Below are 57,671 nucleotides of genomic sequence, written 5' to 3'. Positions count from 1 at the left end.
ACGAGACAAATTATTAGATTATTTTTTAATAATGATGTCCTAGATTAAAAATAAAAGCCCCGATAATGGGGCTTTTATAATGTTAGTTACTAACTAAAATCTCAATTACCACTTATGGCTATAAGAAACTTTCAGCGTTGCACCATTTGCTACTAAATGGCTAGTGTTATTACCAGATCTTAATAATTGGCTATAGAGAGGGTAGTACTTGCGGTTAAACATGTTCTCTAAACCAATCGTCACAGTGTCTTTTTTGTTAAGCGCAAAGCTACTGATTAAATCTGCTGTTGTATAAGATTTTACATCGTAGCGACCAAAACTATTCTTGCCGTTTAGGCGGTAATCTTCTGAACCGAAGTAAGTGGCTTGTAAACGGTTTGTCCAAGTTTCTGTTGGGCTATAAGAAATATAACCTGTGAGTTTTAATGGCGGAATACGGAAGCCTGTCATGTCTTGCTCAGCACCGTTTTGCGGTTTTTCACGGCCTTTCATCCATGTAACACTACCACCAGTTCCCCAAACATTGGCATCGTCCAGATAGTCAAAAGTTGCTTCAACACCAGTGACTTTTTCTTTAGTTCTAGCGAGGACTAAACCATTGTTGAAAGATTGCACCGCACCAAGGTCAGAAGTAGAGTGGAAGACCGCTAAGCTTGAAGAAAAATTATTGAAATTTCCTTTCCAGCCCAACTCATAATTATCGACTTTTACAGGTTCTAAGAATGACGAACCAAGGTTAAAACCTTCACTAGCATTACGAATAATTAAACCTACATCAGGTAATTGAAAACCTTGGTTAAACGATGCATAAATTGAATGTTGGTCGTTTGGAGAGAAAGTCACATTAGCATTGTACAACCATGCATCAGCTTTCACTTTTCCGCCCTGAACGGTGTAAGGGTTGGGTTTACCTAATTGTGATAATGGAACAAAGCTATCAATTTGGGCATAGCTGTCTTCATAACGCGTACCAGCTTCTGCTGACCATTGATCATTAAAGCGGTGTTTTAACTGTACAAAGCCACCCACACTTTGCGTGGTAAGCTCAGGTAAATAAATGAGCTTACCAGTTTTTACAAACTCTAAGCCACCAGATTGGTCATAAATTTTTTGATCAAAAATATCTAAAGGCATTTCGCTTTTTTCGCGGCTAAAGTCACCACCCCAAACCAATGAGGTGTCACCTAAAAACTCAAGTGGTGTAGTCACAGTTAAGCGGCTACCGAGTACATTATTTTCTTGATAGATCTGATCGACTTGTCCACCACGATTTGCATTTTTTCGTGCATCAAATGGTGAAAAACGAGTAAAGAAGTCGCGGTAATAAATTTGAGCATCAACCTTATTGCCAAAAAAGTCTTTATGGTTATAGGTTAAATTGTATATCTGGTTTTCGTTTTTATTTTGGTCTTTTAGCTTTAAGCCTTTAATTGCTTTCGCTGGCACTGTTCCGGCAGGGGCATTCTTCACACTTGGGTCAGATGCATAATCTGAATCTTGCTCGGCATTATAGTAGTTTGCAGCAAACTGGACATATTGGTTGTCATCAATATGATAACCAAGCTTACCGCCGATGCTATAGCCGTCAGAATCATATAAATCTCCTTGACTTGGTTCTGGAGCAACACGGTCGCTACTTGCATCGTACGGGCTACCAATACGCTGATAACCAAAGTCGAGTGCATAGTCAAAAGCGTTAAAGCTGCCTGTGAAATATTGATGAATATCGCCACTTAAAGCATTAGAACGGAAGTTTGTTAAAGGTGTTTGTAGCCCAACTACTGTTTTAGCTGTAGGTTCGCCACCAGTCGCTTTCGTGGTAATTGAAATAATACCGCCAGAAGCGCCACCACCATAAATTGCGTTACTACCGTGAATGACTTCAATGTTAGCAATACTTTCAGGGTCGATAGCTGAAAGACCTCTTGATGTGTCGCGTGTCAGGTTCATTGGAACGCCATCGACCAAGATGAGGGCATTACGGCCCCGTAAAGTTTGACCATAATCGGTAATGGTTCGGCTTGAGTCGGAAAGGCCCGGTACGGCTTTAGCTAAAACAGTTGCAATATTTCCAGATGAACCATTTCTTAAAAGTTCAATTTGTTTTTCATCTAGCTTGGTCACTTGTTTGGCAGATGTAGAAAGTTCATCTGCACGTGAAGCGGTGATTGTAATTGTAGGGAGTGCTTCAGGTTTTTTTTCAGCATCTGTTGTCTCAGAAGGCGAGGCTGCAAAGGCCGAGTTTGAGAGAAAGATGGCTCCACCAAGTGATAGAAGTGGAATGATATTTTTTGCTTCAGACTTCCTAGTAAAAAGTTTATTACTTTTTATCTTATTTCCCATTTTCTCGCCCTGAGAGTGATTGTAAATTCGTCGAATTATAAATGAGAATGATTTTAATTAATAATATTATTAATCTATATAATAGAAGTATTTGTGGCTCTTAAATAAACATAAATAACAAAAGATCTTCTAAGAGAGTTAAGAGTTTTGATTAATTTAATATATTTAAAAAAGTCTTAAAACTTGTTCATATGTAGCATTCTTAAGGAATAAAAATCTCTTTTTATATAAGTACAAAGAGAAGCAGTGACTTGAGATAAATATTTTTCCACCTATTCCATACTTGTTAATCTATTTATTGTCTAGTCGAATAGTAGTGATCAGCTTTTATCTAGTTTTACGATTGAATATTACTTCCTTGTTGTATTTATGACGACATATGTAAACAAGCCTTAATCTATCACACATGAACACTTTAAAATTATTGAAAATAAAGTTTTAAGGTGTAGGTTTTGGATTTTTTTAATTTTTATCGTGATCTTCAAGCTGAGTTAAGCAACTATCCTTGGCTAGAAATGCTAGTTTCGCTCACACTTTTGATCCTTTTTGCTGCATTAGCAAATTTCATTGCTAAACGAATTATTGTTCGGGGAATACGTCATTTAGTGACTAAAATTAAGTCACTCAACCAGTCGGTTTTTGCCCAGCATAGTGTCATTAAGCGATTTGCCAATATTGTGCCGGCCATTGTCATTATGAACGGTATTACTACCGTTCCGCATTTGTCGGAAAAAGCGATTGCTTTGGTACAGATGGGCGCACAGGCATTTATTTTTCTCACGATTGCGCTCACCATTAGTGAATTATTAAATATATTTAATTTAATCTATCAGCGTAATCCAAAATCTAGAAATAAGCCGATTAAAGGTTATTTGCAACTCGTTAAACTCATTATTTTTGTTGTTTGCGGATTAATGATTTTGGGTACATTCCTGAAAAAGGATGTATTTACGTTGTTGGCTGGCTTCGGTGCAATGGCAGCCGTATTAATGTTAGTTTTCCAAAATACGATTTTGTCATTGGTCGCGAGTGTACAAATTGCCTCTTATGACATGGTACGTATTGGGGACTGGATTGAAATGCCATCGCTCAATGCTGATGGTGATGTCATTGATATTTCATTGCACACAGTGACCGTTCAAAACTTTGATAAAACATACACCACGATTCCAACCAATAAACTAGTGACAGACACTTTTAAAAACTGGCGTGGTATGAGTAATGCGGGCTGTCGCCGTATGAAGCGTTCTCTTTATATCGATCAAACTAGCGTGCACTTCATGACCGAAGAAGAGCAACAAAAACTCAAAGATTTTTTATTGCTAGATCAATACCTCAATGCCAAGCAATCTGAGATTGACGAATTTAATAAGCATTTAGGTAATCAGTCACGTTATAACAAAAGACGTTTAACCAATATTGGAACATTTAGAGCATATGTTGAATTCTATTTGCGCCAGCATAAGGGGATTGCTCAAAATCAAACGCTTATCGTTCGCCAACTACAACCAACGAGTGAAGGTCTACCATTAGAAATCTATGCATTTACCAATACCACCGCATGGGTTTCTTATGAAGCAATTCAGTCAGATATTTTTGATCATCTGATTGCGATTTTGCCTGAGTTTGGCTTAAGAGTGTATCAGGCACCTTCAGGCCATGATTTTCAGAAATTAACAGTAGAATAAACAACTGTTAGCGTGCTATCTATTTTATTTTCAAATAGATAGCATCTTTTTAATAATTTTATACATTAATTTATAACTATTCTTAGAAAATTATTATTAAATAGCTGTATAAGTTGACTTTAAAAGCTACATGCACATTGTAGATTAAAAGATTTTAAGCAAACTCAATCTAAAACTTGCAGGAGTAAGGCTTAAGTAACAAATTTGACACTTTGAACAAAGAAAATACTAAATGTTTAAGAATAACAAACAATAAAGTTGCTTTACTAAAATTTGTTAGGTGAGTTGGAGTGTTTGAATGGCTACAGCAATTGAGAACAGAGCTAGACAACTTAAAAACGCTAAACGTGGAGGATATGCGCCAACCATTGCCAAAGACGTAAACAAACATAAAGTACAAAAAATAAGGAGAGCTCTAGACGAAGCCCGGCGATATGTGAGTGAACTAAATGACGAAACGGTTATCTTTGACGATCAGGACGCAAGGCAAAAGGCAGAAGGAGCCAAAGCAATTATTGAAATGTTTGAAGCAGCTTTAAGCGGTGCGTGAGCAGCATCAAACTAAAACATAATCATAAAAGACCTTGCTGAAGACACGGTTAACGTTCTAGCCCCTCGACTAGGCAACTTAGTTATTCAGCAAGGCAGTAAAATAAAAATAATTCAAATATTTCTATATTCTATTTTTTACTCAAAAAACCAAAAAAATACCGGTCAAATAATATTATTGATGAGCTTAATTTTTTTAGAAAATTATTACTAACTATAAAAATTTTTCGGAGTTAAAATGTGATGGATTTTACATTTCTATTCATTGCTGTGGTTCGTTATGGAAGTCAGTTTCAGAACACTCTTATAGATTACATTTGGTATTTCAACACTTACATATTGCAATAATATATTCATCATACTTCCCTAAAAGTCTGATCAATCGCGATGGTCAATATAAGAGGGAAGGAAATATGCCAAAATTTCTAATAATTGCCGAGAAGGTTTATAAAAAACTAGAAGAAGATAAATTGTTTTCAGATAACCTGATCGAACAACTAAATAACTTGGTCAGTATTATTCGTAAAGAGATAAAGGGAACTCCCTGTAAACTCAAATACAATTTTATCGATTTTGAAGAATGCCTAAGTAAACCTTTAAGTGAATGCACGATTAAACTCGACATGAGTTTAATGCCTAAATATAAAAATAAAGGTGAATATATTATGTGGCTAGCGAGCTTTATTGAAAGAATCACGGTTGGCGGGCAGCCAAAATTACCACCACTTTCAAGTATTGTGCCAGCCGACTTTAACGCAAAAAAAGAAGCTCAGACGGTAGTTGAAAATAAAAAAGCAGTATCGGAAGAAAATGCAAAGATGATTGTGAATTATTTTAATTCTGAAGAATATCAGAAAAATAATAAAAAAATAAATCTGGTTTAAAACCATATAAAAGTGTGTGTCCACCGCACTTTTATAATCGCTGGAAAATTTCAGCAACCGCCTTCTGGGGCGGTTTTCTTTTGCCATATACATACTTAAACAATTACATCATAAAAAATTCCATAACTTATCTGTATAGCATGTTAAGTTTTTCTACACATCTATAAAAATTACGGAAGGGTTTAAACATGAAATGTTCATATCAAGATCTAGATGGAAATATAGTCGAATTAACTTGTGAAAGTTATATACATATACCGTCAGGTGCCAGTGGAAACAAATTGGGAATAGATAATAGGGCAGAAGACTTAATACATATCACTGAAGATTTTAGTTTTTTTAAGAAAACAGAGGCAGATTCAATACCACTCTATCGATTCGCTGTAGATGCTAATTACAATGTTTTTAATAGTGATGAGCTACCAGCTTTGGCACAAATTGGAACCGATTGGAAAGTGCTTAATGAATAACTTTGCGATTGTTAGGTAGCCTATAAGCTAATGCTTTAATATTTTGTAAAATTTATCGAATAGTAAATATTTAACTTATCTTAATACAGGTATTATAAATAGCTTACTGAAAATATAGTCTAAATATTTATAGGCAGTTTTAGACTAGATGTTGATTATATAGAGAGAAAGAACATGAAGCGCCTTATTATATTATTTCTATTAGCTTATGCTACAAGCTCCTTTGCTCAAGTGCCATTCGAAGTCAGTAAAAGTTGTTTTGTAGTGAATGGTAGAAATATTACTGAGCCTTGCTTACTTTCTTCTACAAATAACTCGACATCTAACTTTGAAAGATTAACTTTTGCTAATACAAAAGTTTTTATTAAAGAATCAAATATTTGTTCAAATAACGATTCATGTGTTTCTGTAGGAAGTAATTTGTCGAATTTAAAAGATGCGACTATTTATTATCGTGATTTAAAATCTAAAAAAATTATTGAAAAACCGGAAAAAGATTCATGGACCTGTTTTAAGCAACCAATTGATAAATTAGACTTTTGTATTTCTTATAATTAATAAAATCTATTTTTAATAAAGAAAATTCTAAATTAGTCTTCGGCATTAAATGCTTCATGGTAGCTTACATCACCTTTAGGAACATAATTTTGAAAACTTAAGGCTTGGAAGTATTCAGGGGGCACTCCAGCTAATTTTAGGTCAGGGTATGCCTTAAAACCAAAGCGACTGTAATACTTTGGATCACCTAATACAACACAACCTTTTGCGCCTGATTTTTTTAATTTTTCTAAAGAGCTATTCATAAGCAATGATCCAATGCCTTGTCCTTGCTTATTCGGCGCGACAGAAATAGGTCCTAAGCCATACCAATTCTTTTCACCTGATGAAATTTGCACTGGTGAAATTGCCACATGCCCAACAATAGTATTATCTTCAACCGCAACTAAAGACACTGTAAGTTGTTTGTGCTTTCTTAAACTATTAACAATAAAGTGTTCAGTATGGCTCGTATGTTCAGCATTTAGAAATGCCGCTTTAGTCAATTCTTCAATTTCTTTAATATCTTCTTCTCGCTCATCGCGAATAAAAATATTCATCTTAAGTTTGATCCGTTTTTCTCAGCTACTCTTTTATTTTTAGCATCAATCGGCTTAGTTAGGAATAAATTTCAATCATAAAAACTTGTATAGGCCATAAATAAAATAAATGAAAGTAATATTGATAATCAGTATCAAATGATAATTATTCTTTGTATTATTCATGTAATTTTTTTAAAGCTACTTAAAGATTATGCAAAGGACTACGAAACACTTTCAAATTAATGCATTAGCACTTGCTATAGCAATGAGCACAATTTCAGCGCATGCAGAGACTGATCAGCAGACTTCAGAATATGGAACTCTTCCTACCATTAAAGTAAAAGCTGGAAGTGGCGAAGAAAATGAAAAAAGTTATATAGCAGGGAAAACAGAAACAGCGGTTCCACTGGGTTTATCCGTTCGTGAGGTTCCACAATCTGTTTCTGTCATTACTCAACAGCGTTTACAAGACCAGCAATTGTCAACTTTGGTTGAGGTCGCCGAAAATGTTACAGGGGTAAGTGTTAACCGTTATGAAACCAACCGAGGTGGAATCTATTCACGTGGTTTTGTAGTAGATAACTATATTATTGATGGTATTCCCACCACATATAGCTTGCCTTGGTCTTCAGGTGAAATTTTCTCAAGTATGGCCTTATATGATCATATTGATGTAGTTCGAGGAGCAACAGGTCTTACATTTGGTGCTGGAAATCCATCTGCTGCGATTAATATGGTTCGTAAGCGTGCTACGAGTACAGAGCCAACTGCTAACGTAGAAGTGAGTGCAGGGAGTTGGGATAATTACCGTGTTATGGGTGATATTGCCAACTCCCTTAATCAACCAGGGACAGTACGTGGACGAGCAGTGGCCCAATATGAACAAGGCGACAGCTATACCGACTTGTTGTCTAAAGAAAAGCTAACTTTACTGTTAAGTGCTGAAGCAGATTTATCTGAAAATACCCTTTTATCGGGTGGGGTAAGTTATCAGGAAGATGATCCGCGTGGACCAATGTGGGGAGGTTTACCTGTCTGGTTTAGTGATGGCACAAAAACGAACTGGTCTAAAAATACCACTACAAGTGCTGACTGGACACGCTGGAATGTTAAATATACCAACCTATTTGCAGATTTAACTCATAAATTTAATGACAACTGGTCAGCTAAACTGTCTTATTCTCATGGTAAGCGTGATGCTAATTCTAAGCTTTTATATGTTTCAGGTAGTGTAGATAAAAATACTGGTCTAGGGCTATCTCCTTATGCATCAGCGTATGACCTTGAGGTAGAGCAAGATAACGCTTCTTTGCAGCTCAATGGTAGTTTTGATTTGTGGGGCTTAGAGCAAAAGGTTGTTTTGGGTTATCAATATTCCAATCAGGACTTTACAGCGTATGCTCGTTCAACTGATACAAAAATGGAAATTGGCAATTTCTTTGAATGGAACGGGAGCATGCCTGAGCCAGTGTGGAATGCACCTACACTCAATGAGAAATATAATATTGAACAAAATGCACTATTCGCTGCGACTTATTTAAATCCGATTGAGCCTCTAAAATTTATTTTAGGTGGACGTTTTACAAATTATGAAAAGAATATATATGGTCGTAATTCATCCATAAAATATGACCACGAATTTGTTCCTTATGCAGGGGTTATCTATGATTTCAATGATGTTTATACTGCTTATGCAAGTTATACCAGTATTTTTCAGCCCCAAGATAAAAAAGACTTTGATGGTAACTATTTAGACCCGGTTGAAGGAAACAGTACTGAAGTAGGCCTAAAATCTGCATGGTTTGATGGACGTTTGAATGGTACTTTAGCACTTTATCATATTAAGCAAGATAATTTAGCTCAGGAAGCAGGGGACGTCACTCGTAACGGGGTAAAAGAAATCTATTATCGGGCAGCAAAAGGTGCGACGAGTGAAGGTTTTGAAGTTGAAGTAAGTGGACAAATCACACCAGACTGGAATATTACAGCAGGCTATAGCCAGTTCTCTGCCAAAGATGCAAATGATGCCGATGTTAATACCCAACTTCCACGCAAGATGATTCAGTCATTTACCACCTATAAATTACCGGGCAAATTAGAAAACATAACCGTGGGTGGCGGGATAAATTGGCAAAGCAGTACCTATATTAATGCTAAGAATCCGAAGAAAGTTATTGAGAAAGTTGAGCAAGGAGATTATGCACTTGTAAACCTTATGGCCCGTTATCAAATTACAAAAGATTTTTCAGCTCAGCTTAATATTAACAACGTATTTGATAAAAAATATTACGGTGTTTTCCCGGCATATGGCCAAATTACTTTAGGTGCCCCTCGAAATGCGGCGCTAACACTACAATATAAGTTTTAATGAAGTTATTTTTTAAGAGCACCTATGGGTGCTTTTTTTATAATTCTAAAAAAGAGCTAAGTATCAAAAGAGTACTGGTTTTCACCTCTATTTTTTACCATTTGATAAAATTATTTTTAACTAAAATTTTACCGTTCGTCTGCTAATTAAGATAACTAAGTCATGAATTTATATATGAAAATGTGATGGATTTAACTTAAATTTATTTGCTTAAAAATTATACTAATTGATAAAAAATATAACTTGGCTATATTCCAAGAACATATTGCAGAGTTAGCAATATGCATTTCTAGGATGGAATAAAAATGAAAATAAAATTATCGAAAATAGTAATAGCCAGCTCATTATTGATATTTGCAAATATGAGTTATGCAGAGGGAGTAAAACGGTTTTCTGTCTCGGCAGGTTGGTTACATGTAATGCCTCAAGGTAAAGCTAATCCATTTAATATCAATACAAGCGTTAAAAATGGAACAGTTGCTAAAGTGGGAAGTATTTCACCGACCAGTTTCTTAAACTCCGTTGATCCTAATGCTACAGAGGTAGATGTAGGCGGTGAACCTTTTAATCAAAAAGAGTTTCTTGAACTCGCTTTAAATGATGACTTTTTAAAAGGGCTTCTACTTGATGAAGAAGGCAATATAAAACCTGAGGTAGCAGGTGAGGCAACGATTCAAGGGTTAGAGCAGTGGCATCAAAATGATGCCGGCCTTGAAGTAGATGACACAGACACATTAGGGCTTATGTTTAACTATTATCTCAATGACAATGTGTCTTTACAATTTATTGGAGGCATTCCCCCTAAAGTCGATATTAAAGGTCAAGGTGAAATCTTGGCACCATTAAGCGGTGTCGCGTTGTCACCACATGAATTAGTTAAAATTCTTTTTCCGAACGGCATTACCTTAGGTCAAGCAGTCCCGATTACCAATTTAGGCAATAAACCTAAAGCAGCTAGTGTTCGTGCTTGGACCCCTGCAATTGAAGCACAATATCAATTTGGGAAGAGTGGGGTGAACAAGTTTAGACCTTATTTAGGTGTGGGTTTAATGTATGCTCATTTTAATGATATTAAACTAAATGACGAAATTCGTTCTGACCTGATCTCTGCAGGTCATATGATTCAAAATGTATTAGATGGTAAGGCTGGGGCTGCCTTGGATCGTAAAGAGTCTAGTGGAAATATGGTGGTTAAAGTAGATGCAGATGATGCGATTGCGCCTATATTTACTGCCGGTTTTACTTATGATTTTAATGATTCTTGGTATACGGTTGCCTCAGTATCTTATGCAAAACTAAATAATCGAACACAAATTGATGTCATTAACCAAAATACGGGCGCTCGCTTAATTCATGGGTCAACTAAAGTTGATATTGATCCGATCATTACATATTTAGGGGTGGGCTACAGATTTTAATTTTTTAATCATTTGAAGCAGTATCCTGAAGATGAATTCAATAAACTAAAATCTTTGGGATACTTTTTCATTTTACATTTCTTTGTGAACACTACAAAAAAGTCTATAAATCTATGCTGATCGTAATATTGATAGCCAGTATTTATAAGCTAATCAATTAAAACTGTATGAGGTGAGATATGACTAAAATTATCGCTACCCTAGGTTTAGCAGCAATCGTTTCGCTTTCTGTGGCGGCTTGCCAAGGTGAGAATGATACTAAACAGCAAGATAAAACCACGACTCCACACTCAATGGATAAAGACTCCTAATTTTTATAAATTTTAAAGCCTATCGTTAGATGGGCTTTAAAATAACTTTGCTGCGTCTTGCTATTCCTAGCTATTGTTAGGGATCAAACTAATCCTGTGTTAATAAGACAGCACTACAGAAAAATATGAATCTTCTTTTATATGTGCCAGTTGGTTTCCATAGCTTGCATTGAATTGCATACGGTTTTTATAGGACATGTACTTAAAGCCACTTTGATAAAATGACTCATTATGGCCATTACCATAAATTTCGGCTGTAAAATTTCAAGAGCTGATAAGTTAAGTTTAATGACACTCACTTTTGAATAGCGAAGAAATAACTTACAAATCCAAACGCTACTCATCAAATCTATACATAAAGTTAAATTTAATAAAAATTATCTTTCTTATAATAATTTAAAAATAATTTTGAGGACTAAAAATGAAAAAAATCATTAAAATTTTATTACTATCTAGTTTGATTTTATCTATACCATTATCTGTAGTTGCTAAAAATGTTGAGACTAAAGTAAGCTTTTTAAAAGGTTCTTCTCAAACTACGTTAACCGGAAAGTTTCAAGGTTATGATGATGTAAGATATCGAGTTTTTGCAAAAAGTGGACAGATTTTAAAATTTAATATTAATAGTTATGGTAATTTAGCTTATATTAATATTTTCGCTCCAGGTCAAAAGCCTGATAAAGATAAGCCATTATTCGTGGGTTCGACTGTAGGTTTTTCAGGTGAAGTAACGCTACCTGTCGATGGTGATTATATTGTTCAAGTTTATCAAATGAAAAAAAGCGCACAAAGAAATAGAGCAGTTTCTTTTAATCTAGATCTACAAATATTAGATAATAAAAAAATAAAATGATAATTAAAAGATTTATATAAAAGCTCTAATAGTTAGAGCTTTTATATAGGCATAAAAATAGCGTAGTGTTAATTTAAATAAATTGAATCAACAATCCCGCATTTTTCAACAAAACTTAAATCATGTGAAACTAATAGTACAGAACCTTCATAACTAGAAATAGCATTTGCAAATAGCTCTCTTGACTCGATATCTAAGTGGTTTTCTGGTTCATCAAGTAATAAAAGTTCAGGCATAGGCTGAGCATGGCTCAAACCTAGTAAAGCAACTTTTAACTTCTCACCACCACTGAGTTGAGCTAAGGGATATGTGCTTTTATCACCACGAATCCGAAGCTGACCTAATAAATTTCTCCACTCTAACTCAGTAATATTTGGGTTAATATTTCTTAAGTTTTCAACAGCAGAGAGATGGTCTAATAAAAAGCTAAAGTTCTGGTCGAGATAAAAGCAATTTACAAACAGTTTAATTTCATCTGTAGCAGTTACAGCAGATTGATCAATCTGTTTCAGCAAAGTTGATTTCCCAATACCATTTCGGCCAACCAAATGAATCTTTTGACAAGCTCTTAAGGCGAGATGAATTGGTTGTTGTGTCCCATAGTTGAGTTTTAAGTTATCAATTCTAAGAATTTCTCCTGTTCTTTTGTGTAAAGAGGGGAATATAAATTGTTGGGGCTTAACAGTTTCTAGAAGTACTTTTTTACTCTTCAAGTCTTGCTGGCTTTGATCGATTTGACGCTGATGTTGAGAATGAATTGCTCCTATGCTTTGCCCAGCCTGTTCTTTTTTAAAATCGAGCAAAATTTTAGCTTGCGAGTTTGAGTCACGAAGTTTGTTGCCAGCACGCTCACGTTTTTGGGCTTTCATTAAAACTTCATGCTGCTTTTGCTTCATGTGCTTAACTTCACGTTGATGCTGATGTACTGACTGTTCTAAAGCCTCGATTTGGGACTGATATTGCTCATAAAATTTTTCATAATTTCCTGTAGTGTGCTGTAGGCCATGCTCATTTAAGTGATAAATATGGTCGACTTCATTTAACAAAGTCAGATCATGACTAATAATAAAAGCGCCTGCAGGATGTTTCTTTAACTGAGCAATTAGCCACTGTCTAGCTTCTTGATCGAGATGGTTGCTTGGCTCATCAAGTAATAGGTAATGATCAGTTTTTAAAAATAATGCGGATAAGGCTAACTTGGTTTTTTGGCCTTCGCTTAACTGCTTAACAGGGAAGTCTAAATCGGTTGGTAGCTGAGCAGATCGTAGTAAAGCTTCCCAAATATTAGGAAGATCCCAATGTCCTTCTAACAAATCATAATCATCATATCCAGCTTCACCTTGTTCCACTCTTTGAAAAGCCTTGTAAAGATGGTTGACCTCTAAAGCTTCTGCAATTGCGTCTGATTGGAGACGAGTGAGCTGAGATAAATATGCATGGTTTGTTTGCCAGTTTATTTGACCACTTATATGCATTTCTGTAGTGGGTGAAATCTTGTGAAGCAATTGCATAAGTAAAGACTTACCTTGACCATTGCGGCCAATTAAGGCTGATACTTGATGATGCTCAAGTGAGAAATTCAAGTCTTTAAACATCACTTTTGAAGGAAACTCCAAAGTGAGTTGTGATATTACACATGCCTGCTGAGTCATAAGAACCTCATAAATACAGGATGTACAAAATAGGAATGTAAAGCTTTAAATAAAGACGCTAAGTCACTAAAGAATAGTCTATTTTGCACATCAAAAAAGAGAAAATTGATGAGAAAAAAGACTTACTTCATTGGCGTGACTCACAAAATAGAGGGAAAGAGAACAATAGTGTATAACGGTTTTTAAGCTGTGTAAAACTTATGCATTTTTTACGATAAAAAGCCTAATCAATGGATTAGGCTTTTAGTCGACTCAGCAATTATTCTTTTACCACCAAAACTTGGATTTTAGTGCTGTTTAGAACATCTTGCGCAAAACTACCCAAAATAAGTTTTTGGAAACCTTTACGACCATGTGAACCAATAACAATCAGGTCTGAACCCAACTCTTCTACAGCTTTAAGAATGCCATCAGATGAGATTTCACCTTGAATAATTTGTGTTTCAATATCAACACCTTCTTCAGCGCATAGGGCTTTTACTTTCGCAAGTGTTTTTTCTGCATTAGCACGCGCTTCAACAAAATAATCTTTTACAACAGGAGAGATGTAATAGAAATCGACACCACTAAACGGGTCCACTGCAACCAGACTAATTGCTGTAAGTTTACTACCAAAAGCTTTAGCGATATGGGCCGCTTGTCGTGCTGCTGCCAAAGAAATCTCAGAACCATCTACAGGTACAATAATATGTCGGTAATTCATAATGTTATTCCTCTTATTTACAAGTTGTTATATGTATGAAGCTTTTCTTACTTAAAGATTAACACATTTGTTTAAAGGTAGAAATCAATTCAATTCACTTGTAGTTAAATTAAATAGTATTTAATTATATATTTGATTTTTAATGCTTTTGTTTGAGATTGATAAAGAGGGAGTTGAGACTAAGCCCAATTTAATTTTTTAGAAGAACTTTACAATAAATTACCTTTCATATTTTTGTCACACAGAAATCGTATAACCGAATCATATGTAAGGGGGAAGTAGTAAGATATGGCCGATTTAACAGCAAAGAAAGTCAGTAAACTTATCGAGGAATTTCGCCAAACTGGTAAAGAGCCAGAAAAGCTAGTGATTGGATATAAAACTTATGCAAGACTCATGGCAGATGATAAGTTTGCAGAAAAAGTTGTTCCTTCGTTAGAAAACTCAAAAGATCGATTATATAAAAATCTAAAAATAAAACTTATTACTGAAAAACATTATTTTGAAGTTAAATAAAATATAAATGTGATATTTATCACATTTATATTTTTGTTGTTTACATTTAGTAGGAATTATTAACATATTGTTTTTAAGTTGATACAAATATGGGGTGTAATCAACATTTGAAAACAGCATTCCTTTACAGACTCGATAGAATAAATTGCTTTTATTTTTAAGTAGTGGAATAAATTGAATGCCAAGTATTAGTGTAATTTTATTTTATATTTTAGCTATTTTAGGCTTTTGCTCTGCTGTGGGAGGATTATTAAGTTTAAGCATGTTTTTAATCATCATCGGTATTGGGCTTATTTGTGCAGCTTTTTTGCTAAAAAAAGAATTTAAAATTGATGTTTTATTCTGGAAATAATCATTGGTTATAAATGATTAAATTAATAAATATAATTAGTTTTCACCTCATACAAATGAGGTGTAATTTAAATATTTTAATATGATATATATTATTTTAACTTAAATTGATGTAGCTTTTATTTTTCAAAAATCTTATTACAATTCTAAATAAAACCGGAAATTAAAAAATACATTAAGTATTTAAAAATAAAAAGATTTCAATTACGATGAAAGACCAATAAATTAGTTACTGTGGCATTAGGTAAAAATAACAAAAGCGAGGTGAACACATGACCTATAAATATGAATATGCAGGGTTTTGGTTAAGATTTGGCGCAATGATCATTGATACTCTTATTCTTTTTTTAGCAATTATTCCAGCCGCATGGATCTTTTATCATGGAGATTACGATCTCATATTTGCTACAGGTATGAGTAGTAAACCGCAAAACTATTGGTTTGATATGATCGTAAATTATGCATTTCCATTTTTATATACTGTTTTGTGTTGGATCTACTTTGCAGGGACACCAGGAAAACGTCTAATGCGTTTAAAAGTTCTCGATGAAAAGACAGGTAATAAGTTAACTTTCGTACAATCTCTCATTCGCTATATCGGATATATTCCATCTATTTTAGTGTTTTGTATCGGTCTTATTTGGGTCGCATTTGATGCTAAAAAACAAGGATGGCATGACAAGATGGCGAAAACAGTGGTGGTTAGAGAACTGTGATTTATAGTCACTGATGAATTAATAAAAAATTACAAAAAAAATCTTGTGCCTTGTAGAGTAAAACCTATACTTGCCGCGAGTTTATTTAACGGAGATCCTAAATGGGTAGTTGTTCGAGGTTCGAGTTTAATTATCAATTAAACCAAAGCCAATACTGAGCAAGGTAACCTTTAGGAGAGGCTATCTTGCAATGAGATAGCTTTGTTAAAAATTAGATTAAACCTATACAAATTACTTGATTTGTAATCATTCACTTCAGCATTTATCTGTTTAGTTTCTCGCTAGAAATGGGGAGAAGCCAATGTTTTTATACGCTTCCATACACGACCGTTATATCTACCAGATTTTAATCTTGGTAAACAATTCGTCTCATGCGATTCAAAGCATTCGGACCATGTTCAGTTATGTGACATTCCGTCAACGTTGGTCGGGCTTTGGGCTAATTTTCTCTTCTTCATCGTAAGTCTACGATCTCCTATTCCTTTCTAAATTAAAAAATTTAAAAGACTTTATTTTCAATAAGGTCGAGAGCTTTGTACGCCTAAAAAATGGAGGATTTCGTGATGAAATTCTGGCAACGACTCTTCACATCATTTTTACAAAGATTTCATTTGATGCGTTTTTTCGGTCGTAATCGATCTTTTAAAGAGCTACATCAATCTAGTTATGCTCAAGAAATTAGCAAAAATTTATCTAAGCGTTTGCTTAATGCATCAAGGGCTCAAACGAATGATCTATTAAAACAATTCGATACTCATTTGACAGGGCTTACAGAAGAGCAAGCGTATACCCAACAAATGACGGTGGGACTTAATGAAGTTACTCATGAAAAGCCATTAACTTGGTGGCAACACCTTTGGTATTGCTACCGTAATCCGTTCAATATTTTACTTAGCCTGTTGGCATTGATTGCTTTCTTTACCGATGATCTAACAGGTTCAACCATTATTAGTGTGATGGTAATTCTTTCAACACTACTTCGTTACTGGCAAGAAGCAAAGTCAAATCAAGCTGCGGATGCCTTAAAGGCAATGGTCAGTAATACTGCTACTGTATTGCGCCATCAAGTCAGTGCAGAAGATTTAGAACTTATGCATGAGCGTTATGGCATTGATACTAAAAACCAAACCCCTCACCAATTTGAAATACCAATTCAGTATTTAGTGCCGGGTGATGTGATTTTATTATCTGCGGGTGACATGATTCCTGCGGATTGTAGAATTTTGTCTGCTAAAGATTTGTTTGTCTCTCAAGCTGCAATGACTGGTGAATCAATGCCTGTCGAGAAATTTCCTTTGCAGAAAAATCTTGAAGAAACCAGCGCTTTAGAGCTAGATAATATTGTATTCATGGGGACCAATATTGTTTCTGGTTCAGCTCAGGCAGTGGTTTTAAGTACGGGTATCCAAACATATTTCGGTGCATTGGCTCATCGAGTTACGGCTACTGATCGGAGCACGACTGCATTTCAAATGGGTGTCAATAAAGTAAGTTGGTTGCTCATTCGCTTTATGTTGGTGATGGCACCTGTTGTACTTTTCATTAATGGCTTCACCAAAGGCGATTGGGCCGAAGCATTTTTATTCGCATTATCTGTAGCTGTTGGTCTTACTCCAGAAATGCTACCGATGATTGTGACTTCAACTTTGGCAAAGGGTGCGGTTTTCTTATCTAAAAAGAAAGTGATTGTTAAACGTCTAGATGCGATACAGAACTTTGGTGCCATGGATGTTCTGTGTACCGATAAAACTGGAACACTGACTCAAGACAAAATCTTTTTATCCCAACATATTGATGTTCAAGGCGAGAAATCAGACTTTGTACTCATGCAGGCATTTTTAAATAGTTATTATCAAACAGGCCTAAAAAATTTGCTTGATGTGGCTGTTTTAGAAGCTGTTGATGATCAGATCAAAATACAGAAGTTACGTTACAAGAAGTTAGATGAAGTTCCTTTTGATTTTGATCGCCGCCGTATGTCAGTCGTGGTACAAACGCCTCAACAAAAAGCCCGTATGATTACCAAAGGCGCAGTTGAGGAAATGTTAAAGGTTTGCCGTTATGTCGAGGTAAATGGCAAAGTAGAGCCTTTAACAAAGCAACGTGAAGTGGCAATTGAGGCATTAACTCAACGCTATAACCGAGATGGTTTAAGAGTGGTGGCAGTAGCGTATCGTGAGTTTAAAAATCATCAGGAAAATTATTCAGTTGTTGACGAAAATGATCTGATTTTAATAGGTTATATTACTTTTCTTGATCCACCTAAAGAGTCTGCCAAAGAAGCTGTACAGAGTTTACAGGTCCATGGCGTAACGGTAAAAGTGCTGACTGGGGATAATGAGTTTGTCACCCAAAAAGTGTGCCGAGAAATTGGCCTGAATTATGATCAAGTTTTATTGGGTGGTGTAATTGAAACCTTAACTGATCAACAACTCAAAAGAGCAGTAGAGCAATACCACATTTTTGCGAAATTAAGTCCGGTTCACAAAGAACGTATTGTTGAGCAGTTAAAAGCAAATGGTCACGTGGTTGGTTTCTTAGGAGACGGTATTAACGATGCCGCTGCTATACGTGCTGCCGATATTGGTATTTCAGTAGATACCGCAGTAGATATCGCTAAAGAGTCTGCAGATTTAATCTTGCTTGAAAAAAGCCTGATGGTTCTTGAAAAAGGTGTGATTGAAGGCCGTAGAACTTTTGCCAATATGCTGAAGTATATCAAAATGACGGCGAGTTCAAATTTTGGTAACGTTTTTTCGGTACTTATTGCGAGTGCTTTTATTCCATTTTTACCAATGCTGCCTATTCACTTATTGATTCAAAACTTACTTTATGATGTTTCACAAATTGTGATTCCTTTTGACAATGTGGATGAAGAGCTAATTGCAAAACCACAGCGTTGGCAACCTGAAGAAGTTGGCCGCTTTATGGTGGTGTTTGGACCGATTAGCTCCATTTTTGACATGATTACCTTTGGGTTAATGTGGTTTGTATTTTCAGCAAACACTCCTGAACATCAGACGCTATTCCAATCAGGCTGGTTTGTGGTGGGTTTACTTACCCAGACATTAATTGTCCATATGATCCGCACAGCTCAAATTCCATTTATTCAGAGTCGTGCCGCGACTCCATTATTAATAATGACAGCGGTGATTATGTGTATCGGGATTTTCTTACCAATGGGTCCTTTAGCAAGCTATTTAAAACTACAAGCTTTACCTTTAAGTTATTTTTTATATTTACCTGTAATTTTAGGTGCTTATATGTGTGTTACTCAATGGGTAAAGAAAATCTATATCCGCCGTTATGGCTGGCAATAAAACAATAGGTGCAAAATGAAATTGCAATTTCTACAACATACAGACTTATCAAATATTATTGATACTTTAATTAGTCTCTCGGCTGCTTTTATTTTAGGGGCGTTAATTGGGTTCGAACGTCAGTATAGGCAACGTACAGCTGGTCTTCGAACAAATGTTCTAGTTGCGGTAGGTGCAGCAATTTTTGTAGATATTGCAATTAATCTTACTGGAGCAGATGGAGCTGTTCGGGTAATTGCCTATGTTGTTTCGGGTATTGGTTTTTTGGGTGCGGGTGTCATTATGCGCCAAGAAGGCAACATCCACGGTTTAAATACCGCAGCGACTTTATGGTGTTCTGCGGCAGTAGGTGCTGCCGCGGGTGCTGATTTAATTATTGAAGCAATATTGGCGACAGCCTTTATTTTATCTGCCAATACGCTATTAAGGCCGATTGTCCATATTATTGACCGTCGTCCGTTAGACGATGACACAGAAGTTTTACATGTAATCTACATTATATGTGACCGAAGTCAGAGCAAGGTCGTTATGGATGAATTAAATCTAACCTTAAAGCATCATAATTATCCTGCTAAAGATATTGATGTCACGCCTTTTGGAGAAAAAGAGGTTGAAATAGAAGTAACGCTAATTGCAACTTCAATCGAAGCAGAAGAAGCACAGCACATCATTAATCACTTAAATGCAATGCCGCAAATACGACAAGCGTTTTGGGATAAAAACACAATTAACTAATTTAACGAGAGTTTGCGCTTAATTTTTTATGAATTTCTCTAAATGATAAAGCGCAAACTCTTTCGTTTAAGCCTTATTTTTTAGCTTTAAATTTAAGGACTATAAATACAACAATACCGACAACCAGTCCCCAGAAAGCTGAACCAACACCGAAAAATTGGATACCTGATGCACTACATAAAAAGGTAAATAATGCCGCTTCGCGGTCTTCAACTGGACCAAACGCAAGCGCAATGTTTTGACTAATCGTACCAAGTAAGGCAATGCCTGCTAGCGCTACAATAAAAATATGAGGAAAAGACATCAGCAAGCTTGTGAGAGTTGCAGCAAATAGCCCCATCAACACATAAAAAAAGCCACAGCTTATACCCGCAATATAACGTTTGCTTGGATCAGGATGAACTTGGTCGTCTAAGCTTACGGCAGCACTTATCGCAGCAATATTAACGCTGTAACATCCAAAAGGTGCAAGCACAACTTGAGTTAAACCAGTCCAACCAATCAGTTGATTAACGTGCGGTTTATAGCCATAACTCTTGATCATGGCTATACCGGGTAAATATTGCGACGCCATGCTAATCACAAAAAGTGGTAATGCTAAGCCTAAAAGTGCTGACCAGCTAAATTCAGGACTAATCCAAACGGGTTTAGCCAAGGACCACTCAAGAGTAGGCATATGAAAGTCTAAAAAGACAGGGCAGAGGGCAATACCAGCCAGTGCGGTAAATACAATGCTGTAACGCGGCCATAATCTTTTTGTAATGACATAAATAGCGAGTAAAGATAAAACAAATGTCCAATCATTTTGCAAGCTCGCGAAAAGCGAAATCCCAAACTTAAGCAAAACTCCGGCAAGCATGGCACTGGTTAAGCTTTGTGGTATATAGGAAAGCGCTTTTTGGAATATACCTGAAAAGCCTAAAATCGCAGTAAGTAAACCACCTACTAAAAAAGCGCCAATTGCTTCATTTAAACTATAGCCACTACCTGTTGCCATAATTAAAGCGAGGCCCGCAGTTGACCAAGCTGTTGCTACGGGATATTTAAATTTCCAAGAAAGGATGAGTCCTGATAAACCAATACCTAAGCCTAAAGCCCAAAACCATGAGGTGATTTGTTCAGCTGACGCACCTAAAGCTTGAGCAGCCTGAATCACTAAAATAGCCGAAACACTAATACCAATAAGAAAGGTAATAAAACCAGCAAATACGGCTGGTATTGAGAAATCTTGAAGAATCTTTTGCATAGCTAAATGTTCTAAGTCCCTGAAAAATTAATATGTTTCTGCCTATGTTCTCAGCTAGGTAAATCTAACAATTTTTTTTAAGAAGGTGCTTTCTATTTTTGACTTTAAAATGAAAGAATATTTTTTAAATAGCCATTAATGATATTATTTATTTCATAACAAAAGGTGAATTTGGGATATTGTTTTATGGATGAGCAGGCTGAAAATTTAACACCTCTTGAATTGAAAATTATGCGCTGTTTACAAGAGAATGGACGTTTAAGTAATGCTGAACTGGCAAAACTTGTTGGCATTAGTACTTCGTCATGTTGGAACCATACTCAGCGTCTTTTTAAGATTGGGGCCATCTTGGATGTGCGTGCTCGAATCAATCCGGGTATGGTGCAACGTGAGACTATTGTTTTGGTCGGAGTAGTGCTGGATCGCTCGACACCTGATAGCTTTCAGGCATTTGAACAAGCAGCAGGTGATTTAGAGAATGTTCTTGAATGTTACTTGGTTGCCGGAGAAGTCGACTACTTTCTAAAAATTCGTGTTAAAGATTTGGCTGCTTTTAACCGTTTCCATAGTGAAAAAATTATTGCTTTACCCGGGGTAAGACAGGTAAGAACATTTTTTGTGCTCAATGAAGTTAAAACAGATGGCATGCTGGCATTTTAACAACTTAATAGATTCTGACTTCCTTGACTCGGCAGCTTACATTGTTGAAGTTGCCAGCTTTAAACCAAATCCGAAAAATAAAATGCCAACTAAGAAAATTCCGCTTGCTGCAATTTTATGGTTTTGTTTGAAAAAAGTTGAAAGTTTAATTCCAGAGAAAATAAGCGCAGTTAAATAACTGAAGCTAATAATTTGTAAAATCACCGCTAAAATTAAAAAGCTTAAAGCTGGATAGGCATAATCCGGTTCAACAAACTGCACAAAGAAAGACAGGAAAAATAAAATCGCTTTAGGGTTGAGTAAACTAATACTTAAGGCTGTTTTATAAGGGTGAACTTTATCTAAAGCAGGTAAATCAGCCATTTCTGCTTGGGGTTGATTACGTAATTTCCAGCGCTGAATACTGCCTTGTAAAAGCTTAAAACCTAAATAAGACAAGTAAAGTGCGCCGACGAGTTTAAGTACAATAAAAACCCAAGGGAATGCTTTTAATAAAGAAGCTGCACCAAGTACAGTACAGAGCATTAAAATTAAGTCGCCGGTAAAAATACCAAGTGCACCCATATATCCGGTTTTAATACCATAGCGTGAAGCAATAGACATCACATAAAGAGAATTGGGTCCTGGCAATAACACAATTAGGAATGTACCAATAATATATGTTGTTAAGTCTGTTATGCCGAACACGAGAAACCCAATAAAAAACCGATTTTTGTCATGATAACAAAAATCGGTAATTTTGTATGAAAAGTGCAGTTTTTAAGATTTAATTTCTGCATCAATTCCAAAAGATTGACGTAATAAAAGACTTAATTGATCTCGCGCTTTAATAAAGCCATCAACACCACCTTGTAAAAGTTGGAATGCCATTAAGTCATGGTTAAGTTCATCTTTAAAACTTTGCTCATCTTGAGCTGGTCTAACAATCGCTTCTGCCTGTTTTGCTTTGTTCGCATCAAGTGCTGCATCGACTGTACGCGTATGTTGTTCAAGCTGCGTTAGCAAGCTTGGAGAGATCGTAAGCAAATCACATCCTGCAAGGCCTAGCACTTGGTCGATGCTACGGAAGCTCGCACCCATGACTTGAGTTGGAATATTTTGCTGCTTGTAGTAAGTGTAGATTTTCTTAACTGAAACCACACCTGGATCTTTCTCGATTGGGTAAGAATCTACACCTTCAGCTTTTTTGTACCAGTCTAAAATACGGCCTACAAAAGGTGAGATTAAAGTAACTTTGGCATCTGCACACGCTTGGGCTTGATGTAAACCGAAAAGGAGAGTGAGGTTACAAGCAATACCTTCAGCTTCTAACACTTTAGCCGCTTGAATACCTTCCCAAGTTGATGCAATTTTAATCAGAATACGTGACTGATCGATACCATAACCTTTATAAAGCTCACATAATTCATGTGCTTTTTGAATGGTTGCTTCGGTGTCGTATGAAAGTGCAGCATCGACTTCTGTAGAAACACGGCCTTCAATAAGTTTTAAAATTTCTACACCAAATTTTACGGTTAAAATATCAATGGTTCTTTCAATCAGTTCATCATTTTTATAGCCTTCTTCTTTGGCTTGATAATAAGCATCTTCAATGAGCTCTTTACTTTCTGGTTGTTCTGCCGCAGCGGTAATTAACGAAGGATTCGTCGTAGCATCTAAGGGACGAAATTTACGAATTGCTTCAAGGTCGCTACTGTCAGCAACAACGGTCGTTAATGTTTTTAATTGGTCAAGTGCTGTATGAGTCATTGATATTCAACATCTTCAATAAAAAATCTTATGTTTTCTTTATAGCACAAACTCTATCCATACTGTCGATATATCAATTGTTATGTTTCAAAGAAAAACGTTTAGGTTCTGCATCTAAATTGAAATGATTTTACGGAGCTGGTTGCATTCGCTTATTACGAATATAGTCAATCAAAAACCGTGCAGCAGCACCGAGTTCACTTTCGCGGCTCCAGACCAAATCAACGTAATATTCAAATCGAGGCGTAAAATCAAATACATCTAATGCTTTAAGCTTATTGTTTAACTCAGGATTTTCTTTAAACATCTCTTGCGGAAGTACGCCCCAACCTAAATTACGTAAAATCATTAAGCAAGCAGAGTGGTGGTTGTCTGTACGCCAGTAATGTTTTGAAAATAATAATTCGGGTTTTAATGTTTCATCTCGACTTGCCACCACAATTTGTCTTGTACCCAAAATCTGCTCATATGAGACATGCTCTTGGCTTGCGAGCGAATGGGTTTTTGAAATAACTGGAATTAAGGCTTCACGTTTGAGTTCAACAAACTGTTCTCTATTGTCTAAATGCTCACGTTCAAACATAAGGGCCAGTTGGGCAGATCCATCTAACAACATTTGAAGCGCATCTTCTTGAGGGGCAGACACAATATTAATTTGTAGATCGGGAAAGCGACTTTCTAGCAGGCAAACATAGTCGGTCCAATTGGTATGTAGCAGCTCAGACACCACAACAATAGTAAGATTAGGTTCCAGCCCAGTACTTAATGCATGCGCGTGCTGTTTCCATTGATTCATTTCAATCAATAGTTGCGCCGTTTTTTCATATAGCACTCGTGCTTCGGCTGTAGGAGTAGGTTCGCGGCCTTTACGTTCAAATAAAGTCAGGTTCAGATCAATTTCTAAATTAGCAATCGACATACTCACAGCAGAGGGGACTTTACCGAGTTTCCTTGCTGCTGCTGAAAATGAACCTGTTTCCATAACGGCTTGGAACATGAGAAGTTGTTCTTGATTAATATTCATCTGTCAAAAAAATTGAAAGAACCTGATTGGATTAATCAAAATTATAAAAATAAAATGCACATTATCCAAGTAATTATTGAGTATTTAAAAATGTTGATTTCCAAGAGAAGACTCATTCATGCAATCAGTTATGAAGGAATTTTATTGGTCATCATTGCGATTGCATTAAGTTTTATTTTTAACATGCCGATGGAAGTGACCGGAACACTCGGTGTGTTTATGGCAGTGGTTTCAGTTTTCTGGAATATGATTTTTAACCACTATTTCGAAAAAGTAGAGCATAAATTTAATTGGGAAAGAACGATCCCTGTGCGGATTTTACATGCGATTGGTTTTGAGGGTGGTTTGCTGATTGCGACTGTTCCAATGATTGCATATATGATGCAGATGACAGTGATTGATGCATTTATTTTAGATATAGGTTTGACCTTATGTATTTTGGTTTATACCTTTATTTTCCAGTGGTGCTATGACCATATTGAAGATAAGTTTTTCCCAAATGCTAAAGCAGCATCACTTCATTAATTCACAGAGATTGAAATGAAATAAGCACCCAGATGGGTGCTTATTTTGTTAGGTCGATAAATAGAAATTATTTTTCTACAATCGCAACCACACCTTCACCACCTGCTGTACAGATCGAGATTAATGCGCGGCCTGAACCTTTTTCATTAATTAATTTAGCTGCAGTAGCCAAGATACGACCACCAGTGGCAGCAAATGGGTGGCCCGCACCTAAAGATGAACCATTTACGTTCAGTTTAGAGCGGTCAATTGAACCTAAAGGTGCATCTAAGCCAAGACGTTCTTTACAGAATTTTTCATCTTCCCAAGCTTTTAAGGTAGAGAGTACTTGAGATGCAAATGCCTCATGGATTTCGTAGAAATCGAAGTCTTGAAGCTTAAGGTTAGCACGCTTAAGCATACGAGGTACTGCATAAGCAGGAGCCATCAATAAGCCTTCTTTAGGACCGTTCTTGCCAATGAAGTCAACAGCTGCTGTTTCAGAGAAAGAAAGATAAGCTAAAACTTCATGTCCGTTTTCTTTTGCCCATTCTTCAGAAGCAAGCAATACCACAGAAGCACCATCAGTCAACGGAGTTGAGTTACCCGCTGTCATTGTTGCAGTTTCGCCTTTACCGAAAACTGGTTTTAACTTAGCAAGTTTTTCAACTGTACTGTCAGGACGTAAGTTGTTGTCACGGTTAAGACCTAAGAATGGAGTCATTAAGTCATCAAAGAAACCACGCTCATAAGCAGCAGCAAGTTTTTGATGGCTGCTTGCAGCTAGCTCGTCTTGTGCTTCACGAGTGATACCCCATTCTAATGCAGTGATTGCTTGGTGCTCACCCATTGAAAGGCCAGTACGTGGTTCACCATTGCTTGGTGCATCAAGAAGCTTTTTAAAATCAATTTTTGTGAGAGCTTTAAGACGGTCTTTACCTGTTTTAGCAACATTAAGCTCAAGTAAAACTTTACGTAAACCATCACCTACAGCAATCGGTGCGTCAGAAGTTGTATCTACGCCACCTGCAATACCTACGTCGATTTGACCAAGCGCAATTTTGTTAGCAACAACAAATGCTGCTTGTAAACCTGTACCACATGCAATTTGGATGTCGTAAGCAGGAGTTTCAGGAGCAAGATCTGTGCTCAATACAACTTCACGAGTCATGTTGAAGTCACGGCTATGTTTTAAAACAGCGCCCGCAACAACTTCGCCAATACGTTTACCTTGTAAGTTAAAGCGCTCAACCAAACCATTCAATGCTGCTGTCAGCATGTCAGAATTAGACGCTTTAAAGTAGGCAGTATTTGAACGTGCAAATGGAATACGGTTGCCACCAAGGATTGCAACGCGGCGAACAGTGTTTTGACTCATGGTTTTATCCTGTTGAACAGAAGTTTTGGTTTTTGTTGCTTTTGGTGCTGCAGCTACATTTGAAGATGTAGACGGTGTTGCTGAAGCAGCGCTCTTACTACGAGGGCTACGTGCAGGTGCAGTCGTTGAACGAGTACGTGTCGTTTTTGGTGTATTAGTTGCTGCTTTAGGAGTAGTGCTGTTACGCTTAGCCGTGTTAGAAGCCGACTTTGATGTATTTGACACTTTTTCCTGAGCAGAATTCTCGACTGCTGGATTTTCTTGAGTTGTTTTGCTCATAAGGCTTTTCCAAGCATAATAACGATATTCTTGTTAGCTACCTTAACACAATTCAAATAGACCTGTATTGACTAGAATGACATTGTAGATAGCATTCAGGTCAAGACATCCAAAGATGAACTCAAGTATGATTTGGAGTAACTCTAATGAACGACTGCTTTCATATTGTTTCTATCCATCTCATAACATAATGAAGCCTGTCGTAGAAAATTCATTTCTTTGAGAGATAATAATCATGACTGATCAATACCAAGCATTTACGCAATCTCCTATTGGTAAATTCGTTGTTAAAAATCTGGGTTTACCTTCGCCTGTTGTATTAGAGCGTTTTGAAAGTGCTCAGCCAGTAGTGAAAGGTGCAGTATTGGTTGGCACGGCGCCGTCAAGCGTTTTGTCTGGTGCGATTGCACAAGTACTTAGCAATATTCATGCAGATAGCTATGTAGGCAATAATGTTGCATTACAACAAGAAGCTGCAAAAGTTGGTTTAAATTTACGTCCATTCAATGCAGGCGATAAAGAATCAAAATTCAAAGCAGTTGTATTTGATGCATCTGGTATTCAAAACTCAGAACAGTTAAACGAACTTTATAAATTCTTTAATCCGATTGCACGTCAAGTTGCGACTTCTGGTCGAGTGATTGTTATTGGTACAACGCCTGAAACTGCGAAAACTGTAAAACAAGCGATTGCTCAGCGTGCACTTGAAGGCTTTATCAAATCTGTAGGTAAAGAATTTAAAAAGGGTATTACTGCTCAAGTTGTGTATGTAGACGAAGGTGCTGCTGCAAACCTTGAATCAACATTACGTTTCTTGCTTTCTCCGCGTTCAGCGTATGTATCTGGTCAAGTGATTCGTGTTTCTAAAGCAGATGTGGTTGATGTTGATTGGGCAAAACCGCTTGCTGGAAAAACTGCATTAGTAACTGGCGCAAGCCGTGGTATTGGTGAGGCAATTGCACATGTGTTGGCACGTGACGGTGCGCATGTTATTTGTTTAGACGTACCACAACAACAAGCTGATCTTGACCGTGTAGCTGCTGACATTGGCGGTTCTACATTGGCAATTGACATTACAGCTGCTGATGCGGGCGAAAAAATTAAAGCTGCTGCGGCTAAACAAGGCGGTTTAGATATTATTGTTCATAACGCAGGTATTACACGTGACAAAACTTTGGCAAACATGAAGCCAGAGCTTTGGGACTTAGTCATTAACATTAACTTGTCTGCTGCTGAACGCGTAAACGACTACTTGTTAGAAAACGATGGTCTAAATGCAAATGGCCGCATTGTTTGTGTATCATCAATTAGTGGTATTGCTGGTAACCTTGGTCAAACCAACTATGCTGCATCTAAAGCTGGTGTGATTGGTCTAGTTAAATTTACTGCGCCTATTCTAAAAAATGGTATTACCATTAACGCAGTAGCACCTGGCTTTATCGAGACTCAAATGACTGCTGCGATTCCATTTGCAATTCGTGAAGCTGGTCGCCGTATGAACTCAATGCAACAAGGTGGTTTACCTGTTGATGTAGCAGAAACAATTGCATGGTTTGCATCAACTGCTTCTACAGGTGTAAATGGCAACGTTGTACGCGTGTGCGGTCAAAGCTTGTTGGGCGCTTAAGCACTTTTAGCTAAATAGGGGTGCTTGTGCATCCCTTTTTTATTCAAGAATTTATAAATTATAAAAGGTTAGGTATGAATACTCGTCATTTTAGCCAGCTACCAAAAGCGGCATTGGCTTATCCAAAAGTAGTGCAAGGTTTAATTTTTAAAAAACCTAAAGGCCCAAAAATCTTACCGCAAGTTGAATATGTGGTAGATACTTTAGAAATTGATCAGAACCATCTCAAAGCTTATAACGAAGTATGTGGCTTTCAAAATAATGGCTTTGTACCAGCAATTTATTTGGCTGTGCTTTCTCAAAGCTTGCAAATGCATATGATGACGGCAGAAGCATTTCCATTTCCAATTTTAGGTTTAGTGCATATCCGTAACCAGATTAAACAGACCAGACCGATTGGCGTAACTGAAAAACTCACTCTGTCATGTAAATTTGGGGAATTAAAACCACATGACAAAGGTGTTCAGTTTGACTTTATTACCACAGCAAAAGTTGGCAATGAAGTGGTGATGGAAGGCTTAACAACTTATTTATCTCGCCAAAAAGTCGAGAAAAGAGTGGGTGAGAAAGCCAAAGAAGAACAAGCACCAGCTTATGTTCCAAAGGTAGAGTGGAATATTTTAGAAAACACTGGTCGCCGTTATGCGAAAGTGTCTGGTGATTTTAACTTAATTCATATTCATGCTATTACAGCAAAAGCTTTTGGCTTTAAGCAAGCCATTGCGCATGGCATGTGGAGTAAAGCGAAAGCATTAGCGAATCTTGAATTACCAAATGCTTATGAAGCAGATGTATGGTTTAAGCTGCCAATGTTCTTACCGTCAAAAGTTGAGTTTTTAACTGCAAATGCAGATAAAAAGACTGATTTCTTGATTCGTAATGCCAAATCACAAAAACCGCATGTTGCAGGAACTGTAAAAGCGTTATAAAAATATCAGCAGCCTGAACAGAGGTTTGGGCTGCTTTTGAGCAAAATAACAAAAAATGCAAGGAACTTCATGTGATTAAAGAGATTTTACTGGCCGATACCCATAACTATCATGGTATTTTGGATGAACGTTTTATTGATTTAGCTCACCAGTTTAGCCGTCTTCAAGATGCTAGAACCGGACAAGGTGGAGCTGCATTAGCGGTTTATTTTAGAGGCCAAAAAGTTGTAGATATCTACACCGGTCTAAAATCACAAACTGAAGCTTGGCAACCTGACACATTGGCAGTTTGCTACTCTACGGGTAAAGGTGTACTTGCAACTTTAGCGCATATTTTGGTAAGTGAAGGGTTTTTAGAATACGACAAACCGATTGCGACCTATTGGCCTGAGTTTGCTCAAAATGGAAAAGAGCAAATGACTTTGCGTCATGTGCTAAGCCACCAAAGCGGCATGTTTGATGTTCGAAATATCATCGAAAGTGCGAGAGAAATGCTCGACTGGTCACATATGTTAGAGGTGGTCGCGGCGACTAAGCCAAGATTCCTTGCAGGAGAGGGCAATGCTTATCAAGCTTTAACATTCGGTTGGATTGTCGGTGGCGTACTTGAAAAAGCAACTGGTCAATCTCTAGATCAGCTCATGCAAAAATATCTTGTTGAGCCATTACAGCTAGATGGTGCCTATTTTGGAACGCCTGCAAATGAGTTGGATCGTGTAGCACGTTTAATTATTCAACCAAAACCAGAAAAACCAGCATCTACTCAAGTTGAAAAACCTAAAAAGCCACAGATGCGTAAGAGTTCACTCTCTGAAAAAGTGATTACATGGACGGGTCAAGACCCGCAAGACTTTCAGGATGCCATGATTCCAAAAGGAATGAAAAATTTTAGTTTCTTTAGTGATGAGGGACTGCAAGCAGTCATTCCGGCAGCGAACGGGACATTTACTGCAAATAGCCTTGCTAAAATTTATGCGATGCTAGCAAATCAAGGTGAATGGGATGGACAGCAATTGATTCGCCCAGAAGTATTTAAAGAACTTAGTACTATTCAAAGTTATGCACGTGATCGTGTCATGCCAATACCGATGAATTGGCGCTTAGGATATCACCGTATTATTACCATGGGTAAACGAGCTAAAAATGGATTTGGGCATATTGGTTACAATGGTTCAGGAGCGTGGTGTGATCCTGAGCGTGACCTCAGCTTTGCTTATACCCATAACTTCCAGATTGGTTCAATCACAGGCGATTATCGTTTGTGGGGCCTGACCCAAGAAGCTTTACGTTGCACCGACCAAATTTTAAAAGGCCGTAAAGGCTGGTTCTAATTTTAGTATTTTAAAGCTGGTATTTTTAAGCAATGCCAGCTCAACATTTATAATAATTCTAGGCGAATAATTGCTTCGGTATGACGCTTAAAATCTTCTTCAACTAAACCTTGTAAACCAAGTTTATAAATCCCTTCTAATCCACACACAAAGGCAATGAGTCGCCACGCAATATCTGTGGAATTAGACCTATTTTTAAATTCGCCTTCTTTTTGACCGCATTCGATCGATTGCACAATAGCTTGATGCCAACTTTGCATGGCGAGGTTATACGCTTTTTGTATTTCAATATCTTGTTCAATTAAGAGTTCAGCTTCATTCCATAAACGTAAGTAGGGCTGAAGCCTGTCTATATTTTCTGCACCTAATAAGATGAAGAGTCTTTGAAATTGGCTAGTTGTTTGGAGAGTTTGTTCAATTTCATCAAGCTGTTCCATCAGCTTTAAAAAAGCTTCAGCTTTTAAATGAGATGCCGAAGAAAAATGATGATGGACTTGTCCGGTAGAGGTTTGTGCTTCTGTTGCGATTCTACGTACCGTCATGGCTGTAAAACCTTCAGCCAAAGCAATTTGCATGGCAGCTTGCAGAATCATTTCTCTGCGTTGATCGCGATTAAGATAGGCCATGTTTCTTACACCTGACTGAATTCGACACAAACTACATTAAAATTTAAAGTTGGACAAGTGTCCAATTGTGTATATAATAACCGCAATTTGAACACATGTCCAAGTTTTGGATATCGAAGAGCGTTATGCAAAAAAAATGGTTAATCCTCACAATTATCGTCCTCATTTATTTACCTGTTACGATTGATGCAACTGTGATGCATGTTGCAACACCGTCTTTAAGTGCAGCATTAAATTTAACTGCCAATCAGCTTTTATGGATTATTGATATTTATTCGCTGATTATGGCGGGTTTGATTTTGCCGATGGGTGCACTCGGTGATCGTATCGGCTTTAAAAAATTATTATTTATTGGAACCGCAGTTTTTGGTGTGGGTTCGTTAGCTGCGGCTTTTTCTCCAACTGCCTATGCCTTAATTGCTTCTCGTGCTGTCTTAGGTCTAGGGGCAGCTATGCTTATTCCTGCCACTTTATCCGGTATCCGTAATGCCTTTACCGAAGAAAAGCAGAGAAATTTTGCACTTGGTCTTTGGTCTACAGTAGGTGGAGGTGGAGCAGCTTTTGGTCCATTAGTCGGTGGTTTTGTATTAGAGCATTTCCACTGGGGAGCTGTATTCCTCATTAATATCCCGATCATTTTAGTCGTTCTAGTTATGATCGTGATGATCATTCCTAAACAACAAGAGAAAACTGATCAGCCAATTAACTTAGGGCAAGCTTTAGTTTTGGTTGTAGCAATTTTAAGCCTCATCTATTCAATTAAATCGGCTATGTATAGCTTTTCGGTGCTCACGGTTGTGATGTTTGTGGTTGGTATAAGCACATTAATTCACTTCATTCGAAGCCAAAAAAGAGCTACGACACCAATGATTGATCTGGAATTATTTAAACATCCTGTGATTTCTACCAGTATTGTTATGGCTGTTGTTTCCATGATTGCTTTGGTTGGCTTTGAATTATTACTGTCTCAAGAGTTGCAGTTTGTACACGGGTTTTCTCCATTACAGGCGGCGATGTTTATTATTCCATTTATGATTGCAATTAGTTTAGGTGGTCCATTAGCCGGTATTTGTTTAAATAAATGGGGTTTACGTAGAGTATCGAGCCTAGGTATTTTTGTGAGCGCGCTCAGTTTGTGGGGGCTTGCTCAGCTTAATTTTTCAACCGACCACTTTTTAGCATGGACGTGTATGGTCTTTTTAGGCTTTAGCATTGAGATTGCCTTACTTGCCTCAACTGCTGCCATTATGTCATCTGTGCCCCCTCAAAAGGCGAGTGCAGCAGGTGCTATTGAGGGAATGGCCTATGAGCTTGGAGCAGGTTTAGGTGTCGCTATTTTTGGTTTAATGTTGTCTTGGTTTTATAGCCGCTCAATTATTTTGCCAGCCGAGCTTCCGTCAGACTTAATTGAAAAAGCGAGTATCTCGATTGGAGAAACCATGCAATTAGCGTCTAACCTTGAAAATCCTTTAGGAGGACAGTTGGTAGCAGTTGCGCAGCAAGCTTTTAGCTATGCGCATAGTTGGGTGCTTACAATCTCCGCCATTTGTTTCTTCCTTTTAACTGTATTTGTCTGGTTTAGCTTTCCAAAGAAAGTAAATTAAGAAATTCAAAATAGAGGATAAAAAGAGAGATGATCTTTCTTTTTATCCTTAAATATCTTTTTTAATATTTTCTTCATATCGAAATTGGTTATTTAATTCTCATAAACAAACTATTCTTTAATAGGTTTCATGTTTTTATTTCAAAATGATTCAATATTCATGTAATTGAAATTTAATGAAAAATTAATTGTTGTGAAATTGACTGTGTAAAAATGGTTTGCTAACCTGCTAGACGAAAAAATTAAAAACAAATAAAAGAGGCTGCTGTGAATTTTAAATTAAAAACATCACTCATTATTGGAGCAATTGTTGCGTCTTCACTTGTATATGCCGCAACTGTACTTTCACCAAATCAGAATAATAATAGTGGATCAATTCCATCCGGTTATTCAGATTTAGAATTTAATCTAGCAAATGGGAATTGGGTCAAAAACCTCACTTTACCCATAAGCGCTAATAATTTGGACAAAATTACAATTCGTTCTAGTGCTGCCTATAGTAGTTATTTAGATACTTCTAATACCAATATTCCGTTAGAGGTTTTAAAGATAAATAGTGGTGATGTTTACCAATTCATCTTTAATAGTAGTCAAAATAAATGGATCGCTCAGTTAGCGACTGTGAGTCCTACCAATGGTGCGACCTATGAAGTCGTTCCATTAACAACTGCATCTATGCAAAAAGTAATCATTCAAAATGACAAATGGGCACAAACCATTGCTTTACCGAGTGACGTACGTGACGGAACAACTGTACAAGTTGTTTCTACAGCAAGTACAAGTTCGGACATTGATAAAACAAATTTACTATTCCCGAGCAGTTTCTCATTAAAAAATGGATCTGAATATTGGTTTAAATATTATTCTGCTTTAGGAAAATGGGTTCCTGAATATATAAAACCTCAGAAGCTAAATGTTCAGCAAATCGGAACATCTTTAGCAGCAGTAAATAGTCCACTTACCGAAGTTTCATTTGGAGATGGAAATTGGGTTTCCAATTTCACTTTGCCGACCACTGCAAGTGATCGGGATAGAATTATTATCAAGTCTACAGCGACTTGGTCTGCAAAAATTAATAATACCAATATTAATAGCCAAGCGACTTTAACGCTTAAAACAGGCGATCAATATGAGTTTATGTATGTAAGTGACAAAGGATATTGGCAGTTGATCTCTTCACCAACAAAGGTGATTGATTCTACAGCAACAATCCCTGCAACTTTACCGAATATGACTCAGCCTACTTTAAAGGTGAAATTGTCTACATCAAATTGGCAGCCAACCTTACAACTACCTGCTAAAGCTCAAGTCGGCGATAAAGTTGTTATTGTGTCTAATGCATCGGCAGATACCTATATTAATGCCGCTAATGGCTTGACTACTGCAATTAAAAATGGTGAAAATCGCCGTTTTATCTACACCGCTCAAGGCTGGACAGTAGATAGTTATACAATTGATATGTTGTTGGTTTCTAGCCCAGAGGTAAATTCAATTTTAGGTGACAGCGCTGCAAAACTTAGAATGATTGAAGGCGTAAATTTAACGAATTTAACTGCTGAAAATTCGAATGCACGTTTTTACTTAAGAGATGTAGGTTATCTAACTTACAAAATTCCTGCTGCCACTTTAAAAGAAGCAATCTCGACTGGACGAGATGACACCACGGTACAAAATGAGCGTAAACGTGTATTGGCAGATGGTGTCTATTATCAAGGTAATGAACCGAGTGATGGCGGTTGTGGTTGGGCTTGGATTAATGCTTCTGCATATAACATGATTGGCGCAAATGATATTGCAGGTTGTTCTTTCGCGGCCATGCGTCATGAAGTTGGGCACAATCTAGGCCTGTACCATAATGGTTCAACCAATATTGGCTCAGGTTTTGCTCATCCGTTAGGAAGTACAGCAATGGGCGGTAATAATATTAATTTCTATTCTAGCCCGTATCTGTATAACCCGAAATATGGTGTACGTTTAGGGGAAGAAGGAAAAATTGATGCTGTCAGTGTCATTAACCTGAATGCGCAGAAAATTTCTCTATATAACTAATCTCTATTTTTAGCTGTAACTAATGAAGAAAAATAAATTGTTAATAGGAACTGCTATCGCTTGTGTGGCGTTAGCAGTTTTAATCTGGTTTGCTTTTTCACAGCAAAGCTCTTCTGCTTTAACATCGTCTTTAGAAAGTCGGCAAGAGTCTGGGGCAAAAGTGACAGATAGTCAGAATGAATTTGCTCGTCAAAATATACTGAATTTGAGTCCGTCTGAAAAAGAAAGATTGTCTCAGCAACAGATTGTTTTTAATGAAATAGAAAAGGATCAAATACCTTCTAATGTTAATTTTCCACTAATTAAAAATGCAGAAGGTATGGTCATTAAATATGATCCAAATGTGATTGAACTTAAAAAAGTGGGTGACACTGTTAAGTTCCAAATGTTGGAATATGGCATTAATCGCACGGGTAAAATTGTAGAAATCGAACCTGTTGACCAAGATATTGTTCGGTGGACCGGTAAATTTGATCAGGGCGATCCGAATCAAAATTTCTTTACCATTACTCAAAGTCAAAAAGACCATTATACGATCATGCAAATTTTTACCGAGAAGGGAAATTATTCGGCTGAAATTAAGGATGGTGTGGGACTCGTGCAAACGATGGATGAAGGTGTTACTGATCAAGAGCTTCATCATGATCATCCTTAGACAATAAATGGTTCTGGTAGAGAAAAGAAGTCAGTTCGCAGTTTATCTGTACGGATATGAGCTTTATACGTTCACACTCTTTTAAAAACAAAGTATGCTTATGCCTGTAACAAGGAGCATACATGTATCAAGTACTTGCTAGAAAATACCGTCCACGTAATTTCAATGAGTTAGTGGGACAAAACCATGTTTCTCGTGCATTAAGTAGTGCATTGGAACGCGGTCGTCTTCACCATGCTTATTTATTTACAGGAACGCGTGGTGTAGGTAAAACTACAATTGCACGTATTTTAGCCAAGTGTTTGAACTGTGAAACGGGTGTGACTTCTACGCCATGTGAAGTCTGCGCAACATGTAAAGCGGTAAACGAAGGCCGCTTTATTGACCTAATCGAAATCGATGCTGCTTCAAGAACAAAAGTAGAAGATACGCGTGAACTTTTAGACAACGTTCCTTATGCACCAACTCAAGGCCGTTTTAAAGTTTACCTGATTGATGAAGTACATATGCTCTCTACGCATTCTTTTAATGCGTTATTAAAAACACTAGAAGAACCACCAGAACACGTTAAGTTTTTGTTTGCAACGACAGACCCACAAAAGCTACCGATTACGGTTATTTCACGTTGTTTGCAATTTACTCTACGACCTTTAGCTGTCGATGAAATTACCAAGCACCTCGGTGCTATTCTTGAAAAAGAACAGATTGCTGCTGACCAAGATGCAATTTGGCAAATTGCTGAATCTGCTCAAGGTTCATTACGTGATGCATTATCTTTAACTGACCAAGCCATTGCTTATGGGCAAGGTGCTGTACATCATCAAGATGTTAAAGAAATGCTTGGCCTGATTGACCGTACGATCATATATGATTTGATTTTAGCGGTTCATCAAAACCAACGTGAAAAAGTGAGCCAGTTATTACTCCAATTTAGATATCAAGCCTTAGATGTCTCGTTAGTACTGGATCAGCTCATTTCAACATTGCATGAGTTGGCTTTATTACAATATTTACCAGAGCTCGGCTTAAAGTATAGTGTAGAAATTAATGCCAAAATTCTTCAGCTTTCTAAACTGATTTCTGCTCAAGATTTGCAGCTTTACTACCAAATCGCATGTAAAGGCCGTTCAGACTTGCAGCTTGCCGTAACGCAAGAGCAAGGTTTTGAAATGTGCGTTTTACGATTATTGGCATTCCGTCCTTTAGCACCAAATGAAATTTTAGTTTCAGAGCCTGTTCAACAAAATGGGCAAGCAGAAGTAGGCCTAAATTCACAAGCTCAAACAGCCCAAGAGATTACTCCTGTAAGTGCTATTCAGCCTGTTGAAGTTATTAGCCAACCCGCTATGGTTGAACCTGAACCTGAACCTGAACCTGAACCTGAACCTGAACCTGAACCTGAACCTAATCAGGACTTAATGGTATTTGACCCAAATCATCATGAGTTGATTGGACTTGAGTCAGCAGTTGTTCAAGAGACCGTTAGTGTTCTTGAGGAAGATTTCATTCCGGTGCCAGAACAAAAGTTAGTACAAGTTCAGGCTGAAACCCACGCCAAACAAATCGAACCTGAACCAGCTTCTACTGCTGAGCCTATAGGTTTATTTGAAGCATCGAGTGCTGAATTTTCACTTGCTCAAGATATGTCAGCTTATGACTTGGTTTCTGAACCTGTTATTGAACAACAATCATTGATGCAAGCTGAAATTGTTGAAACAGTTGCGGTGGTAAAAGAGCCTAACGCAACAGATAACAGCCAACTGATGCCACAAGATATTTTAAAGTTGCCATCACAAACTTTGGAAGGTGAGTGGACACTTGAAAAGTGGGAGTTTTGGTTTAGAAATAGCCAGCTTTCTCCAGCCGTTCAAGAACTTGCTCAACATGGTGTGATGACTGGGGAAATTGGTGGTAACACGGTTTTCCATATTCCTCAAGAATATGAAAATATGTTGACTCAGCTACAACAAGCCCTAATTGAAGCTTTAAAGCAGCAATGGCCAAATACGCAATTTACGGTCGAGTATGGTGCAGTCAATACTGCTACACCGTATGTTATGCAAAGCGTTCGTAAAGAAAAAGCTTTCCATCGGGCTACAGAACTATTACAGCAACAACCCGTTATTAAAAGCCTCATAGAGACTTTTGATGGTGAGCTGCAAAATATTCAATTAAAGCCTTAAGTTCAATTGAGTTTTGATCTGGTGAGAAACTTGAAAAATAGAATTTTCATAGTTTTCACTGGATTGAAATATTCAGGTCACGCCACTGTCATTGTACTTTTCTATGTTAGCCATTTTAGATTTTAAATGGACTATATATCGTCATGAAAAGGCAATGCACAGGAACAACTTCCTTTAAATATTCTTATTTTTTATTAATCGGCGCCATTCTGCTGAGTGGTTGTAACGACTCGGCAAATGATAATTCGAATACACCCGATACAGGTAAAAAGCCTGTCATGCGCTGTGCTCCATAAACTTAAATAATAAAAAGAATTTGATCATGATTACACGTCGTAAATTTTTAAATTACTCTTTAAATATGGGCTTTGGCGCTGCAGCGTTGGCGGCTTTCCCATCGAGTATTCAAAAAGCTCTAGCAATTCCTGCAAATAATAAAACGGGCACTATTCAGGATGTTGAACATGTCATCATCTTAATGCAGGAAAACCGATCTTTTGACCATTATTTTGGTACATTAAAGGGCGTTCGAGGCTTTGCTGACCGTTTTACGATTCCTCTGCCAAATGGTCGCCGTGTCTGGGAACAGCTGAGAAGTAATGGTCAGGTTTTAACTCCATTTCACTTAGATGGAACAGCCAATAATGCACAGCGTGCAGATGGTACGCCTCATACGTGGAATGACAGTCAGTTAGCGTGGGACAATGGACGTATGGCAAACTGGCCAACTCATAAAACCGATATATCTATGGGCTATTTTAAAGAAAAAGAAATCCCATATCAGTTTGCACTTGCCAATGCCTTTACAATTTGTGATGCCTACCATTGTTCCATGCACACCGGAACAGATGCGAACCGCTCTTTTCATTTAACTGGTACCAATGGTGCAACACCGACCAAGCGTTCATTTGTAAATAATGAATGGGACTGGATTGATGGTAACCCAGCAACGGCAGACCGTGGTTACACTTGGAAAACCTATGCCGAAAGATTAGAAGAAGCAGGGATAAGCTGGATTTGTTATCAGAATATGCCAGATGAATGGGGCGATAATATGTTGGGTGCATTCCGTTCTTTTAGAAAGGCCAACATTGCATCCGGTTATCCCGTTTCAAGCGGTGGAGAGCCGAATAAACCGTATGCCGATACGGGTCAAAAACTACCGTATAAAGCCTATGATGCGGCTACTGATAATACCAAAAATCCACTCTATAAAGGCATTGCAAATACGCTACCGGGCAATAAACCAGAAGAATATCTCGACGCTTTTAAAAGAGACATTCGTGAAGGGAAGTTACCGCAAGTTTCTTGGATTAACGCGCCATCGATATACTGTGAACATCCGGACCCTTCAAGCCCGGTTCAAGGAGCTTGGTTTATTCAAGAAATTATTGATGCATTAACTGCTGTGCCAGAGGTGTGGAGTAAAACGGCTCTGCTCATCAACTTTGATGAAAATGATGGTTACTTTGACCATATGCCATCGCCATCAGCACCATCTCGACTCAAAAACGGCCAGTACGCAGGTAAATCGACACTAAGCAATGCTGATATGCAAGATGAATATTTTGATCATGCTGCACCTGAGGGGAGCCATTCACAGCCTACACCTGATGGACGAGTTTATGGTCCGGGCCCTCGTGTTCCTTTATATGTGATTTCCCCATGGAGCCGTGGTGGTTGGGTCAACTCACAAGTTTTTGATCATACTTCCGTGCTCATGTTTTTAGAAAAACGTTTTGGTGTAAAAGAGCCGAATATCAGTCCATACCGTCGTGCAGTGTGTGGTGATTTAACCAGTGCATTTAACTTTAAAACACCAAATGCAGATGTTTTACCGCAGCTGAGTGGTAAACAAACACGTGTGCAGGCAGATGCGCTAAGGGAAAACCAAGAAGCTTTGCCAGCTGTTCCTGTACCCACGGATATTAAGTTACCCATTCAGCAAAGTGGGATCCGTCTATCACGGGCGCTACCTTATGAGTTGCATACCAGTGCGCGTTGTAAAGCAGATGGTAAGGTGCAATTGATTTTTTCTAATACGGGTAAGCAGGCAGCGGTTTTCCACGTATATGACAAGCTCAATTTAGACCGTATTCCAAAGCGTTATATTGTCGAGCCGAATAAAACTTTAGATGATGAATGGAATGCTTTAAACGATAACTTAGGCCGTTATGACCTATGGGTACTTGGTCCAAATGGCTACCATCGTCATTTTAAAGGGGATACTCAACGTATTATCGATAGTGGTGTTAAACCTGAAATTCGAGTGTGCTATGACATTGCTAATGGTGATGTTTATGTCGAACTCATGAATGAGGGAACCAAGGATACAATATTGACAGTAAAACCTTGTGCATATCGACCAGATGCGCCATTGCAACTGACCGTAAAAGCGAGACAAGTTGTTAAGCAACATTGGTCGTTGGCTGATGTTGGGCATTGGTATGATTTTGAAGTTACGAGCGAGAGTGATCCGTATTATTACCGACGTTTTGCTGGCCGAGTCGAAACAGGTGAGGATTCCTTTAGTGATCCTGCAATGATCTAAGTTAGGATGAGGCAAAAAGAGGAACTTATTTTCTTTTTGCCTCATTTTTTATAATAAAAAATTCTCTAAAACTTCACGGACTGACTCGGATATTGGAACAGTCTTGCGTGTTTCACGGTCAACAAACACATGCACAAAATGTCCTTGAGCTGATGCTTGGTCTTGACCTTGTTTAAAGATTGCCAATTCATAGCGTAAAGATGTTGTACCAATTTTACCAATCGCAACACCTACCTGAATAACTTCTGGAAATGATAACTCTTGAAAAAAGCTACAAGCTGAGTCGACGACTAAACCAATTGATTTTGCTTCATGAATATCAAAACCTGTTTTCTGGATGAGCAAAGCATTGGCTGCAGTATCAAAATAGCTATAGTAAGTCACATTATTCACATGACCGTAAATATCGTTATCTGCCCAGCGAGTTTGAATATCTAAAAAGAACTTAAATTGATCACGAGTTTTTAAAACGGGTTTAGTCATTAATAAATCGCCTGATAAATTGCTAAAGCAGCTGCTTCTGTCATGTCACGTGGATTATTTTGCAGTAATCGAGTTTGCAACATGGCATCTTGAGCAAGTCTTGGTAAGCTAGACTCTTCAATACCTAACTCACTAAGTTTTAAAGTCAAACCACTACGGTCTAAGTGATTTTGCATATGGTCAATAAACAGATCACATAACCCATCGGTGCTACCGTTGCTATATGGGTCTAGCCATTGCATAAGTTCTGCATAGTACTGTTTGGCATAGGGCGCATTAAATTTCAGTACTTCAACGAGCACCAAAGCATTGGTATGTCCATGCGACAAATGAAAATGCCCACCCAATGGATATGCTAAAGCATGCACGGCAGCAACAGGTGAGTTTGCAAATGCCTGACCTGCAAGCATTGAACCGAACAGCATGTTCTGACGTGCTTCTAAGTCATTACCGTTTTTAAGAACTTTCGGTAAGTTATGGTTCAGCAGCTTCAAAGCGTGTTTCGCTAAAATATCGGTATAAATATTTTTCTTATGTTTAGAGGTATATGCCTCAATGGCATGGACCATTGCATCAATACCTGTAGCAGCCGTAATATGGGCAGGTAGATTTTGAGTAAAAGTTGCATCAAGAATTGCTGTATCGGCATAGAGTACCGGAGAGACAATTCCCATTTTTGTCGTTTCACCTGTAGTCACTATTGAGATGGGTGTCACTTCCGAGCCAGTACCGGCTGTAGTGGGAATTAAAATAAGTGGAAGTCGGGTTGTTTTGACCTGATTTACCCCGTACATTTCTTGTAGGTTTTGAGTTTGGTTGGGATGTGCGAGTAAGGCAATCACTTTGGCTACATCTAAAGAACTTCCGCCTCCAAAGCCGACAATAACATCTACATTTTGCTGTTTAGCATAATTTGCTGCATCTAATACCACTTGCTCTGGTGGGTCGGCCTGAACATCAGCATAAATGACATGTTCAATTTTAAGAGTATCTAAAATTTGAAGAATAGGCAGGTGTAACTGATTTTTAATCATACCCGCATCAGTTACCAGTAATAACTTGCGGTAAGTTTTTGATGCCAACACATTCTGTAATTCTTGTATAGAACCGAGTCCTGAAATAATGTTGGGAACGGTCTGAAACTGAAAATGGCTCATATACATTATTTCCTTATTTTTGAAAATTATTATAGATGCATTCTATAGGATTCATTCTGCAAATTCTCTTAAAAGTAGCTGTGCTTTTAAGCTGCATTTAGTTAAAGAAAATTCACTTGAAAATTGGCATTTTATAAACTAATTTTCAAAATCATTAAATGAAATTAGATTGTGAATACCTTATTGGTAAATGCAAATAAGGTAAATTTTTTTAAGGATATGCATGTGAAAATAGATACTGATGTCAATACTGGATACGGCAAGGATACCGACAAAAATGGATACGCAAATATTAAGTATCGTGAGCTAATTCAAAAATTAACAGCAACATTATCATTGACACTTTTGTCATTTGGATGGGGCTCTACAGTAAACGCAGCACAACAACAAATCGCTTTAGTAGGAACCTGGACATCTATCCCAGATGCACCGCTTGTGCAAAAACCAGAAAAAGCCAGTGAAGGTCTGTACCAGCTACAAGTTAATGCTGACGGGACCTTAACTCCTGTTAAGGTATTGCAAATGAAAAGTCCATCTTGGGTTGTAAAATCGAAAGATGGCCGTTTTGCATATACCACTAATGAAGAAAATGAAGGGGCGGTAACGGCATTATCGGTTCAAAACGGAAAGGTAGAGGTATTGAACACGGTAAATAGTCATGGCGGGCATCCAACACATGCATCCATCAGTTTAGATGGTAAATTCCTATTTGTGTCGAATTATTCTGCATTTGATAAAGGACGTGGCGGTGTCGCTGTTTTGCCAATTTTACCAAATGGACATTTGGGTGAAATGGTACAAAATATTGTTTTTGCGGAGGGTTCTGGTCATGTTAAAGGACGTCAGGATAGTGGCCATGCCCATTCGACAACTTTTAGCCCAGATGGTAAGTATTTATATGCAAGTGATCTTGGAAATGACAAAGTCTATGCTTTTCGTTACAACCCAAGTAAGCCTCAACCACTTGAAGCGGACAAGAGCCGAGATGTGAGTTTTAAGCATGGTTCTGGTCCACGTCATATGGTCTTTTCACCAAATGGTAAACAGGCATACATTACCGCGGAAATGCGAAGTGAAATTGTGACGTTTAACGTACAAGATGGCCATTTGAAAAAAGTCGCTGAGCTAAAACTAGTTCACGAAGATAAAACACCTGAATTCAAGAGCGCAAGTGGAATTATTCTTAGTCCAAATGGTAAGTATGTGATCGCTGCAAATCGTGGTGCGGATAACAAACTTTTGGTATTTAAAATCCAACAGAATGGGCTGTTAGGTCAACCGCAAGTTTATAAGGCCAATGGTATTGAACCACGTGCTTTTTCATTTGATGAGTCAGGTAAATATCTGTATGTGACGAATGTTTATAGTAATAACATTAGCTTATTCCGTTTTGATACCAAAAATGGCTCATTAAAACCTTTAGGCGATGCAGCTAAAATATCGACTCCAACTGATATCAAATTCTTTTAATAATTTTTTCTCACACTGATCCTGCAATATTTATAAGCTATTAGATTTTTCAGTGTTCATTGCTACAGATACTCAATCTTGAAAGGCAATCAAGATTGAGTTGAGGATTGAGCACATAGAAAATTCCTTTAAAATCTCTCATTTTACTTTTCAAGCTGCGTGAGTTTTGAGAAAATGAGAGCTTGTCACAATGGTCAATTCAAACCTGATAATAATGAATAATTTTGTCGGGTTTTTGCAGATTTTTGCGTGTAAAATACTTATTTATTTTTTAGTTTAAGTGGTTGGAATAAATTTCTAATGGAAGCACAGTATAAGGTGTTATGTGTCTGTTTAGGAAATATTTGCCGTTCTCCCACGGCTGAAGTGGTTTTTAGACATTATTGTGATCAGCATCAACTCAATATCATTGTCGATTCAGCTGGAACAAGTAACTATCATCCAAATAAAGCACCTGATCAGCGTAGCCAATTGCATGCAAAAAAAAGAGGCTATGACTTATCTTCTTTGCGGGCAAGACAACTTTCAACTCAAGACTTTTTAGATTTTGATTTGATTTTGGCAATGGATCATCAAAACTTTGATGATATCCACGACTTGCTACAAAGAGCTATCTTCCAATTTGGCAGTCATCAAATTCGGGCAAAAGTGGCATTAATGAGTGAACATGATCCTCAATATCCACAACAAGCTCTGCCTGACCCTTACTATGGTGGAGATGAGGGCTTTGAACGTGTACTCGACCAATGTGAATCAAGTGCGTTGGCGTGGATTAATATCCTAAAAAAACAATTGAATGTTTAAGAACAGGTTTTTCAATACAATGCAAATTCAAAATCAAGTACAGCTTAAGCCATTCAATACTTTAAGTTTAGATGTTACAGCTTCTCATTACACTAAGGTCAAATCTATTGAAGATATTGAAGAAGCTTTAGCTTTTGCTAAAGAGCATGAGCTAAATGTACTTGTATTATCTGGCGGTAGTAACATGCTATTACCGCAACAAATTAATGCTTTAGTTATTCATCTTGATATTCAGGGTATAGACGTTTTATCTGAAGATCAGGATTTTATTCGAGTTAAAGTCGGTGCAGGGCAGGTTTGGCACGATTTCGTTTTATATAGTACAAAGCAGAATTGGTTTGGCTTGCAGAACTTGGCACTTATTCCGGGCTTGGTTGGTGCTTCACCAGTGCAAAATATTGGTGCTTATGGTGTTGAGGTTGGTGAGTTTATTGAGTCGGTACAAGTCTATGACCGTCTATTAAAACAAACCGGATCAATTTCGGCAGCAGATTGTCATTTTTCTTATCGACATAGCATTTTTAAAGATGACCCAGCTCGTTACATCATTACTCATGTCACCTTTAAGCTGCTTAAACAAGCCAATCTAAAGCTAAATTACGGTGATTTAAAACAGGCAGTAGGAGATAACCTGACTGCTGAAAATTTACAAAATCAGGTCATTCATATTCGTCAAAGTAAATTACCTGATCCAAAAGAATATCCGAATGTAGGAAGTTTCTTTAAAAATCCGATTGTAAATACTCAAGAATTTGAACGATTAATCGCACAATTCTCAACAATTCCACATTATCCTCAGGCTAATGGTAACGTTAAAATTGCTGCTGGTTGGTTAATTGATCAGGCTGGATGGAAAGGTAAACAGCTCGGTGTAGTGGGAATGTTCCATAAGCAAGCTTTGGTTTTGGTGAATTATGCCAATGCATCTCTTGCGGATGTAAAGAAAACTTATCAAGCTGTACAACATGATGTTGAACAGCGTTTCCAAATTATGTTAGAACCAGAGCCTGTGCTTTATAACAATTTAGGTTTAATTGAAAATCATACGGAATAGTTTTATGCCAAAAGTACACTTGATGGTACGTTTTGTACAAGTAGTTACTGTACTATTTGTACTATTAGGCTGTTTCGTGATTTTTTTGTATTCGCCGTTTTATTCAAAACTTATTGTAGCTGGACTTAACTATTTTGTTCCGGTAGATGTTAATGAGGTGGCTGCGGAAAGCCAGCGAAAAGCAGCATTAAGTGAACATGATAACTTAGAGCCGGGGTCAAATTTATGGATTGCTCGTCAGGCTTATTTGAAGTTAACAGAAGATGCTTTACGTGAAAATAAGACAGCAGATTTGGGTTACATACAAGAAAACTATAAGGCTTTGCAGCAAATTATTCTTTTAGAAGAAAAAGAACAAGAACTACAGGAAGAGAAAGAAACGACGGCTGTGAGTGTTCCTTTGGTTGCGAAAAACTCAGAAATTGATGCGGCCGATGAAGCAAGTAGTCCTATCGATGCAGCACTTTCTATTAATAGTTCTGAAAATAAAGCCCTTACAGAGCAATATACGGAGTTTTTAGCAAGAAAACCTGTAGTGCCAGAGCATCAAAAAGCGGCGAGTGAGCCTGAGCAGAAAGTTGAATATGTTCGTAAAAACCCTCTGCCTGCTCAACCTAAAAAGTTATCAGAACCTTATGCGATTGTAGTATTGGGCGGTGGTTTAACTTTAGATAAAAATGGCAAAGATATTGTAGTTAACAGCTATACGCGGTTAAGACTAGAAAAAACCTTAGAAGTTGAAAAGAAAAACCATCTACCTATCGTACTAAGTGGAGTTGAAGCCCCTTATATGCAAGCATGGTTGAAAGCACGTGGGGTAGATGCAAAATTATTAGAAAAGCGCAGTATGAATACCTGTGAGAATACTCGCTTTAGTTCATTGTTACTTCAAAAGAAAGGTGGTGCGCCTACAGTTATGTTGGTCACAGATGAATATCATATGCCACGTACGCGCCGTTTATTTGCTTTAAATGGGATAGAAACTATTCCTGTTACTGCTCCAATGCCAACACCGCTTACACGTTGGCAACCGAGTATACAAAACTACGATCATAGTCGTCGTGCAAATTATGAATTACTTGCGACAATTCGTGACATGTTATTTGGTTCAAGTGATTGTCGAGAGGTGCCTTAATGTCTGAGATTCCATTTCTCAATCCTGCCGTATTAAAACAATTAGATTTACCGGTTCCGAACCGTGAACTCACTCCGCAAGTTTTAAGCCCACTCAATTTAAATACCTTAGAAGAGCCTTCTCGCGAGCTTTTAGCATATCGTAAATTATACGGTTTACATTTACTGGACTGTGAACATTGGCAAGGCTATGTCCAAATGCCTTTATTTCGTCTGCATGTCCAAGTTTTTAAACCTAAATTAGACAAAATCCAAGGAACCGTATGTTTATTGCATGGTTATCTGGAGCATAGCGGAATTTATCAGCCCATTATTCGCGAAATACTCGAACAAGGTTTTAGTGTTATTACCTACGACTTACCTGGTCATGGTTTGAGTAATGGTTCACCTGCAAGTATTCAAAATTTTGACCATTATCAACAAGTTTTGATGGCGGTTTATCAATATGTCAAACATGCTGATCAATTACCGAAACCATGGGTAGGTATTGGTCAAAGTACGGGTGGGGCAATCTGGATGCATCACTTGCTTGAGTATGCAGAAAAAAGACAAGATCCAATCGTCGATAGGGTTTTATTGCTTTCACCATTAATTCGACCTGCTAAAACGGCATGGTGGCATAATCCGGTAGGTCTAGGCATTATTCGTCGTATTAAGCGTCAAGTGCCTCGACACTTTAGACGGAATAACCATAATCCTGAATTTTTAAGATTTATTCGTTTAAAAGATCCATTGCAGCCACGCATGATGGGCATGGACTGGATTTTGGCAATGTCAAAATGGATGCAGGAAATGGAAGAGCGACCTGCTTGTCGTATTCCTGTCTGGCTTGCACAAGGGGCATTAGATCAAACAGTAGACTGGCGTTACAACATCGAGTTTATTCGTCGTAAGTTTAGGCTTCAAACATTATTGATGCTAGAAGAGGGTTCTCATCAATTAATTAACGAACGTGCAGATATTCGTGCGGCTTTAACAGGTTTAATTCCAGCCTTTTTACATGCAAAGCCGAAACATTTTTATTATTAAAGTTTGAAGCTGCCTCTATAGGCAGCTCCAGTTTTAACTATTTAAAAATGATTGGCGTCAGCCATATTCCACATACGATAATAGAAATTATCATCATCATTTTTCAGTTCAGATTGTAAAAGCTCACCTTCTTTTAAGAAGAAGTGTAATTGAGCATAGTTTTTAATTTCACGGTCATTAATCCGTTGAGCTAAATGATGAGCTTTAATATCCGATGGATGACGTAAACCTGCCGCAGCAATCATTTCTGATAATGCATGTAATGTATTTTTGTGGAAATTAAATACACGTTCTGCTTTGGTCGGTACGTGGAGTGCTTTCTGGCGATCTTTATCTTGGGTTGCAACGCCTACAGGACATTGGTTTGTATGGCAACTTTGCGCTTGAATACATCCAACTGCAAACATAAAGCCACGTGCTGAGTTCACCCAATCTGCACCGAGAGCAAATGTGCTGGCAATATCAAATGCACTAATAATTTTACCGCTTGCACCAATTTTAACTTGATCTCTTAGGCCAGCACCTACAAGTGTGTTATGAACAAAACGTAGGCCTTCACGTAATGGTGTTCCGATATAGTCACTAAACTCAATAGGGGCTGCGCCAGTACCACCTTCAGAACCATCAACTACAATAAAATCAGGCACAATTTTTGTTTCAAGCATTGCTTTTACAATACTCATAAATTGCCAAGGTTGACCAATACACAGTTTGAAACCTACCGGTTTACCACCAGATAAAGTCCGTAACTTCTGTAAGAAATGCATCATTTCAATTGGTGTCGAAAAGCTTGAATGCTTGGCAGGAGAGATACAATCATGGTCACGGGAAACACCACGGATCTCGGCAATTTCAGCAGTAATCTTATGTTTAGGTAAAATACCGCCATGGCCTGGTTTAGCTCCTTGCGAAAGCTTAAGCTCAATCATTTTGATTTGTGGCAATTGAGACTGCTTAGCAAACTTCTGTTCATCAAATTTTCCGTCTAAAGTGCGGCAGCCAAAATATCCACTGGCAATTTGCCAAACAATATCACCACCATTTTCTAAATGATAAGGGCTGAGACTACCTTCACCGGTATCGTGATAAAAACCGCCTAATTGTGCTCCTTTATTTAATGCACGTATTGCATTCGCACTTAAACTACCGAAGCTCATGGCAGAGATATTCATAATGGATGCACTATAAGGTTGAAGGCATTGGGCATTACCAATTTGAATACGGAAACTCTTAGGATCCGCTGGTGGACATGGACTAATGGAATGAACAATAAAGCGATAATCTTCTTGGTAGACATCAATAATTGATCCAAAAGGTTTATCTGCATTCTCATTTTTAGCACGTTGATAAACCAAACTTCTTTGCATACGCGAGAAAGGAAGGGCATCTTGATCCGCTTCAATAAAGTATTGGCGAATTTCAGGGCGTATATCTTCAAATAAAAAACGGAAATGGCCCATAATCGGGTAATTTCTTAAGATTGAATGTCTATTTTGTAAGACATCATATAGACCTAATAAGCTTAATGCGCCACTGACGACCCATAAACCGTTGAGTAAAGTATCCGAAATAAAATAATAAATACTATGAGGTGTATATACGGTTCTAAACCACGTGATTGTGAGTGCAGTAAAAATACACAAGAACCAAATAGAGTGGCGTGAAAAGAATGTATTGAGAAATTTATGTCGAATGATTTGTGCCGGACTCGCCATATGTGAACAAATTCCTAATGTTTTACTGGCACATACCTTGCCAAGAAGCAGCCAAAACTACAAGTAGGGAATTGTTTAACCGGTATTTTATTCATTTAATCTTTTACCAACTGATCATCTCCCTAATACGAGAAGCTGATGAGTTGGCAAAGACCAGAGCTTTATTAAGCTTTAAGAGGGAGCTGTTTTTTTATGAGCAAAATAAATAAGGTGATGACTAAGCTAAAACCAAAAATAGGTAAACTCAGCCCTAGAATAGCAAGCATTAATGTCGTAATTATTCTTTGTTGTGTAGTTGCATGTTTCCATACGAACAAAGTTTGGTTAATAAAATGATGGGTCGTAAGTTTTACATTGGAGGTTTTAAACCAAGCTTTATACGCATAAACAATCATTACACATAGCCCGAGCGCATACAGAACCAGAATTAATTGATTGACCCAACCGAATAGTACCCCAATATGTGCATCAACTCCCCAGCGTGTAAGTTTTGCAACTAATGAATAATCTTTAAAAGCGAGTTTATCGATTACCTTGTGTTCATGTATATCAATCGCAATACTATCTGCTTGTGTGGGCCATTTGCGCTGTATTTCCGCAACAGTCCAAGCTTGGTTCGCAGCAACTGGCGGTTTGATTTGTATTTCTGTTGAATTAATCCCATTTGCTCGAGCAATTGCTAATACAGAATCGAATTCAGCTGGAATGATGTCTAAATTTGGCGTTTCCATGGCCATTTCGTGATGTTCATGATGAGACATTTCTGGCAATGAAATCTGATTTAGTGAGGTGGTCAATGTTGGTGTTTGCCAGTTTAACCATTGACGGGCAATACGAATATTATCACCAGCCCATTGAGACCACGTAAGACCAGTAATTGCAATGAACAATAAAAGTGGTAGTAAAGCTAACCCAATAGAACTATGCCATTTTAATAAGTGATTTTTATTTGTTTGTCTGTTGTTTAAGTTTGAGCGACGCTTCCACCAACTGTATAGCCCACTTAAAGTTAAAAAACCAAGCCAACTTGCAGCAAGTTCACTATAAAAACGTCCCCATTTTCCTAATAATAAATTGCTGTGTAATTGATCTAAGAATGTACGTAACGGTAATACGCCACTGGTTCCATACACAGCAAGTTGTCCTTTTACAGAAAGCGTATAAGGATCAATAAAAACGGCTTCATTATTTAGATGGTGTGTATGATCGGAAAAAATAACCCGCGTAGTTTGCACAGGGCTTGGTGATGGTCTGACTTCTGTAATTTGTGCAGTTGCAGGCATGACTTTTCTTGCGCTTTCAATCTGCTGGCTTAGAGGGTATATCTCCTTATTTAAAGGCTGAACATTTAATGCATCTTTATAGATGAATTGCTCTAGCTGAGGCGTGATTGCATATAGTAAGCCAGTAAATGCGGCAACAAATATAAATGGGGCAATAAAAATACCAGCATAAATATGTATGAGACGGAAGAGACTACGCCAAAAGCTAGAAGTAGGGGACATTTTAAAGAGATATCGAGCAAACTTTGTCGTGAAGTATATCTACTTTAAATTGTATTTTGAAATTGCACTTTTCATTGGCTAGCTTGATTGTAGATTTTCTAAAGTATCATTGTGCTAAATTGCTAGCAATGCTGTTGCTTGGTGTTATGAAATATCTCGTAAATTTTGCTCTCTAAATACACAGCTCATATGATCAATACAATATTTATTATAGATATTTATGAAAAAGCACTTTATAGAAAAATTTTTATTGTTAAGTTTGTTTTAAATATTATTCTTTTAATTTATCTAGAGAAACTAAATTATCTATGATTTATTTGTTAGTATTATAATTCCGTAATTTATTCTAGTACCAATAGATTTATGATGTTGGTTTGAATGAGTACAGCTAATGAGTAAGAACTCTTTTAGAGATATTAAGAGTGTATGTATAAGCTTTTTAATAAAATTTTATATTGTTACTAATTCTATTGGTTAATATTTTAAGAAAAATTATCTTATTAATTTTTATAATATTTAGTGCTTAATAAAATTTTTAAATGAAACTTCTAGACTAAAAATAAAAGTATACTCACTTGCTTTTTAGTCTAGTATTTCAATATTATTAAATTAAATAGCGACTAATTCCTCAATTTTCTCAAGATCGATTATTTTTTTAATATAAGACCAAGTTTTTTCAGCATTAATTAAATTTTTATCAATTGTTCCATCATTAATAACCCCATCGAGGATATTAAGAAATAGATTGGTTAATGCAGCGGCGTCCTCTACCTGAATTTTAATTAAGATAGAAAAAACAAGCTCATAGAGCCATTCTCTATATTCATTAATAGGATTTTTAACGGATGGGTAAAGTTGTACTACTTCCATAGTTGCCTTTTTAAATAAGCATCCATTAAAGTCTTCTGTGTAAATCCAGTCAATATACCAATTAAATAAGCTTCTGAGTTGAACTAAAGGTAGGTCATTGGTATTGATTCTTTCTAATATAGCGGACTGTATATCAGAGTTTCTCTTGTAAAGGCATGATTCTATTAGCTTTTCCTTTGAAGGAAAATACTTGTAGAATGTCATCTTTGCAACATTAGATTCAGCAATAATTCTGTCCACTCCAATAGAGTTATAGCTTTTTTCATTAAAAAGGGCAGTTGCTGTTTTTATAATAGTGTCTCTTTTTGACATCGATTTCCCCGTAGTAAATCTTTTGAAATCCGTTTCTTTTTTAAGGCTAGTGCTCTGGCAAAAGTCAGTTTAATCATATTGAAAACGCTAATGTAATACAACATGTGAGAGCCTAAAAAAATAGTATTTTTCGATATTAATTGTTATTTGATTCATTAAAAAAATTCATTAAATTATCCATTGATTTGTAGTAATAATAAACCTAATATCAAATTGTTTAGGGATGAGTATACAATTTTATTTAGTAGCAAATGAATGCACGATTAAAATAATGGGGAACTCATAACCTAACTATAAGAATTAATTTGTTATTGAGAATGATTATGTCAAAAAAATTTGAAGATTTCGATAATCCAAGACAAAAGGCATTACTGGGGATGAAGAATAGTATTCCTACAGAACAGTGGGAAGAAAATCTAAAATTTCTCAAACAATTAAGAGCGAGAATTGCTGAATTACCAGTATGTAAACATCCGGCGATCGAAGTTTTAAATAATGGATTGCTTGATAAATTCACTTTAACAAGAATTCATTTAGAATATCGTCATGCGATTGTTCAGATTTTTACTGATGCCTTATTAATGGCCCAGTTCCAGACAAAACAATTGGAGCCTAAACTCCATTCTGGAGCTAAAATGTTTCCACGTGTTTTATTAAGTTTAAATGTACTTGATGAATTTGGTTTTAGACCAGGAACAGACCCAGACAATTATTATCTAGGTAATCCGGAGTATGCACATTATCCTTTATATGAAGATTTATTAAATGATTATGGTTTGAGTGAGAAGGACCGTAGAGAGTATCAACCTTCAAAAATTGCAGATCAGGTAAGAAATTTTCTAGAATCATCTTATGATAGTTATATTAAAGTAGTTGCTTTACTTGCAGTGGCGGAAGAAGAAGTGATTCTTTTTAGCCCACCACTTCGTGAAGCGACTAAAGCCATTGGTGTAGATGTTGAAGGTGGCGGCTATTACCATGTTCATGGGGTATCTACTGACGAAACCTCAGAAGCAGCAGATGATGATCATGAAGATGATCTCTGGTTTGCGTTAGCGCAAGCAATAACTAAAGAAGACTATGAGAGCTTAACAACGCTTTGTATGGATTATTGTGCTTTATGGAATGAGTTTTGGGATGCACAAATTGCTGATATTCACTACTTAGAAGCAAAGAAGTTAGCATAACTTGTATTCATAGTAAGACGAATAATTGATAAAAACTAAAAAGCCTATTCATATATGAATAGGCTTTTTTAATACTTTAAATCCAGCCCATCTATAAACTAATAACCTGAAGTATTTCATTTAATACATTATTTGCATCTGTTGGAAATGATAGAATTACGAAAGTCAGTAGGTTGATATGTATAGAGCTTAAAAACATGCATCCTATAAGTGTGAGCAAATGAATACATTCATATACAGCTATCTAAAATTTTTAACCTATTGAAAGTAAAAAGGTTTATGTCTTGTTCCCACCATTTATAATCCAAACCAGATTAGGCGGATTCTACTTCTTTTATAATATACCTGTGGGTTTCGTATTTTTACTAAAATAAATTAAAACAAGAGCTTATAGTCAGAAAATGACGTATTTTATTATTAACTAAAAACGCTTGTAGACTATTTGTAGACTGTTGAGAAACATGGTTAAATTAAATTTCGCTAAAACAGGTTTAAGACATGAAACTCAACAAATCTACTGTTGATGCTATTCCATTAACTGAAAAAGGTCAAAAAATATATAGAGATGCAGAACTGATCGGTTTTGCTGTTCGGGTAACTAATAAAAGTAAAACCTATATTGTTGAAAGGAGGCATGAAGGTGAACTCTATCGAGTGACAATTGGTAAATCCACCGATATTCCTGCAACAAATGCTCGAGCAAAAGCTCAGATGATTCTGGCGAAAATTTCAAACAATGAATATGAAAAGCCTATCAAATTAAAGAATGTTGCTAATCCTTTAGATATTACAGTGAATGAAGCTCTTCAAATTTATATTGATAGAAATGACTTTAGACCAAAAACAATTAGGCAGTACCGTAAGTACTTTGATTTATATTTGGGGTGGGGCAACAAAAAGCTTTTCCAGATATCTAAGCAAGAAGTATTGGATCGATTTATTGAGGTATCAGAAGTAAGTGAGTCGTCAGCAAATGGTGCTGTATCTCTTTTAGGTACCTTATGGAAGTATATTCATGTTCTTTATTCAACAGATGAGAACCCGATTCTTAAAAGTAATCCAGTTGACATTATTTCCGTAACAAGAGGTTGGAATAAAATAGCAAGTAGGGATAGACATCTCCATAAAGACATCATTCACAAATATTACAATGCAGTGCTTCATTATGAAGATGAGTTAAATCTGGAAAATACTGCTAGGTCAAACACGCATCGGGATATCGTATTAATGTGCATGTATACGGGATGCCGTAAACAGGAGGCATGTTGTCTAAAGTGGGCTGATGTAGATATTAAAAATGGTACCTTAACTTTTAGAGATACCAAAAATGGTTCAGATCATACTTTTCCTATTGGTGATCATCTACACAGTATTTTGCGTGAACGTTGGTTATTAAGAGAAAACGATTGGGTTTTCCCAGCTACTAAAATGCCTACTTCGTGGAATATGCATGCAACTAAGGTAGATACATTATTGAATAGAGTGGGTAAGGAAGTTGACTATTACGTTTCAATGCATGATTTCCGTCGTACATTTGCCACTATATGCAACCTTTTAAGATTTAATATTTATGTGACAAAAAGACTTCTTAATCACAAGGCTAAACCAAGAATTGATGTGACAGGTGGTTATGTTCAAATTCCAGATGAGGAATTAAGAGCTTCGATGAATATGATTGAGGCGGTTTATCAAGGAAAGATTGATTGCTTCAACTACCAATCTGTTTGGACAGAAAGATTAAAAGAAATAAAGGCGGTTTAACCGCCTTAAACTGTTGCAAGCTGTGCTGTATTAAGCACAGTCTTGCTTTGCTCATATTTCAAAACGTCTTTCTTTTTATATGAAACACGTCTCCCAATTTTCGAGAAAGGCAGTGATGATTGATCACAACGCATTCTAGCTAATGTCCAAGGCGAGCAATCTAAATAAAGTGCTACAACCTCTTGAGGAAACTTCTGTTCTTCATTAGCCATTATGAAGCGATCCAAATATTCTTGTTGCTCTGCATCAGATAGATTTCTCAGATCTTTTAACATTTACTCCTCCTTACTTTCCGCTTTAGGATTTGCCCACCAAAGTACAGGGCCAGTACTACAAGCAAGTTTTTAACCGCGACAACATTAACTATCATTTTTGGCTGCCAATTGGATCTGACTTACATGATATGTCTGAGAAAGTTCTAAATATCATTAGATCACCTAAAAACTAGTTTTATCGTTTGCCGGACGTATTACGGCGCAAATGGCCCCGCTACATACTAGTTATTGGCGGGGTTTTTTCTTTAATTAATTTGATGATTTAGTTCTCGGTAGTAAATAATTTACTATTGAGAACTAAGTATTTGAAAAATAAAAATAATTTGATTTTTTATTTTATGTTTATTATGTTGGTAAATATTAATTATTTTTAGGTGAAAGTATGACTTTATTTATTGGTGGTCGCCATCATGGACAATTCTTGTCGAAAGACGAGTCAGATTTGAAGTTAGAAAGTATTCCAAAGCAGTATGGACCAAGAACAGGTATGCAAAGGCCAACAGAGTCATACTTTAGAACCCAAGTAAGCTTCCAAGGAGAAGTGAAAACGTTTTATATAATTTCTGGAAAACAACCAATCGAAATGAGAGATGAAATACTTGATTTATGGGATCAAGTAAAATCAGACATATATGCTATCTAAATAGTTTAAGAAATTTTCTTCCTTTTTCGGGCGGTTGTCTTTCGTGCTATAGTCCAGTCTGATTAAAAACTGGTACTTATAATGAATATCTGTGTGGGTGGTGAACTCAATGGGCAAGTGATAGAAAAAAAGGGGGGTTAAGAACAAAGATGTATATAAATATTAGTAAATTATAAAATTATTAAATAAATTCAAATATTTAAATTAAAAATAAGTGATAAAACTTTAACAATATTTACGTACGTGATGAATTTAGTAACTCAAATAAACATTATTTTAGACGGATAATTATAAAAAACGGAGTACAAATGTCATGAATAAGAATGTAGAGCTAATAAATTACATTGATGTAGCTGAGACAGTTTACGAACGGGTATATGAAAATAATAAAATTTCAAATAATTTGATTGTTAATCTAAATCGCATTATGGCTGAGATAAAGAATCAAGCTGCAGAAAAAAGACTCAAATTGAAGTACAGCTCAATAGACTTTGAACATTGTTTAAGTTTGCCTTTAGCTGATCGCAAAATAAAAGTAGATTTAAGCCTTATACCTCATTTTGAAGATCGTGAAGAAAGTATTTTGTGGTTAACTAACTTTATTGGAAAAATTTGTGAGCCCAGAAAGATGCAAAGACAGAAAAAAAATCTTCATTAAGTACCTGTGAATTTTAGATGAACCGCCCTTAAAGCGGTTTTTTATTGCTAGTAGAATATTTAAGGTATCTTTTCTAATAGGCACATACTATTGAAGTGTTTTTTATTTATTTTTTAGATTGAAAAGATTGCTATTTAAGTAATTTAAATATAAAAATCTTTATTGATTGAGAGTAGTTGTTATACAGGATATTTATAAGGATTTTAAAATGACAATTATCACATTGCTCGATGTTAAGACGAAGAAGAAGGTGATAGTTCGGTCCGTAATAGACCCAATAGCAAGAATAGACAAAAAAGGGAATATACAAATTATTCAAATTCATAAATGGCTATATGATGAATCTGGAGATTTCGTTGATGAAGACTTATATGAGGCACTCAACAATGGAGAAGTTGGAATATACATAACTTTGCAGTATATGATCATTAATATTGAAAATTAATTATTTTTTTATTTTTAGTCAGTTTGAGTTCTTAGTCTCTAGAGCCTAATGGTTACTACACATAAGACCTTATTAAGTATTACCTATTGATGGGCACATATTCTTTATAACTCTTGATAAGTAAAAAAATTATGTAGGCTAAAAATAAAACTTTATCTATTTAAATATGAATATTTGATATTTTTAATTCAATCCCTATTGCTAGTGCTTAAATATTATGCCAATATGTAGTTGGAAATATTTCCGAATAGATATTTCCTATTTCAGGTCTAAGCGTTTTTTTTCGCTAAGCCCATTTCTGAATAAAAATAGGAAGTGGGCTTTTTTATTTTTAAATATTTCAGTATTATCAGTGTGTTGCTGTAGGTAACACTAAACCTTGTTGATCAGCGCAAATATCAAAAAGGGGGAGCTTGCCTACTAGGCAAGCTTTTTTAAATTGATGATTTAAACACAATAATCAATTTCAAAGCTCATTAGAAAAATCAAACTTCCCTAGCTTTTATTCGTGCTAATTTATTGAATCTAATCGTCTTTATAATTTTAAAAAATTCCTTAAACTAAAAATGGAAAATTTCTTGTTGCAACATTGTTATAATAGGACTACCTTAAGAAAAATACTTTATAAAAATGAGGAGCTGCTGAAATGCCACAGTATCTCATGTTTGCGGAAAATATTTATAACAAAATTAAAGATGAGGAATTGTTTTCACATGACTGTATTGAAAATATGAACTTACTTATGACATGTATACGCAGAGAAATTGAGGGAACAGAATTTAAATTAAAATATAATTTTATTGATTTTGTTGAATTGTT

At 36.8% G+C, this 57,671-nt stretch carries 52 protein-coding genes and 1 pseudogene (1 of these 53 running past the window's edge); 37 read left to right on the top strand and 16 right to left on the bottom strand.

The genetic code is table 11. The annotated features are described in order from the left end of the window. Positions 1-43 carry the 3' portion of a TetR/AcrR family transcriptional regulator gene (locus MKL62_RS17760; RefSeq protein WP_001133117.1) on the top strand. 512 nt of this gene lie to the left of the window's left edge, so the window shows 43 of its 555 coding nt (coding positions 513-555); its start codon lies off the left edge, out of view; its stop codon occupies positions 41-43. A 62-nt stretch (positions 44-105) separates the two neighbouring features. Here MKL62_RS17760 and MKL62_RS17755 read toward each other — a convergent pair whose 3' ends face one another. Further along, a complete protein-coding gene (locus MKL62_RS17755) occupies positions 106-2,343 on the bottom strand; it encodes a TonB-dependent receptor (protein WP_005128410.1) in 2,238 nt (745 codons plus the stop codon). Positions 2,344-2,795: 452 nt separating this feature from the next. On the opposite strand from MKL62_RS17755, the gene MKL62_RS17750 reads away from it, so the two are divergent. The 5 genes from MKL62_RS17750 to MKL62_RS17730 all read left to right on the top strand — a co-directional run bounded on the left by MKL62_RS17750 (position 2,796) and on the right by MKL62_RS17730 (position 6,492). After that, entirely contained in the window at positions 2,796-4,031 is a 1,236-nt protein-coding gene (locus tag MKL62_RS17750; protein ID WP_005128411.1) for a mechanosensitive ion channel family protein, read from the top strand. A gap of 298 nt (positions 4,032-4,329) precedes the next feature. Next, positions 4,330-4,581, top strand: coding sequence for a hypothetical protein (locus tag MKL62_RS17745; protein ID WP_000179474.1), 252 nt, complete (start codon positions 4,330-4,332; stop codon positions 4,579-4,581). Between the two features lie 412 nt (positions 4,582-4,993). Continuing rightward, entirely contained in the window at positions 4,994-5,464 is a 471-nt protein-coding gene (locus tag MKL62_RS17740; RefSeq protein ID WP_001123841.1) for a hypothetical protein, read from the top strand. Positions 5,465-5,652: 188 nt separating this feature from the next. Further along, positions 5,653-5,934 carry a hypothetical protein gene (locus MKL62_RS17735; protein WP_000650375.1) on the top strand — a complete coding sequence of 94 codons (282 nt, stop codon included), beginning with the start codon at positions 5,653-5,655 and terminating at the stop codon, positions 5,932-5,934. Between the two features lie 174 nt (positions 5,935-6,108). Continuing rightward, entirely contained in the window at positions 6,109-6,492 is a 384-nt protein-coding gene (locus MKL62_RS17730; RefSeq protein WP_000825555.1) for a hypothetical protein, read from the top strand. A gap of 32 nt (positions 6,493-6,524) precedes the next feature. On the opposite strand, the gene MKL62_RS17725 is transcribed toward MKL62_RS17730, so the two are convergent. Further along, the gene (locus tag MKL62_RS17725; protein WP_005128412.1) at positions 6,525-7,031 is read right to left on the bottom strand and encodes a GNAT family N-acetyltransferase; all 507 of its coding nucleotides are present in this window, start codon (positions 7,029-7,031) and stop codon (positions 6,525-6,527) included. A 193-nt stretch (positions 7,032-7,224) separates the two neighbouring features. On the opposite strand from MKL62_RS17725, the gene MKL62_RS17720 reads away from it, so the two are divergent. The 4 genes from MKL62_RS17720 to MKL62_RS17705 all read left to right on the top strand — a co-directional run bounded on the left by MKL62_RS17720 (position 7,225) and on the right by MKL62_RS17705 (position 11,963). Further along, positions 7,225-9,381 carry a TonB-dependent siderophore receptor gene (locus tag MKL62_RS17720; protein ID WP_005128414.1) on the top strand — a complete coding sequence of 719 codons (2,157 nt, stop codon included), beginning with the start codon at positions 7,225-7,227 and terminating at the stop codon, positions 9,379-9,381. A 305-nt stretch (positions 9,382-9,686) separates the two neighbouring features. Then, positions 9,687-10,799: an OmpW/AlkL family protein gene (locus tag MKL62_RS17715; protein ID WP_004736587.1), complete on the top strand. Its 1,113-nt coding sequence runs from the start codon at positions 9,687-9,689 to the stop codon at positions 10,797-10,799. A gap of 179 nt (positions 10,800-10,978) precedes the next feature. Continuing rightward, positions 10,979-11,110, top strand: coding sequence for a hypothetical protein (locus tag MKL62_RS17710; protein ID WP_000161254.1), 132 nt, complete (start codon positions 10,979-10,981; stop codon positions 11,108-11,110). 421 nt (positions 11,111-11,531) lie between these two features. Further along, positions 11,532-11,963 (top strand): hypothetical protein, encoded by a 432-nt coding sequence (locus MKL62_RS17705; RefSeq protein ID WP_005128420.1) that lies wholly within the window; start codon positions 11,532-11,534, stop codon positions 11,961-11,963. Positions 11,964-12,031: 68 nt separating this feature from the next. Here the strand turns inward: MKL62_RS17705 and MKL62_RS17700 are convergent, their stop codons facing one another. Together MKL62_RS17700 and MKL62_RS17695 are read right to left on the bottom strand one after the other, a co-directional pair. Beyond that, positions 12,032-13,615: an ATP-binding cassette domain-containing protein gene (locus tag MKL62_RS17700; protein ID WP_030423614.1), complete on the bottom strand. Its 1,584-nt coding sequence runs from the start codon at positions 13,613-13,615 to the stop codon at positions 12,032-12,034. Between the two features lie 259 nt (positions 13,616-13,874). After that, complete coding sequence (locus tag MKL62_RS17695; RefSeq protein WP_001109442.1) at positions 13,875-14,318, bottom strand: universal stress protein; 444 nt, start codon at positions 14,316-14,318, stop codon at positions 13,875-13,877. A gap of 288 nt (positions 14,319-14,606) precedes the next feature. Between MKL62_RS17695 and MKL62_RS17690 the strand changes: the two genes are divergently transcribed. From MKL62_RS17690 to MKL62_RS17665, 6 genes are all read left to right on the top strand, one after another. After that, on the top strand, positions 14,607-14,834 hold the full coding sequence (locus tag MKL62_RS17690) for a hypothetical protein (RefSeq protein WP_000774578.1): 228 nt from the start codon (positions 14,607-14,609) through the stop codon (positions 14,832-14,834). A 178-nt stretch (positions 14,835-15,012) separates the two neighbouring features. Beyond that, positions 15,013-15,186, top strand: coding sequence for a hypothetical protein (locus MKL62_RS17685; RefSeq protein WP_001139332.1), 174 nt, complete (start codon positions 15,013-15,015; stop codon positions 15,184-15,186). Positions 15,187-15,457: 271 nt separating this feature from the next. Next, positions 15,458-15,901: an RDD family protein gene (locus MKL62_RS17680; protein ID WP_000221476.1), complete on the top strand. Its 444-nt coding sequence runs from the start codon at positions 15,458-15,460 to the stop codon at positions 15,899-15,901. 301 nt (positions 15,902-16,202) lie between these two features. Next, positions 16,203-16,364 carry a hypothetical protein gene (locus MKL62_RS17675; protein ID WP_001983688.1) on the top strand — a complete coding sequence of 54 codons (162 nt, stop codon included), beginning with the start codon at positions 16,203-16,205 and terminating at the stop codon, positions 16,362-16,364. 100 nt (positions 16,365-16,464) lie between these two features. Beyond that, entirely contained in the window at positions 16,465-19,221 is a 2,757-nt protein-coding gene (gene mgtA, locus MKL62_RS17670; RefSeq protein WP_005128425.1) for a magnesium-translocating P-type ATPase, read from the top strand. 15 nt (positions 19,222-19,236) lie between these two features. Then, the gene (locus MKL62_RS17665; RefSeq protein WP_000775740.1) at positions 19,237-19,956 is read left to right on the top strand and encodes an MgtC/SapB family protein; all 720 of its coding nucleotides are present in this window, start codon (positions 19,237-19,239) and stop codon (positions 19,954-19,956) included. Between the two features lie 73 nt (positions 19,957-20,029). On the opposite strand, the gene MKL62_RS17660 is transcribed toward MKL62_RS17665, so the two are convergent. Next, positions 20,030-21,202 carry a benzoate/H(+) symporter BenE family transporter gene (locus MKL62_RS17660; protein ID WP_005128426.1) on the bottom strand — a complete coding sequence of 391 codons (1,173 nt, stop codon included), beginning with the start codon at positions 21,200-21,202 and terminating at the stop codon, positions 20,030-20,032. Between the two features lie 186 nt (positions 21,203-21,388). On the opposite strand from MKL62_RS17660, the gene MKL62_RS17655 reads away from it, so the two are divergent. Then, entirely contained in the window at positions 21,389-21,862 is a 474-nt protein-coding gene (locus MKL62_RS17655; RefSeq protein ID WP_000344223.1) for an Lrp/AsnC family transcriptional regulator, read from the top strand. Between the two features lie 36 nt (positions 21,863-21,898). On the opposite strand, the gene leuE is transcribed toward MKL62_RS17655, so the two are convergent. The 3 genes from leuE to MKL62_RS17640 all read right to left on the bottom strand — a co-directional run bounded on the left by leuE (position 21,899) and on the right by MKL62_RS17640 (position 24,635). Further along, positions 21,899-22,549, bottom strand: a complete 651-nt coding sequence (gene leuE, locus MKL62_RS17650) for a leucine efflux protein LeuE (RefSeq protein ID WP_000467074.1) — start codon at positions 22,547-22,549, stop codon at positions 21,899-21,901. Positions 22,550-22,621: 72 nt separating this feature from the next. Continuing rightward, positions 22,622-23,611 (bottom strand): transaldolase, encoded by a 990-nt coding sequence (gene tal, locus MKL62_RS17645; protein WP_005128427.1) that lies wholly within the window; start codon positions 23,609-23,611, stop codon positions 22,622-22,624. Positions 23,612-23,741: 130 nt separating this feature from the next. Beyond that, the gene (locus tag MKL62_RS17640) at positions 23,742-24,635 is read right to left on the bottom strand and encodes an HTH-type transcriptional regulator AceR (RefSeq protein WP_005128428.1); all 894 of its coding nucleotides are present in this window, start codon (positions 24,633-24,635) and stop codon (positions 23,742-23,744) included. Between the two features lie 90 nt (positions 24,636-24,725). Between MKL62_RS17640 and aceI the strand changes: the two genes are divergently transcribed. After that, positions 24,726-25,160: a chlorhexidine efflux PACE transporter AceI gene (gene aceI, locus MKL62_RS17635; RefSeq protein ID WP_005128429.1), complete on the top strand. Its 435-nt coding sequence runs from the start codon at positions 24,726-24,728 to the stop codon at positions 25,158-25,160. A 67-nt stretch (positions 25,161-25,227) separates the two neighbouring features. Here the strand turns inward: aceI and MKL62_RS17630 are convergent, their stop codons facing one another. Then, entirely contained in the window at positions 25,228-26,796 is a 1,569-nt protein-coding gene (locus MKL62_RS17630; protein WP_000047940.1) for an acetyl-CoA C-acetyltransferase, read from the bottom strand. A gap of 235 nt (positions 26,797-27,031) precedes the next feature. On the opposite strand from MKL62_RS17630, the gene MKL62_RS17625 reads away from it, so the two are divergent. The 3 genes from MKL62_RS17625 (at position 27,032) to MKL62_RS17615 (ending at position 30,683) form a co-directional block, all read left to right on the top strand. Continuing rightward, positions 27,032-28,423, top strand: a complete 1,392-nt coding sequence (locus tag MKL62_RS17625) for a 3-oxoacyl-ACP reductase (RefSeq protein WP_005128430.1) — start codon at positions 27,032-27,034, stop codon at positions 28,421-28,423. A 74-nt stretch (positions 28,424-28,497) separates the two neighbouring features. Then, entirely contained in the window at positions 28,498-29,352 is an 855-nt protein-coding gene (locus MKL62_RS17620) for a MaoC family dehydratase (RefSeq protein WP_005128432.1), read from the top strand. A gap of 71 nt (positions 29,353-29,423) precedes the next feature. Next, positions 29,424-30,683: a serine hydrolase domain-containing protein gene (locus tag MKL62_RS17615; RefSeq protein WP_030423612.1), complete on the top strand. Its 1,260-nt coding sequence runs from the start codon at positions 29,424-29,426 to the stop codon at positions 30,681-30,683. A 47-nt stretch (positions 30,684-30,730) separates the two neighbouring features. Here MKL62_RS17615 and MKL62_RS17610 read toward each other — a convergent pair whose 3' ends face one another. Beyond that, positions 30,731-31,309 carry a TetR family transcriptional regulator gene (locus MKL62_RS17610; protein ID WP_000323808.1) on the bottom strand — a complete coding sequence of 193 codons (579 nt, stop codon included), beginning with the start codon at positions 31,307-31,309 and terminating at the stop codon, positions 30,731-30,733. 125 nt (positions 31,310-31,434) lie between these two features. Between MKL62_RS17610 and amvA the strand changes: the two genes are divergently transcribed. The 5 genes from amvA to MKL62_RS17585 all read left to right on the top strand — a co-directional run bounded on the left by amvA (position 31,435) and on the right by MKL62_RS17585 (position 40,350). After that, positions 31,435-32,913 carry a multidrug efflux MFS transporter AmvA gene (amvA, locus tag MKL62_RS17605; protein WP_005128435.1) on the top strand — a complete coding sequence of 493 codons (1,479 nt, stop codon included), beginning with the start codon at positions 31,435-31,437 and terminating at the stop codon, positions 32,911-32,913. 266 nt (positions 32,914-33,179) lie between these two features. Next, a complete protein-coding gene (gene cpaA / locus MKL62_RS17600; RefSeq protein WP_005128436.1) occupies positions 33,180-34,961 on the top strand; it encodes a metalloendopeptidase CpaA in 1,782 nt (593 codons plus the stop codon). 22 nt (positions 34,962-34,983) lie between these two features. Further along, complete coding sequence (gene cpaB, locus MKL62_RS17595; RefSeq protein ID WP_005128437.1) at positions 34,984-35,616, top strand: metalloprotease secretion chaperone CpaB; 633 nt, start codon at positions 34,984-34,986, stop codon at positions 35,614-35,616. A 122-nt stretch (positions 35,617-35,738) separates the two neighbouring features. After that, positions 35,739-37,799 (top strand): DNA polymerase III subunit gamma/tau, encoded by a 2,061-nt coding sequence (locus MKL62_RS17590; protein WP_123090692.1) that lies wholly within the window; start codon positions 35,739-35,741, stop codon positions 37,797-37,799. Between the two features lie 322 nt (positions 37,800-38,121). Next, positions 38,122-40,350, top strand: a complete 2,229-nt coding sequence (locus MKL62_RS17585) for a phosphocholine-specific phospholipase C (protein ID WP_030423610.1) — start codon at positions 38,122-38,124, stop codon at positions 40,348-40,350. Between the two features lie 48 nt (positions 40,351-40,398). Here the strand turns inward: MKL62_RS17585 and MKL62_RS17580 are convergent, their stop codons facing one another. Together MKL62_RS17580 and MKL62_RS17575 are read right to left on the bottom strand one after the other, a co-directional pair. Continuing rightward, positions 40,399-40,833, bottom strand: coding sequence for an acyl-CoA thioesterase (locus tag MKL62_RS17580; RefSeq protein WP_000165801.1), 435 nt, complete (start codon positions 40,831-40,833; stop codon positions 40,399-40,401). Next, the gene (locus MKL62_RS17575; protein ID WP_000017873.1) at positions 40,833-41,990 is read right to left on the bottom strand and encodes an iron-containing alcohol dehydrogenase; all 1,158 of its coding nucleotides are present in this window, start codon (positions 41,988-41,990) and stop codon (positions 40,833-40,835) included. The genes MKL62_RS17580 and MKL62_RS17575 overlap by 1 nt, the downstream gene beginning before the upstream one ends. A 225-nt stretch (positions 41,991-42,215) precedes the next feature. On the opposite strand from MKL62_RS17575, the gene MKL62_RS17570 reads away from it, so the two are divergent. From MKL62_RS17570 to MKL62_RS17550, 5 genes are all read left to right on the top strand, one after another. Beyond that, positions 42,216-43,460, top strand: a complete 1,245-nt coding sequence (locus MKL62_RS17570) for a lactonase family protein (protein ID WP_002017010.1) — start codon at positions 42,216-42,218, stop codon at positions 43,458-43,460. 300 nt (positions 43,461-43,760) lie between these two features. Then, entirely contained in the window at positions 43,761-44,264 is a 504-nt protein-coding gene (locus tag MKL62_RS17565; protein WP_000388070.1) for a low molecular weight protein-tyrosine-phosphatase, read from the top strand. 19 nt (positions 44,265-44,283) lie between these two features. After that, positions 44,284-45,318: a UDP-N-acetylmuramate dehydrogenase gene (gene murB, locus MKL62_RS17560; RefSeq protein WP_001166918.1), complete on the top strand. Its 1,035-nt coding sequence runs from the start codon at positions 44,284-44,286 to the stop codon at positions 45,316-45,318. A 4-nt stretch (positions 45,319-45,322) separates the two neighbouring features. Then, positions 45,323-46,453, top strand: coding sequence for a YdcF family protein (locus tag MKL62_RS17555; protein ID WP_001127151.1), 1,131 nt, complete (start codon positions 45,323-45,325; stop codon positions 46,451-46,453). After that, the gene (locus MKL62_RS17550; RefSeq protein WP_001290023.1) at positions 46,453-47,481 is read left to right on the top strand and encodes an alpha/beta hydrolase; all 1,029 of its coding nucleotides are present in this window, start codon (positions 46,453-46,455) and stop codon (positions 47,479-47,481) included. Before MKL62_RS17555 ends, MKL62_RS17550 begins: the two co-directional genes overlap by 1 nt. A 41-nt stretch (positions 47,482-47,522) precedes the next feature. Here the strand turns inward: MKL62_RS17550 and MKL62_RS17545 are convergent, their stop codons facing one another. The 3 genes from MKL62_RS17545 to MKL62_RS17535 form a co-directional block, all read right to left on the bottom strand. Further along, on the bottom strand, positions 47,523-49,196 hold the full coding sequence (locus MKL62_RS17545) for an FMN-binding glutamate synthase family protein (protein WP_000157981.1): 1,674 nt from the start codon (positions 49,194-49,196) through the stop codon (positions 47,523-47,525). A gap of 164 nt (positions 49,197-49,360) precedes the next feature. Further along, positions 49,361-50,701, bottom strand: a complete 1,341-nt coding sequence (locus tag MKL62_RS17540; RefSeq protein WP_005128441.1) for a PepSY-associated TM helix domain-containing protein — start codon at positions 50,699-50,701, stop codon at positions 49,361-49,363. Positions 50,702-51,310: 609 nt separating this feature from the next. Then, entirely contained in the window at positions 51,311-51,883 is a 573-nt protein-coding gene (locus MKL62_RS17535; RefSeq protein WP_000043926.1) for a TetR/AcrR family transcriptional regulator, read from the bottom strand. 323 nt (positions 51,884-52,206) lie between these two features. On the opposite strand from MKL62_RS17535, the gene MKL62_RS17530 reads away from it, so the two are divergent. Beyond that, entirely contained in the window at positions 52,207-53,070 is an 864-nt protein-coding gene (locus MKL62_RS17530; protein WP_000037356.1) for a heme oxygenase-like domain-containing protein, read from the top strand. A gap of 498 nt (positions 53,071-53,568) precedes the next feature. Further along, positions 53,569-54,831, top strand: coding sequence for a site-specific integrase (locus MKL62_RS17525; protein ID WP_030423674.1), 1,263 nt, complete (start codon positions 53,569-53,571; stop codon positions 54,829-54,831). A 5-nt stretch (positions 54,832-54,836) separates the two neighbouring features. On the opposite strand, the gene MKL62_RS17520 is transcribed toward MKL62_RS17525, so the two are convergent. After that, complete coding sequence (locus MKL62_RS17520; protein ID WP_000910238.1) at positions 54,837-55,106, bottom strand: hypothetical protein; 270 nt, start codon at positions 55,104-55,106, stop codon at positions 54,837-54,839. A gap of 382 nt (positions 55,107-55,488) precedes the next feature. Here MKL62_RS17520 and MKL62_RS17515 point away from each other — a divergent pair, with 382 nt between their 5' ends. From MKL62_RS17515 to MKL62_RS19660, 4 genes and pseudogenes are all read left to right on the top strand, one after another. After that, positions 55,489-55,749: a hypothetical protein gene (locus MKL62_RS17515; RefSeq protein ID WP_000171851.1), complete on the top strand. Its 261-nt coding sequence runs from the start codon at positions 55,489-55,491 to the stop codon at positions 55,747-55,749. Positions 55,750-56,062: 313 nt separating this feature from the next. Then, a complete protein-coding gene (locus MKL62_RS17510; RefSeq protein WP_001039312.1) occupies positions 56,063-56,407 on the top strand; it encodes a hypothetical protein in 345 nt (114 codons plus the stop codon). Between the two features lie 208 nt (positions 56,408-56,615). Further along, a complete protein-coding gene (locus MKL62_RS17505) occupies positions 56,616-56,852 on the top strand; it encodes a hypothetical protein (protein WP_000152665.1) in 237 nt (78 codons plus the stop codon). 646 nt (positions 56,853-57,498) lie between these two features. Further along, positions 57,499-57,671: pseudogene (locus MKL62_RS19660) on the top strand (hypothetical protein); the annotation flags it as partial.

Source organism: Acinetobacter sp. AOR01_HL, assembly GCF_027855455.1.
Lineage (GTDB): Bacteria > Pseudomonadota > Gammaproteobacteria > Pseudomonadales > Moraxellaceae > Acinetobacter > Acinetobacter baumannii.
The sequence above is the reverse complement of the archived record's forward strand: the minus strand, read 5'-3'. Positions and strand labels throughout refer to the sequence as shown.

Bases quoted from the DNA above. Each gene is read 5' to 3' on its own strand.
- MKL62_RS17755 (WP_005128410.1), bottom strand. From the start codon at position 2,343: ATGGGAAATAAGATAAAAAGTAATAAACTTTTTACTAGGAAGTCTGAA.
- MKL62_RS17745 (WP_000179474.1), top strand. From the start codon at position 4,330: ATGGCTACAGCAATTGAGAACAGAGCTAGACAACTTAAAAACGCTAAA.
- MKL62_RS17740 (WP_001123841.1), top strand. From the start codon at position 4,994: ATGCCAAAATTTCTAATAATTGCCGAGAAGGTTTATAAAAAACTAGAA.
- MKL62_RS17735 (WP_000650375.1), top strand. From the start codon at position 5,653: ATGAAATGTTCATATCAAGATCTAGATGGAAATATAGTCGAATTAACT.
- MKL62_RS17730 (WP_000825555.1), top strand. From the start codon at position 6,109: ATGAAGCGCCTTATTATATTATTTCTATTAGCTTATGCTACAAGCTCC.
- MKL62_RS17725 (WP_005128412.1), bottom strand. From the start codon at position 7,031: ATGAATATTTTTATTCGCGATGAGCGAGAAGAAGATATTAAAGAAATT.
- MKL62_RS17720 (WP_005128414.1), top strand. From the start codon at position 7,225: ATGCAAAGGACTACGAAACACTTTCAAATTAATGCATTAGCACTTGCT.
- MKL62_RS17715 (WP_004736587.1), top strand. From the start codon at position 9,687: ATGAAAATAAAATTATCGAAAATAGTAATAGCCAGCTCATTATTGATA.
- MKL62_RS17710 (WP_000161254.1), top strand. From the start codon at position 10,979: ATGACTAAAATTATCGCTACCCTAGGTTTAGCAGCAATCGTTTCGCTT.
- MKL62_RS17705 (WP_005128420.1), top strand. From the start codon at position 11,532: ATGAAAAAAATCATTAAAATTTTATTACTATCTAGTTTGATTTTATCT.
- MKL62_RS17700 (WP_030423614.1), bottom strand. From the start codon at position 13,615: ATGACTCAGCAGGCATGTGTAATATCACAACTCACTTTGGAGTTTCCT.
- MKL62_RS17695 (WP_001109442.1), bottom strand. From the start codon at position 14,318: ATGAATTACCGACATATTATTGTACCTGTAGATGGTTCTGAGATTTCT.
- MKL62_RS17690 (WP_000774578.1), top strand. From the start codon at position 14,607: ATGGCCGATTTAACAGCAAAGAAAGTCAGTAAACTTATCGAGGAATTT.
- MKL62_RS17685 (WP_001139332.1), top strand. From the start codon at position 15,013: ATGCCAAGTATTAGTGTAATTTTATTTTATATTTTAGCTATTTTAGGC.
- MKL62_RS17680 (WP_000221476.1), top strand. From the start codon at position 15,458: ATGACCTATAAATATGAATATGCAGGGTTTTGGTTAAGATTTGGCGCA.
- MKL62_RS17675 (WP_001983688.1), top strand. From the start codon at position 16,203: ATGTTTTTATACGCTTCCATACACGACCGTTATATCTACCAGATTTTA.
- mgtA (WP_005128425.1), top strand. From the start codon at position 16,465: ATGAAATTCTGGCAACGACTCTTCACATCATTTTTACAAAGATTTCAT.
- MKL62_RS17665 (WP_000775740.1), top strand. From the start codon at position 19,237: ATGAAATTGCAATTTCTACAACATACAGACTTATCAAATATTATTGAT.
- MKL62_RS17660 (WP_005128426.1), bottom strand. From the start codon at position 21,202: ATGCAAAAGATTCTTCAAGATTTCTCAATACCAGCCGTATTTGCTGGT.
- MKL62_RS17655 (WP_000344223.1), top strand. From the start codon at position 21,389: ATGGATGAGCAGGCTGAAAATTTAACACCTCTTGAATTGAAAATTATG.
- tal (WP_005128427.1), bottom strand. From the start codon at position 23,611: ATGACTCATACAGCACTTGACCAATTAAAAACATTAACGACCGTTGTT.
- MKL62_RS17640 (WP_005128428.1), bottom strand. From the start codon at position 24,635: ATGAATATTAATCAAGAACAACTTCTCATGTTCCAAGCCGTTATGGAA.
- aceI (WP_005128429.1), top strand. From the start codon at position 24,726: ATGTTGATTTCCAAGAGAAGACTCATTCATGCAATCAGTTATGAAGGA.
- MKL62_RS17630 (WP_000047940.1), bottom strand. From the start codon at position 26,796: ATGAGCAAAACAACTCAAGAAAATCCAGCAGTCGAGAATTCTGCTCAG.
- MKL62_RS17625 (WP_005128430.1), top strand. From the start codon at position 27,032: ATGACTGATCAATACCAAGCATTTACGCAATCTCCTATTGGTAAATTC.
- MKL62_RS17620 (WP_005128432.1), top strand. From the start codon at position 28,498: ATGAATACTCGTCATTTTAGCCAGCTACCAAAAGCGGCATTGGCTTAT.
- MKL62_RS17610 (WP_000323808.1), bottom strand. From the start codon at position 31,309: ATGGCCTATCTTAATCGCGATCAACGCAGAGAAATGATTCTGCAAGCT.
- amvA (WP_005128435.1), top strand. From the start codon at position 31,435: ATGCAAAAAAAATGGTTAATCCTCACAATTATCGTCCTCATTTATTTA.
- cpaB (WP_005128437.1), top strand. From the start codon at position 34,984: ATGAAGAAAAATAAATTGTTAATAGGAACTGCTATCGCTTGTGTGGCG.
- MKL62_RS17590 (WP_123090692.1), top strand. From the start codon at position 35,739: ATGTATCAAGTACTTGCTAGAAAATACCGTCCACGTAATTTCAATGAG.
- MKL62_RS17585 (WP_030423610.1), top strand. From the start codon at position 38,122: ATGATTACACGTCGTAAATTTTTAAATTACTCTTTAAATATGGGCTTT.
- MKL62_RS17580 (WP_000165801.1), bottom strand. From the start codon at position 40,833: ATGACTAAACCCGTTTTAAAAACTCGTGATCAATTTAAGTTCTTTTTA.
- MKL62_RS17575 (WP_000017873.1), bottom strand. From the start codon at position 41,990: ATGAGCCATTTTCAGTTTCAGACCGTTCCCAACATTATTTCAGGACTC.
- MKL62_RS17565 (WP_000388070.1), top strand. From the start codon at position 43,761: ATGGAAGCACAGTATAAGGTGTTATGTGTCTGTTTAGGAAATATTTGC.
- murB (WP_001166918.1), top strand. From the start codon at position 44,284: ATGCAAATTCAAAATCAAGTACAGCTTAAGCCATTCAATACTTTAAGT.
- MKL62_RS17555 (WP_001127151.1), top strand. From the start codon at position 45,323: ATGCCAAAAGTACACTTGATGGTACGTTTTGTACAAGTAGTTACTGTA.
- MKL62_RS17550 (WP_001290023.1), top strand. From the start codon at position 46,453: ATGTCTGAGATTCCATTTCTCAATCCTGCCGTATTAAAACAATTAGAT.
- MKL62_RS17545 (WP_000157981.1), bottom strand. From the start codon at position 49,196: ATGGCGAGTCCGGCACAAATCATTCGACATAAATTTCTCAATACATTC.
- MKL62_RS17540 (WP_005128441.1), bottom strand. From the start codon at position 50,701: ATGTCCCCTACTTCTAGCTTTTGGCGTAGTCTCTTCCGTCTCATACAT.
- MKL62_RS17535 (WP_000043926.1), bottom strand. From the start codon at position 51,883: ATGTCAAAAAGAGACACTATTATAAAAACAGCAACTGCCCTTTTTAAT.
- MKL62_RS17530 (WP_000037356.1), top strand. From the start codon at position 52,207: ATGTCAAAAAAATTTGAAGATTTCGATAATCCAAGACAAAAGGCATTA.
- MKL62_RS17525 (WP_030423674.1), top strand. From the start codon at position 53,569: ATGAAACTCAACAAATCTACTGTTGATGCTATTCCATTAACTGAAAAA.
- MKL62_RS17520 (WP_000910238.1), bottom strand. From the start codon at position 55,106: ATGTTAAAAGATCTGAGAAATCTATCTGATGCAGAGCAACAAGAATAT.
- MKL62_RS17515 (WP_000171851.1), top strand. From the start codon at position 55,489: ATGACTTTATTTATTGGTGGTCGCCATCATGGACAATTCTTGTCGAAA.
- MKL62_RS17510 (WP_001039312.1), top strand. From the start codon at position 56,063: ATGAATAAGAATGTAGAGCTAATAAATTACATTGATGTAGCTGAGACA.
- MKL62_RS17505 (WP_000152665.1), top strand. From the start codon at position 56,616: ATGACAATTATCACATTGCTCGATGTTAAGACGAAGAAGAAGGTGATA.